This window comes from Pseudonocardia sp. MH-G8 (genome assembly GCF_002262885.1).
GTDB lineage: Bacteria > Actinomycetota > Actinomycetes > Mycobacteriales > Pseudonocardiaceae > Pseudonocardia.
Genome location: NZ_NKYF01000002.1, coordinates 171,009 through 228,679, shown reverse-complemented (window position 1 = coordinate 228,679; position 57,671 = coordinate 171,009). Strand labels below are relative to the sequence as shown.

The 57,671-nt window shown below is 74.4% G+C and carries 26 protein-coding genes and 1 riboswitch (2 of these 27 cut by a window edge); of the genes, 17 read left to right on the top strand and 9 right to left on the bottom strand.

The features are described from left to right. The 3 genes in view from CFP66_RS08060 to CFP66_RS08050 are tightly spaced (at most 13 nt apart) and all read left to right on the top strand, a layout consistent with a single transcriptional unit that may run on beyond the window. On the top strand, positions 1 to 489 hold the 3' portion of the coding sequence (locus CFP66_RS08060) for an enoyl-CoA hydratase/isomerase family protein (protein ID WP_094921857.1). The gene continues 258 nt to the left of window position 1, outside the view; the window shows 489 of its 747 coding nt (coding positions 259–747); its start codon lies beyond the left edge, outside the window; the stop codon is at positions 487 to 489. Positions 490 to 501: 12 nt separating this feature from the next. Continuing rightward, complete coding sequence (locus CFP66_RS08055) at positions 502 to 1,440, top strand: VOC family protein (protein WP_094921855.1); 939 nt, start codon at positions 502 to 504, stop codon at positions 1,438 to 1,440. A gap of 13 nt (positions 1,441 to 1,453) precedes the next feature. Then, positions 1,454 to 2,587 carry an acyl-CoA dehydrogenase family protein gene (locus CFP66_RS08050; RefSeq protein WP_094921853.1) on the top strand — a complete coding sequence of 378 codons (1,134 nt, stop codon included), beginning with the start codon at positions 1,454 to 1,456 and terminating at the stop codon, positions 2,585 to 2,587. Positions 2,588 to 2,627: 40 nt separating this feature from the next. Here the strand turns inward: CFP66_RS08050 and CFP66_RS08045 are convergent, their stop codons facing one another. Continuing rightward, positions 2,628 to 3,407: an SGNH/GDSL hydrolase family protein gene (locus tag CFP66_RS08045; protein WP_094921851.1), complete on the bottom strand. Its 780-nt coding sequence runs from the start codon at positions 3,405 to 3,407 to the stop codon at positions 2,628 to 2,630. 130 nt (positions 3,408 to 3,537) lie between these two features. On the opposite strand from CFP66_RS08045, the gene CFP66_RS08040 reads away from it, so the two are divergent. From CFP66_RS08040 to CFP66_RS08015, 6 genes are all read left to right on the top strand, one after another. Next, complete coding sequence (locus tag CFP66_RS08040) at positions 3,538 to 4,218, top strand: DUF3159 domain-containing protein (protein ID WP_094921850.1); 681 nt, start codon at positions 3,538 to 3,540, stop codon at positions 4,216 to 4,218. Positions 4,219 to 4,292: 74 nt separating this feature from the next. Then, positions 4,293 to 5,255 carry a hypothetical protein gene (locus CFP66_RS08035; protein ID WP_094921848.1) on the top strand — a complete coding sequence of 321 codons (963 nt, stop codon included), beginning with the start codon at positions 4,293 to 4,295 and terminating at the stop codon, positions 5,253 to 5,255. Between the two features lie 310 nt (positions 5,256 to 5,565). After that, entirely contained in the window at positions 5,566 to 6,621 is a 1,056-nt protein-coding gene (locus CFP66_RS08030; protein ID WP_094921846.1) for an NAD(P)-dependent oxidoreductase, read from the top strand. Positions 6,622 to 6,667: 46 nt separating this feature from the next. Next, on the top strand, positions 6,668 to 7,357 hold the full coding sequence (locus CFP66_RS08025) for a glycosyltransferase family 2 protein (RefSeq protein WP_255413829.1): 690 nt from the start codon (positions 6,668 to 6,670) through the stop codon (positions 7,355 to 7,357). Beyond that, the gene (locus CFP66_RS08020; RefSeq protein WP_094921844.1) at positions 7,354 to 8,043 is read left to right on the top strand and encodes a DUF2064 domain-containing protein; all 690 of its coding nucleotides are present in this window, start codon (positions 7,354 to 7,356) and stop codon (positions 8,041 to 8,043) included. The genes CFP66_RS08025 and CFP66_RS08020 overlap by 4 nt, the downstream gene beginning before the upstream one ends. Positions 8,044 to 8,294: 251 nt before the next feature. Then, a complete protein-coding gene (locus CFP66_RS08015) occupies positions 8,295 to 8,888 on the top strand; it encodes a class I SAM-dependent methyltransferase (protein ID WP_198961311.1) in 594 nt (197 codons plus the stop codon). Between the two features lie 221 nt (positions 8,889 to 9,109). On the opposite strand, the gene CFP66_RS08010 is transcribed toward CFP66_RS08015, so the two are convergent. After that, on the bottom strand, positions 9,110 to 10,126 hold the full coding sequence (locus CFP66_RS08010; protein WP_094921841.1) for a sensor histidine kinase KdpD: 1,017 nt from the start codon (positions 10,124 to 10,126) through the stop codon (positions 9,110 to 9,112). Between the two features lie 13 nt (positions 10,127 to 10,139). Then, the gene (locus tag CFP66_RS08005; RefSeq protein ID WP_094921840.1) at positions 10,140 to 10,823 is read right to left on the bottom strand and encodes a response regulator transcription factor; all 684 of its coding nucleotides are present in this window, start codon (positions 10,821 to 10,823) and stop codon (positions 10,140 to 10,142) included. A gap of 93 nt (positions 10,824 to 10,916) precedes the next feature. Between CFP66_RS08005 and CFP66_RS08000 the strand changes: the two genes are divergently transcribed. Both CFP66_RS08000 and CFP66_RS07995 read left to right on the top strand, forming a co-directional pair. After that, the gene (locus CFP66_RS08000; protein WP_233159236.1) at positions 10,917 to 12,146 is read left to right on the top strand and encodes a molybdopterin-dependent oxidoreductase; all 1,230 of its coding nucleotides are present in this window, start codon (positions 10,917 to 10,919) and stop codon (positions 12,144 to 12,146) included. Next, positions 12,146 to 12,589, top strand: coding sequence for a hypothetical protein (locus tag CFP66_RS07995; RefSeq protein WP_094921838.1), 444 nt, complete (start codon positions 12,146 to 12,148; stop codon positions 12,587 to 12,589). The genes CFP66_RS08000 and CFP66_RS07995 overlap by 1 nt, the downstream gene beginning before the upstream one ends. Here CFP66_RS07995 and CFP66_RS07990 read toward each other — a convergent pair. Both CFP66_RS07990 and thiE read right to left on the bottom strand, forming a co-directional pair. Further along, positions 12,561 to 13,883 (bottom strand): hypothetical protein, encoded by a 1,323-nt coding sequence (locus tag CFP66_RS07990; protein WP_198961310.1) that lies wholly within the window; start codon positions 13,881 to 13,883, stop codon positions 12,561 to 12,563. The two genes, CFP66_RS07995 and CFP66_RS07990, sit on opposite strands and share 29 nt — an antisense overlap. Before the next feature lie 299 nt (positions 13,884 to 14,182). Continuing rightward, the gene (gene thiE, locus CFP66_RS07985) at positions 14,183 to 14,851 is read right to left on the bottom strand and encodes a thiamine phosphate synthase (RefSeq protein ID WP_094921836.1); all 669 of its coding nucleotides are present in this window, start codon (positions 14,849 to 14,851) and stop codon (positions 14,183 to 14,185) included. Between the two features lie 91 nt (positions 14,852 to 14,942). Further along, positions 14,943 to 15,052: riboswitch (TPP riboswitch) on the top strand. Between thiE and thiO the strand changes: the two genes are divergently transcribed. The 3 genes from thiO to CFP66_RS07970 all read left to right on the top strand — a co-directional run bounded on the left by thiO (position 15,042) and on the right by CFP66_RS07970 (position 17,140). Further along, entirely contained in the window at positions 15,042 to 16,172 is a 1,131-nt protein-coding gene (thiO, locus tag CFP66_RS07980) for a glycine oxidase ThiO (RefSeq protein WP_369804997.1), read from the top strand. It overlaps the preceding riboswitch by 11 nt. Positions 16,173 to 16,175: 3 nt before the next feature. Next, positions 16,176 to 16,376 (top strand): sulfur carrier protein ThiS, encoded by a 201-nt coding sequence (gene thiS, locus CFP66_RS07975; protein ID WP_094921834.1) that lies wholly within the window; start codon positions 16,176 to 16,178, stop codon positions 16,374 to 16,376. Continuing rightward, positions 16,373 to 17,140 carry a thiazole synthase gene (locus CFP66_RS07970; protein ID WP_094921833.1) on the top strand — a complete coding sequence of 256 codons (768 nt, stop codon included), beginning with the start codon at positions 16,373 to 16,375 and terminating at the stop codon, positions 17,138 to 17,140. Before thiS ends, CFP66_RS07970 begins: the two co-directional genes overlap by 4 nt. A gap of 7 nt (positions 17,141 to 17,147) precedes the next feature. On the opposite strand, the gene CFP66_RS07965 is transcribed toward CFP66_RS07970, so the two are convergent. Both CFP66_RS07965 and CFP66_RS07960 read right to left on the bottom strand, forming a co-directional pair. Continuing rightward, positions 17,148 to 18,695 carry an MFS transporter gene (locus CFP66_RS07965; protein ID WP_094921831.1) on the bottom strand — a complete coding sequence of 516 codons (1,548 nt, stop codon included), beginning with the start codon at positions 18,693 to 18,695 and terminating at the stop codon, positions 17,148 to 17,150. A gap of 76 nt (positions 18,696 to 18,771) precedes the next feature. Next, positions 18,772 to 19,293 carry a gamma carbonic anhydrase family protein gene (locus CFP66_RS07960; protein WP_094921830.1) on the bottom strand — a complete coding sequence of 174 codons (522 nt, stop codon included), beginning with the start codon at positions 19,291 to 19,293 and terminating at the stop codon, positions 18,772 to 18,774. Positions 19,294 to 19,380: 87 nt separating this feature from the next. Here CFP66_RS07960 and CFP66_RS07955 point away from each other — a divergent pair, with 87 nt between their 5' ends. Next, entirely contained in the window at positions 19,381 to 20,319 is a 939-nt protein-coding gene (locus CFP66_RS07955; protein ID WP_094921828.1) for a Gmad2 immunoglobulin-like domain-containing protein, read from the top strand. 17 nt (positions 20,320 to 20,336) lie between these two features. Here CFP66_RS07955 and CFP66_RS07950 read toward each other — a convergent pair whose 3' ends face one another. Together CFP66_RS07950 and CFP66_RS07945 are read right to left on the bottom strand one after the other, a co-directional pair. Then, complete coding sequence (locus CFP66_RS07950; RefSeq protein WP_094921827.1) at positions 20,337 to 20,948, bottom strand: hypothetical protein; 612 nt, start codon at positions 20,946 to 20,948, stop codon at positions 20,337 to 20,339. Between the two features lie 550 nt (positions 20,949 to 21,498). Next, positions 21,499 to 21,894 (bottom strand): RidA family protein, encoded by a 396-nt coding sequence (locus tag CFP66_RS07945; protein ID WP_094921825.1) that lies wholly within the window; start codon positions 21,892 to 21,894, stop codon positions 21,499 to 21,501. A 100-nt stretch (positions 21,895 to 21,994) separates the two neighbouring features. Between CFP66_RS07945 and CFP66_RS07940 the strand changes: the two genes are divergently transcribed. Together CFP66_RS07940 and CFP66_RS07935 are read left to right on the top strand one after the other, a co-directional pair. Then, a complete protein-coding gene (locus CFP66_RS07940) occupies positions 21,995 to 22,969 on the top strand; it encodes a YafY family protein (protein ID WP_094921824.1) in 975 nt (324 codons plus the stop codon). Between the two features lie 436 nt (positions 22,970 to 23,405). Continuing rightward, positions 23,406 to 57,671, top strand: the 5' portion of a protein-coding gene (locus CFP66_RS07935) for a DUF4781 domain-containing protein (RefSeq protein ID WP_143517167.1). The gene runs 3,618 nt beyond the window's last position; 34,266 of the gene's 37,884 nt are visible here — the first part of the coding sequence; the start codon lies at positions 23,406 to 23,408; its stop codon lies beyond the right edge, outside the window.

Here is a 57,671-nt window from a genome sequence, read left to right as displayed (position 1 = left end):
AAGACGTTCGCCATGATGGAGCGACTGTCGATCCCGGTGTTCGCCGCGGTGCACGGGTACGCCGTCGGCGGTGGGCTGGAGCTGGCGCTGGGCGCGGACTTCATCGTGTGCGCCGACAACGCGAAGATGGGGCTGGTGGAGATCACCCTCTCCGCCCGGCCGCCGCACCAGCCGAAGTTCATGGACGGCAAGGAGGACCCCGACCAGCCCGAGGTCGGCGGCAGCGCGCCCGGCTGGGGTGGGCTCAAGCGACTGCCGGCGAGGATCGGCGTGGCGCGGGCCAAGGAGATGCTCTTCACCGGTGTCCGTCTCGACGCGCAGCGCGCGCTGCAGCTCGGCCTGGTCAACGACGTGTTCGCCGCCGAGGAGTTCGACGACAAGGTGGCCGCCCTCGCCGAGCGCATCGGGGCGATGAACCGCTACAACCTCCGGCTCGTCAAGGAGCTGGTCACCGGCGGCTACGACTGGATCGAGCCGCACCCCAGCTGAGGAGGGCATCCCATGCTCAAGATCTACCGGATCGACCACGTCGCGGTGGCGACCCCCGACCTGGACAAGCAGCTCGCGTTGCTCGAGGGCCTGTTCGGCTTCCGGCGCACGCACACCTGGGACAACCCGGCCCAGGGCGTCCGCGGGGTCCGGCTCGAGGTGCCGGGCAGCGCGGGTCAGACCTGGGTGGTGCTCGCGCCGTCGGGCGAGGGCGGGGCGCTGCAGACCTGGCTCGACGAGCACAACGGACGCCCGGGCCTGCACCACGTCGGCGCCGAGGTTCCGGACCTGGACGCCGCCGTCGCCGAGCTGGACCGGCGCGGGCTCAAGGTCAGCGACTCGGTCGCGGGCCGCTGGGTGGAGGCGTCGCTGTCACCGCCCGAGCACGGTCCCGGCGTGCTGTGGCGCCTGCGCGGCCCCGGGAACCTCGCCATGCTCGGCGACGACGAGGCCACGGCCGTCAAGCCCGTCGACGGTGACGGCCCGACGCTGGGCATCCGCGGCATCGACCACATCTGCCAGGCCTTCCACGACCGTGACGAGCTGTCGCGCTGGTACTCCGAGCTGGCCGGCTTCGTCGAGGTCTGGCGCACCGCGGACGACGAGATCCCGGACATGGCCGACCTCGTGCTGAACGTGCCCGGCTCCAGCATCTGCTGGGAGGTCATCACCGGTCGCGGCGAGGACTCGTTCGTCGACAAGTTCCTCGCCCGCAACGGCGCGGCGGCCCACCACGTCACGTTCGAGGTCGCCGACTGGGACGCCGCCCTGGACGCCTGCCGCGTCCACGACATCCCCACGTTCGACGACGAGGAGGGCGTCAAGGACGGCGCGGCGTGGAAGCACACGTTCATCCACCCCAAGCACGCGGGCGGGGTCCTCGTGCAGCTGTTCTGGGAGGAGCGACCCGGGGTCTGGGTGCGCTCGGACAAGATCGCGCCGCAGCAGTAGGAAGGCTCGCACCATGGACCTGACCCTGACCGAGGACCAGGAGCTGATCCGCAGCACCGCCCGCGACGTGCTCGGCGCACGCGCGGCGACGGCAGGTGCGGGGGCGGTGGCCGGGGACCCGGCCGGCTTCTCGGCCGACCTCTGGAAGGAGATGGTCGAGCTCGGCTGGACCGGGCTGGCCGTCCCGGAGGGCCACGGCGGCGTCGGCGAGGGGTTCCTCGAGGCCTGCCTGCTCGTCGAGGAGATGGGTGCGGCCCAGGTACCGAGCCCGTTCCTGCACACCGTGGCCTGCGGGGCCGCAGCCGTCGAGCGGCACGGCTCCGCACCGCAGCGGGAGCGCTGGCTGCGGGGCGTCGCCGAGGGCCGGACCATCGCCTTCGCGCGCGCCGCCCCGCGCGCCGGCTGGAGCACCGGCGGGTCCACCGTGACCGCCACGGCCTCGGATGACGGGTTCGTCCTCGACGGCGTGGCCCGGTACGTGCCGTTCGCGCACGTGGCCGACGACCTGCTGGTGGTGGCCGCGACCGGGGACGCGCTCACCGCGTTCCTCGTGGACGCCTGTGCCGCCGGCATCACGCACGAGCGGCTCGACGTGGTGGGCCCGAACGCCGAGCACGACGTCCGGTTCGCCGGTGTCGCGGTGCCGGGCGACCGGGTGCTGGGCGAGGTGGGCGGTGGCGCCGCGGTGGCGGCCACGGCGACTGCGTTCGGCGCCGCCGCCACCTGCGCCGAGATGGTGGGCGGCGCCCAGCGGGTGCTGGACAGGAGCGTCGAATACGCCGCGCAGCGTGAGCAGTTCGGGCGCGCGATCGGCGGCTTCCAGGCGGTCCAGCACCACTGCGCGGACATGGCGATCGACGTCCTCACCGCGCGCTTCATCGCCTACGAGGCGATCTGGCGGCTGACCGCACCCGGTCAGGCACCCGACGAGGTGGCGTTGACGGTGTCGGTGGCCAAGTCGTGGGTGAGCGATGCCTACCAGCGGGTGTGCGCGCTCGGGCACCAGGTGCACGGCGCGATCGGCTTCACCGCCGAGCACGACCTGCACCGCCACCTGCAGCACGCGACCAGCGCCGCGCTCGCGTTCGGCGACGGCGACTTCCACGCCGACCTCGTGGCCGACGCGATCGGGCTGCCGAGCTCATGACGCCGTGAGTGGGTACGAGTGCTCCAGCACCCGTATCCACTCACGAGGGTTCGAGGGTCTGCAGGGGCAGGAGCTCGGGGCGCTTGGGCACGAAGCCGTCGCCCGTGGCGCGGCCCCGCAGCCGCTTGTGGACGTAGGGCATCACGAAGTCGCGCATCCAGCGCAGGTCCTCGCGCACCCAGTCCTGCCAGCCGATCGGGGCCATCTCGGGCAGTGGGGTGCGCCAGTCGTCGGTGACGGGCTCACCGAGCGTCTCCAGCACGCGCAGGGCCACGCGGCGGTGTCCCTCGGTGGTGAGGTGCAGCCGGTCACGGCCCCAGCTGCGCGGATCGGCGAGCGGGGCCATGCCCCACAGGTCCACCACGGTGCTGCCGTGCCGCTCGGCGCTGGCGCGCACCAGCTCGTTGAAGCAGGCGACACGCCCGCGCAGGCGGCGCAGGATCGGGTGCATCCGGCCCAGGTCGAAACCGGTGAAGACGAGCACCTCCGCGCCCGTGGCGGTGACGCGCGCGAGCGCGGCGTCGAAGCGGCGGGCGAGGTCGTCGGTGTCGCAGGAGAACCTGATGATGTCGTTGCCGCCCGCGCAGAACGTGATCAGCTCGGGTCGCAGCCGCTCGGCGAGGGGCAGCTGGTCCTCGACGACCTGGTCGAGGAGCTTGCCGCGCACGGCGAGGTTGGCGTAGCGGAAGTCCGGCCGCTGCGCGCCGAGGTGCTCGGCGAGCCGATCGGCCCAGCCGCGGGGCGTGCCGTCGGGACGCCAGTCGTCCAGTCCTTCGGTGAAGCTGTCCCCGAGTGCGAGGAAGCTGCTGATGGGTCTCACCGGCGGTTGCCCCCTTCCGTTCACGATCCCGTCATCCCCACGACGGGCCGAGCACTCCCCAATATCACCCAAGAACCCTCGTGCGCGCCACCGGGGTGATCGATCCGTAGTGGTAGGGCACCCTTATCCCATGGGGAGTCGGAAGGAGACCGCCGAGCCGGGCCTCGCGGAGGTTCTCGGTGGGCGCGGTGGCGCCGTCGACGCGACGGTGCCCGTGGTCGCCTTCGTGGCGGCGTTCACGGTGGCGGACGCGTCGGCGTGGGCGTCGCCCGTGGCCTGGGCGGGCGGGGCGGCGGTGCTCGTCGGGGCCGTCGTGGCGGTGGTGCGTCTGGTGCGCGGAGGGCGCCCGCGGGCGGTGCTGTTCGGCCTGCTGGGCGTGGCGGTCGCGGCGCTGGTGGCGCTCTACACCGGCCGAGCCATCGACTTCTTCCTGGTCCAGATCGTGAGCAACGCGGCGAGCGCGCTCGCGTGGGCGGTGTCGATCGTGGTCCGGTGGCCCCTGCTGGGGCTCGTGGTGGGCACCGTGCTCGGCCAGCGCACGCGGTGGCGCGCGGATCCGGACCTGCTGCGCGGGTACCAGCGCGCCAGTTGGATCTGGGTGGGGCAGTACCTCGTGCGGCTCGCGGTGTTCCTCCCGCTCTACGCCGCCGACGCCGTGGTCGCGCTCGGCATCGCCCGCACCGTGCTCACGTGGCCGCTCGTCGCGCTGTGCGTGGCGCTGTCGTGGCCCGCCCTCCGCTCGGCTCTCCCGCCGGGGCACGGCGGGCTGCGGCACCCGACCGTCCCAGGTGAGGACGCTCACCAAGAGTGATCGACCGGAGCGATCCGCAAGATCGTCCCGTTGGAGCGTGACGGAAGCACCCGCCGCGATCCCCCCCCGGAGCCATGCGCCAGCCACCGAGTCCCCGACCCGAGCCCACCACCGCCGACACGTCGCCCGAGCGCGCTCCGGCCCCGGCCGCCACCTCGGCTGCGCAGAAGGCGGCGGACCTCACCGTCAACAAGGTGCTCGCGGGCGCGGGCGCGGCCGCCACGGCCGCCGTGCTCGGCTCGTACTTCGGCGCGACGGGCACCGTGGCCGGTGCCGCGCTCGGTTCGGTGGCGAGCACGCTGAGCACCACGCTGTACCAGCGCTCGCTCGACCGGACCCGCGACACGCTCGTCGCCCGCGTCCGGGTGCCCCGGGGCCGGCGGACCGACCCCGCGGACGCGCCGACGGTCCGGCTGGTGCTCCCGGAGCCGCGCGTCTCGCCCGAGGACGCGACCACGCGGTTGCGCGTGGAGCCCCCGCTCGGCAGGCGACGGCGGGTCCTTCTGTGGGTCGGGTCGACGGTGCTGGTCTTCGCCCTCGGTCTGCTCGCCGTGACCGGGGTCGAGTGGGCCAAGGGCTCCACGCTGAGCACGGGCCAGGAGGGCACCTCGGTGGGGCGGGTGCTGACGCCCGGTCCGACGACGGACGACACGGGCGATGCCGGCACGGGTGCCTCGGAGTCGGACGGGTCGGCGACCGACGACTCGGACGGCACGGACGGCGGGTCGGACGCCGACGGAGCAGAGGGTGCGGACGCGTCGGACGGCGAGGGGTCCGACGACGAGCGGTCGGGTACGGATGCCTCGGACGCGAGCGGGACGGACGGCTCGGGCACGGACGCCACGGACGACTCGGACAGCGCGGGCGGCGCGAACGGAACGGGCTCGGACGGGACGGGCTCGGGCGACGCGGACGAGGACAACGCGCCGGGCGCCGAGCCCAGCACGCCCCCGAGCGGCGCCGATGAGCCCGAGCCGGCGTCCGGGGACGCGACCGGTACGGCACCGACGGGCCTGCCGGATCGCGGGAGCGGCTGACCGGGCGCCGGAGGCCCCTCGCACACCGATCGTGGTGCTCGCACAGCGACTGCAGTCGGTGTGCCGGCCCCGGAGTCGGTGTGCCACCGCAACCGACTGGTGGCGAAACGCGTGGGCGCCCGGCGCGCGGGCCGCGCCGCCGGAGTGCTCGCCTCCGCACCCGCGAAGGTCACACATCGATTGCTGTGCTCCCACACCGACTGCAGTCGGTGTGGGAGCACCCGAATCGGTGTACGAGGCTGCTGCCGGACTTGTGACGGCTCGGGAACGTCTGCGCGCCGTTCCGGCCGCCCGCGCCTACCCTCGGCCGATGCGGGTGTTGATCACAGGTGGGGCCGGGTTCGTCGGATCGCACGTCGCCGACCGGCTCGCCGCCGACGGCCACGACGTGCTGCTGCTCGACGCGTTCCTGCCGCAGGCGCACGGCGACCACGGCGCCGGGTGGCCCGGGGAGCACGAGGGCGTCGTCGGTGACGTGCGCGACGCCGACCTGCTGGCCCGGCTGCTGCCGGGGGTGGACGCCGTGTGCCACCAGGCCGCGATGGTGGGGCACGGTGTGGACCCGTCCGACGCCCCCGACTACGCCGCGCACAACGACCTCGGCACCGCGGTGCTGCTCGCGGCGATGTACGCGGCGGGCGTGCGCAGGCTCGTGCTCGCCGGTTCCATGGTCGTGTACGGGGAGGGGCGCTACGACTGCCCCGAGCACGGTGTGGTGCGGCCGCTGCCCCGGGCCGTGGCCGACCTCGAGGCGGGGTTGTTCGAGCCGCGCTGCCCGCGCTGCGGTGCCGCCCTGGTGCCCGGGCTCGTGGGCGAGGACGCGCCGCTCGACCCGCGCAGCACCTATGCGGCCACGAAGCTGGCGCAGGAGCACCTGGCGAGCGCGTGGGCGCGGCAGAGTGGCGGGCAGGTGTGGTCGTTGCGCTACCACAACGTGTACGGCCCGCGGATGCCCCGCAACACCCCGTACGCGGGCGTCGCGTCGATCTTCCGCTCGGCCCTGGAACGGGGTGAGGCGCCCCGGGTGCTCGAGGACGGGTGCCAGCGGCGCGACTTCGTGCACGTCACCGACGTCGCGCGGGTGAACGCGCTGGCACTGGCGGCCGAACGCGAGGGCTTCACGGCCGTGAACGTCTGCTCCGGCGAGCCGCACACCGTCGGCGAGCTGGCCCGCACCCTGGCGGAGCGGATGGGCGGGCCGGCGCCCGAGATCGTGGGAGGCGCGCGCCCGGGCGACGTGCGGCACGTGGTCGCCGATCCCGCCCGGGCGCGCGAGCTGCTGGGCTTCGCCGCCGCGGTCGGGTTCGGCGAGGGCGTCGGGGCGTTCGCCACCGATCCGTTGCGGGCGGCCGTCACCGTTCGGTAAGCCGATCAGGCGGTTTGGCGACCGCCGTTCCGCCCAAGATCAGGGTGTGGTCAGTTCACCTCCGGAAATCGTCCTGCCGTGCCTCGACGAGGCGGATGCCCTGCCCGCCGTGCTGCGCGAGCTCCCGGCGGGCTGGCCGGTGCTCGTCGTCGACAACGGCTCCACCGATGCCACCGCGGCCGTCGCGGCCGCGCACGGTGCCCGCGTGGTCCGCGAACCGCGCCGCGGCTACGGGGCCGCCGTCCACACCGGCCTGGTGGCCGCACGGGCCGAGCTCGTCGCCGTCCTCGACGGTGACGGTTCGCTCGACCCGGCGGCCCTCGCCCCGCTCACCGAGGCCGTGCGCTCCGGACGGGCCGACCTGGCCGTCGGGCGCCGGGTACCGGTCTCGGCCGGTGCGTGGCCCTGGCACGCGCGGGCGGGCAACGTGGTGATCGCCGCGTTGCTGCGCCGTCGCGGCGTCCCGGTGCACGACATCGCGCCGATCCGGGTGGGTCGCCGCGACGCCCTGCTCGCGCTCGGGGTCGCCGACCGGGCCTTCGGCTACCCCCTCGAGCTGCTGCTGCGGGCCGGGGCGAGCGGCTGGCGCCTGCACGAGCTCGACGTCGCGTACCGGCCGCGGGCGGGCGGGCGCTCCAAGGTCTCGGGGTCGGTGCGGGGCACGGCGCGCGCGGCCCGCGACATGACCCGGCTGCTGCGCGGTGCGGGCCTGCGCGCGCGGCCGGCGCAGCCGTGACCCGGCCCCCGGCCGCGGTGGTCGTGCTGGCCAAGGCGCCCGAGCCGGGCCGCGTCAAGACCCGCCTGTGCCCGCCCGCGACCCCGGAGCAGGCGGCGGAGCTCGCCGCCGCCGCCCTGCTCGACACCCTCGACGCCGCGGCCGCGGTGCCCGGCGCGGCATCGGTGGTGGTGCTGACCGGCCGGATGCTGCGGGCGGCCCGCGCCACCGAGCTGGCCGCGGCGCTGCAGCGGACGCACGTCCTGCCCCAGCGCGGCGACGGCCTCGGTCGCCGCATCTGCGCGGCCCACGCCGACACGGCGGCGCTGCTGCCCGGACGTCCCACCCTCCAGCTGGGCATGGACACCCCGCAGGCCGGGGCCGCGCTGCTCGCCGAGTGCCTGGAACGCCTCCACGCCCCGGGCATCGACGCCGTGCTCGGCCCGGCCACGGACGGCGGGTGGTGGGGGCTGGGGCTGCGCGACCCGCGGGCTGCCGCACTCGTCGCGGACGTGCCGACCTCGCGCGACGACACGGGCGCCCGCACCGTGGCGGCGCTGCGCGACGGCGGGCTGCGCGTCGGCCTGCTGCCCGAGCTGACCGACGTGGACACCGCCGCCGATGCCGTCGCCGTGGCCGCAACGGCCCCCGCCGGGCGCTTCGCCGCCGCGACCGCGCGCTGTCGGGCGTTCGGAGCCGTGGTGTGACCGCCGCGACCGGCCCGGGACACAGGGCAGGGCGTGATCAGGACCGCGAGTTCGCCGGAGTGCGGTCGAGCCAGATGTCCCCGCTTGCGGGCCGACGCGGTCTTGCGGGGGAGGAGCGCAGGGAGCGAGGTACGAGCGACCGAGCACCGGAGGAGCAAGGCGGCGTCATCAAGGGCCCGCAAGCACGCCGAAGCGAAGCGGAGGCAATCGATACAGCGTTCGACGCCGCCCTCGCCGGCGCCCCCGTCCGCATGCTGCGCAGCGACGGCGCCGAGATCGCCCTCGCGGTGCAGCGGTGGCGCGGCGACGCCGCGGGGGACGACGCGTGGCTGCTCGATCGCTGCACCGGCCCGGTGCTCGACCTGGGCTGCGGGCCCGGGCGGCTGGTGGCGGCGCTGGCCCGGCGGGGGATCCGGGCCCTCGGCGTGGACGCCTCGGCCGCGGCCGTGGCGCAGTGCCGCGCCCGGGGCGCCGCCGTCGTGCGGCGCGACGTGTTCGGCGCCCTGCCCGCGGCGGGCCGTTGGCAGCACGTGTTGCTGGCCGACGGCAACATCGGGATCGGCGGCGATCCCGCGAGGCTGCTCCGGCGCGCCGCAGCGCTGCTGGCTCCCGGCGGCACGCTGCTCGTCGAGACCGATCCGGATCCGGGTGCGCGCTGGTCGGGTACGGCGCGCGTGCACACCCCCGACGGAGCCGGGATGCCGCTGCCGTGGGCCGTGGTCGGTGCGGCTGTGCTCCGCGAGGTGGCCGCGGGGCTGGGGCTGCGGATGAGCGCGACCGCCGCCGGGCCGCGCTCTTTCGCCGAGCTCCACGTGGAGCCGGGCACCGGCGGCGAGGAGGTGTGAGGCTCGCCCCCTCCGACTGATCATTGCGATCCGTACGCGGGTGCGGTCCGCGCAACAGCGGTGTGCTGCTCGCACCGATCACGGGTTCGGCGGGTGCCGGCCCGGGCCCTCGTGCCGCGACGCCTGATCACCGGATGGGTGCACGGACGGCGGTATCTCGCCGCTTCCGCACCCATCCCGCGATCTTCGACGGGATCGGCCCGCCCGGACCGGCCGCACCGTCACCGGGCGAGAGGCAGCGTGATCTCGAACCGGCAGCCCGGCGCGACGTTGACGACCGTGATCCCGCCCTGCTGGGCTTCCATCAAGGCCTTCGCGATGGCCAGGCCCAGCCCGGCGCCCGAGCCCTCGTCCGGTGTGCGCGCCGCGCCGCCGCGGTAGCCGGGTTCGAAGACCCGGTCGAGATCCGCGTCCGGGATGCCGCCGCAGGCGTCGTGGACACGCAGCCACGCGATGTCGTCCCGGGTACCGGCCGAGAGCCGCACCGTGCCACCTGCCGGGGTGTGCCGGACCGCGTTGGACAGCAGGTTGCGCAGCACGCGGACCAGGTCGGCGTCGCTGCCCAGCACCGTGGGCCAGCACGCGGGCTCCGCCGCCGTGACCGTGACCCCCGCCGCCGCCGCCACCGCCGACCCGGCGGCCACCGCGTCCGAGCCGACCTCACCGAGCGCGACCCGCCCGACCGGAAGCCGCAACGCGGCGGAGGTGGCCCGTGACAGCTGGAACAGGTCCTCGACCATCCCCGCCATCCGCACGGTCTCCTTGCGGATCCGCCCCAGGTACTCCTCCACCTCGGGCGGCCGGTGCACGACGCCGTCGAGCAGGGCGTCGGTCATTCCGCGGATGCCGGCGAGCGGCGAGCGCAGGTCGTGCCCGATGCCGGCCACCAGCTCGCGGCGGGCCGACTCGGCCCGCCGCTCGGCGTCGAGGGCCTCGCGCTGCCACAGCGTCTCCCGCGCCACGCTGCGGCCAAGCAGCATGCCCGCCGGCACGGTCACCGCGGCGACGACAGCCACCACCGCGACCGTGCCCACCAACTGCGGCGTGTACATGAACCCGCTGGTGGCGATCACGCCGACGAGGGCGGCGACCAGCGGCACCAGCACCAGGGCCGTCATCGTGGCGACCATCGAACGGCGGCGCATCCGCTGCACGACGACGCCGCCGACGGCGGCCACCGGCAGGACGAACACCAGCGCCAGCGGCGCGGCCTTCGCCAGCTCGTCGAGCACGTTCATGCGGGGTCCAGGTTCATGCGGGGTCGTAGCGGTAGCCGGTGCCCCAGATCGTCGCGATCCGCACGGGCCGGGTCGGGTCCGCCTCGATCTTCTCCCGCAGCCGCCGCACGTGCACCGTCACCGTGGACTGGTCGCCGAACTCCCAGCCCCAGACCTCGGCCAGCAGCTCCGCGCGGGTGTAGGCCCGCCCGGGGTGGGTCAGCAGGTAGGCGAGCAGGTCGAACTCGCGCGTGGTCAGCGCGAGCGGCGTGCCGTGGAGCTCGGCGAGCCGGGCCACCGGGTCGACGCGCAGCGCGCCGTCCACGAGCACGGAGCCGGTGGGCTCGGCCGGGCGGGCACGGCGCAGCACGGAGCCGATGCGCAGCACGAGCTCCCGAGGGCTGAACGGCTTGGTCACGTAGTCGTCGGCGCCGAGCTCGAGCCCCAGTACCCGGTCGTCCTCCTCGCCGAGCGCGGTGAGCATGACGATCGGCAGCCGCTCGTCGTCGCGGCGCAGCTCCCGGCACACGTCCAGACCGGTCATGCCGGGCAGCATCAGGTCGAGCACCACGGCGTCCGGGCCGCGCTCGCGCGCCGCCCGCAGGCCGGTGGGGCCGTCGGCGGCGAGGTCGACCTGGTAGCCGGCCTCGTCGAGGTAGCGCCCGACGACGTCACGGACGGTGGCGTCGTCGTCCACCACGAGCACGCGGGAGGCCATGCGGTCGAGCGTAGAGACCCACCACCCGGACGAGTCTTACGAGACCCTCACCGCTAGCCGTACTGCGGCCCCTCCGGATCTAGCGTCGCCGGCGTGCGACCAGTCCCCCGCTTCCGGAGCCCGCTGCGCGGGCCGTGGCTGACGTCGGTGTTCGCCGTCGTCCTGCTCGTCGGTATGCCCATCCTCATCATCACCGGTCTGCTGGACCGCGTCGCCTACGGGCCCGCACAGGGCCTTCCGGTGGACGTCGGGCTGCTGCAGCTGCCCCCGTTCGACTGGCCCACCCGGCCGTCCTGGCTGTTCCGCCTGACGCAGGGCGTGCACGTCGGGCTCGGCCTGGTGCTGATCCCGGTGGTGCTCGCGAAGCTCTGGTCGGTGATCCCGAAGCTGTTCGACTGGCCGCCGGTGCGCTCGCCCGCCCAGGCGCTGGAGCGGGCGTCGCTGCTGCTGCTGGTGGGCAGCCTCCTGTTCGAGATCGTCACCGGGGTGCTGAACATCCAGTACGACTACGCGTTCGGCTTCAGCTTCTACACCGGCCACTACATCGGCGCGTGGGTGTTCGTGGCGGCGTTCGCGGCGCACGTGGCGCTCAAGCTGGGGACGATGGTGCGCAGCCTGCGCTCGCGCTCCCTGCGGCGCGAGCTGGCGACGCCGCTGGCCGAGACGGTGGCCGAGCCGCCGGACGCCCACGGGCTCGTGGCGCCCGACCCCGCACCGCCGACGATGAGCCGCCGCGGCGCGCTCGCCCTGGTGGGCGGCGGGTCGGCGCTGCTGGCCGTCCTGTCGGTCGGGCAGGTGCTCGACGGGCCGCTGCGTCACACCGCCCTGCTGCTGCCGCGCGGGCGCGACCACGGCGACGGGCCGAACGCGTTCCCGGTGAACCGCACCGCCGCGGCCGCCGGCATCGTCGCCGCCGCGACCGGTGCGGACTGGCGCCTCACGCTCCCCGGCGCCGCGCCGGTGACGCTCTCCCGCGCCGACCTCGCGGGCCTGCCCCAGCACACCGCGCGGCTGCCGATCGCCTGCGTCGAGGGCTGGTCGACGCTGCAGACCTGGACCGGGGTGCGGCTGCGGGACCTCGCCGCGCTCGCGGGCGTTCCGCAGCCGGCCTCGGCGTTCGTCGAGTCCCTGGAGGTGGGGCCGTTCGCACAGGGCACGCTGAACGCCGGGCAGGTGCTCGACCCGGACGCGCTGCTCGCGCTGCAGGTCAACGGCGCCGACCTGAGCCCCGACCACGGCTTCCCCGCCCGGATCATCGTCCCGGCGCTGCCGGGTGTCCGCTGCACCAAGTGGGTGCGCTCCATCGAGTTCCGGGAGACCTGATGCGCCGGTTCACCGACTTCTACGGTGCACGACCCGCCCACCTGCTGGTGCTGCTGGCCTGCGTCGTGCTGGCGGCCTACGCGGGGTTCCTGCTGCTCGGCGACCCGGCCCTGCTCACGATGCTGGTCTGGTTCGTCGGCGCCGCCGTCGCGCACGATTTCGTGCTGTTCCCGGTCTACGCGCTGGTCGACCGTGGGCTGAGCCGCCTCCCCCTGCCCGTGCTCAACCACGTGCGCGTGCCGCTGCTGGGCGCGGGGCTGACGTTCCTGGTGTTCCTGCCCGGGATCATCAGCCAGGGCGGGGCGACGCACCTGGCGGCCACCGGCCTCGACCAGACGCCCTACCTGGGCCGCTGGCTCGTGCTCGTGGCCGCCCTCTTCGGGGTGTCCGCACTGGTCTACGGGATGCGGCTGCTCACCACACGGTCAGCAGCAGGTGGTTGACCGTCAGCGCCAGCACGGCCTGCGCGGCGAGCCAGTAGCGGGCGGCGGGGAGCAGTGCGCACGGGAGCACCAGCCAGACCGCGAACGGCAGCCAGATCCGCTCGACCTCGGCCTTGCTCATCCCGGACGCGTCGGCCAGCAGGATCGCGGCCAGCCCGGCGCCCGCCAGCACCACGACGGCCACCGGGAGCGCCTGCGACCGTGCGACGGCGCGCCGGACGCCCGCGACGACCGCGGGACCGAGGGCGAGCAGCACCGCGGCGAGGTTGGCCCAGACGAAGTAGCCGTAGGGCCGGGTGGACGCGATGCTCGCGGCGTAGATGACCTGCACGCGGTCGAACCCCGTGAACCACCAGAAGCCGCTCACGGTGAACGCGGCGACCACCGCGAGCACCCCGGCCGTGGCGAGCAGGCCGGCCCGCAGGCTGCGGGTGAGCGCGAGCACCGCCAGCGCGAGCAACCCGCCCAGCACGAGGCCGTAGGACAGGTACAGGCACCAGCCGAGCAGCACCCCGCCGGCGAGCGCGGTCAGGTCGGCCCGGCGTCCGCAGCGGGTGGCGCCGACCGCGAGCAACGCGACACCCCACGCGAGCACCCCGGCGAACATCCCGTCCGCGGAGACCCCCACCCACACCGCGCCCGGCAGCAGCACACCGAACGGCAACGCCCGCCGCGCCACGTCCTCGGCGTCGAAGGCCGCCACCGCCACCGCCACCGCGATCGGAGCCGACGCGCCGACCAGCATCACGAACAACCCGGCGGGCCCGCCGCCCCCGAGCCCGAGCCGGTCCAGCCACACGAACGTCAGGAACGCACCAGGCGGGTGCGCCCCCACGTGCGTCGTCCAGAAGCCGGGGGCGTCGGTGAGGATGTGGTCGCTGAACGTGCGCAGCATCGCGCCGACGTCGGTCACCCGGGGCACGTCGTGCAGGTACTCCTGGCTGCTGGAGAGCCGCTCGACCACCCCGCGCTGCCAGCCGTCCACGAGCGCGAGCGACACCGTCCACGCGAGCGCGCCCGCGTAGCCCGCCGCGAGCAGCGGCCCCCACCGCAGGCGCTGCGCCAGCACCGGCCCTTGCACCACGACCAGCACCGCGACGGCCACCGCGGCCGGCGTGCCCGGCCCCACGTGCGGCAGCCACCCGGCCAGCAGCGGTGGGAAGGGCAGGAAGATGTCGACGCCTGCGGCCAGCAGCCCCTGACCCACCAGGGCCGCGGCCACCACGACCAGCGCCGCGAGGCCCACCGCGACCAGGTCGGCCGCCGCACGGGACCGGCGCTCGGTGATCGGCACGGGAGGACGGTAGCGGCGCACCCGGGCGCCTGATCCTTACGGCTCGCGGACGGTCCTGCTCACGGGCGTGCGGGCCCGGGACAGGGCAGTTCGAGATTTCGCTCAGCGCCGTTCGACCCGGGCAGAGCAACGCTCACTGCCATCTCGACGGGCGCGGCCCGGCGCCGTCCACGGCCGAACGCCCTCGCGGCGGATCCGCCTCGCCCATCCGGCTCCACTCACCGGCAGAACGATCAGCGCGTGCCGGGGCGGGAGCCGAAGGGTGTGCGGACGCCGCAGAGCAGGGGCCGGTCGGAGCCTCACGCCCGCAGCTTCGCCGCGAACCTCTCCGCCGCCGCGCGGGGGTCCTCGGCCTCGGTGATCGCCCGCACCACGACGATCCGCTCGGCACCGGCGGCGAGCACCTCGTCGAGCCGGTCGTGGTCGATGCCGCCGATCGCGAACCACGGACGCGACGGTGCCCGGCCGGCGACCGTGCGCACCAGGTCCAGGCCGGGGGCCGGGCGGCCGGGCTTCGTGGGGGTCGGCCAGCAGGGGCCGACGCAGAAGTAGTCGACGCCGGGTTCGCCGGCGGCCGTGGCGGTCTCGTCGGGGCTGTGCGACGAGCGCCCGATGACGACGTCGTCGCCGACGACCTCCCGGGCCCACCGCACCGGCAGGTCGTCCTGACCGAGGTGCAGGACGTCGGCGCCGGCGGCGAGGGCGACGTCGGCGCGGTCGTTCACCGCGAGCAGGGCCCCGTGCCGGGCGCACGCCTCGGCGAGCACCTCGAGCGCGGCCAGCTCCTCGCGCGCCTCCAGGGGGCCGTCCGGGCCCTTGTCGCGGAGCTGGACGATGTCGACGCCGCCTGCGAGGGCGGCGTCGGCGAACGCGGCGAGGTCGCCGGTGCGGCGGCGGGCGCCGGTGCAGAGGTAGAGGCGGGCGTCGTCCAGGCGCTTGCGCACGGTGGCGCCGTCGAGGGCAGGCACGCCCGATGACGCTACGCGCCGCCTCGAGATCGAGGGAGGCAGTGCCGCCGGAGCGGAGCGGAGGCCAACAGACAGGGCGTAGGCTGGATGGCAGGTGACGCACGGGAGCCCGTACGGCGGGCTGAGAGGGGATCGGACCAGATCCCGACCGTCGAACCTGATCCGGGTCATGCCGGCGCAGGGAGCGGAGATGATGACGAACTCGTTGACGGTGGTCGGTGCCGGCGTGGTCGGCCTGTCCTGTGCGTGGCGCGCCGCCGAGGCGGGTGTCACGGTCACGGTGCTCGACCCGGCGCCCGCGTCCGGGGCGTCCTGGGTGGCCGGGGGCATGCTCGCGCCCGTCACGGAGGCGTGGCCGGGCGAGGAGGAGCTGCTCGAGCTCGGCGTGGCGTCGGTGCAGCGGTGGCCGGGTTTCGCCGAGGAGCTCACCGCGGCCGCCGGCCGGGCGGCCGGGTTGCGCACCGAGGGCACCGTGGTGGCGGCCACCGGCTCCGGTGACCGCGCCGAGCTGGACGCGCTGGCCGCGTACCTGGGCCGGCTCGGCCGCGACGTCGAGCGGCTGTCCGGCCGGGAGCTGCGCCGCCTGGAGCCCGCCCTCGGCCCGGACGTGCGCGGCGGGCTGTCGGTCCCCGACGACCTCGCGGTGGACAACCGCGTGTTGCTGGCCGCCCTGCGCGCCGCCGCGGAGCGCGCCGGGGTCACGCTCGTGGAGCGCGCCGTGCGCGCCGTCCTCGACGACGGCTCGCGGGTCACCGGCGTGCGCACGGACGACGGCGACGTCGCGGCGGAGGTGGTCCTCGTCGCGGCGGGTGCCCACTCGGCGGCCCTGCATCCGACGCTGGACGGCCTGGTGCGCCCGGTGAAGGGCGAGATCCTGCGGATCGCGCACCGCGCGGGCGCGTTCCCGCCGCCGCGACGCACGGTCCGCGCGCTCGTGGACGGCCGCCCGGTCTACGCCGTCCCCCGCGACGACGGCGGGCTCGTCCTCGGCGCCACCCAGGCGGAGCTGGGTTTCGACACCGAGGTCACCGTCGGCGGGGTGCGCGACCTGCTGCGCGACGCCGAGCGGATCCTGCCCGGCATCGCGGAGTACGCGCTCGTGGAGAGCGCGGCGGGCCTGCGACCCGGCAGCCCGGACAACCTGCCGCTGGTGGGCGCGCTCGGTCCGGAGGGCCTGCTCGTCGCCACCGGCCACCACCGCAACGGGATGCTGCTGGCCCCCGTCACCGCCGATGCCGTCGCGGCGATCCTGCGCGGCGAGCCCGTCCCCGATCCGGTGCGCGCCGCGGACCCCGCCCGGTTCTCGTACGCCAGGAGGTAGCACGTGCAGGTGTGGATCAATGGAGAGCAGCGCGAGCTGGCGGACGGCGCCCGCGTGCGCGATGCGCTCGTCGCGCTCGGCGCCCCGCAGAACGGGGTGGCGGTCGCGGTGGACGGCGAGGTCGTGCCGCGCGCGGAGTGGCCGTCGGCGGCGCTCGCGGACGGCGCGCGCATCGAGGTGCTGACGGCGGTGCAAGGAGGATGACCGTGGACGACACGCTGCTGATCGGAGACCGCAAGATCGCGTCGCGGCTGATCATGGGTACCGGCGGGGCCGCGAACCTGGAGGTCCTGGAGCGCGCGTTGGTGGCGTCGGGCACCGCGCTCACCACCGTCGCGATGCGCCGCGTCGACGCCGTCACCGGCACCGGTGTGCTCGACCTGCTACGCCGCCTCGGCATCGAGGTGCTGCCCAACACGGCGGGCTGCCGCACCGCCGCCGAGGCCGTGCTCACCGCGCGGCTCGCGCGGGAGGCGCTGGAGACCGATCTGGTCAAGCTCGAGGTCGTGGCCGACGAGCGCACGCTGCTGCCCGACCCCATCGAGCTGCTGGACGCGGCCGAGCAGCTGGTGGACGACGGGTTCACGGTGCTGCCCTACACCAACGACGACCCGGTGCTCGCGCGCAAGCTCGAAGGCGTCGGCTGCGCGGCCGTCATGCCGCTGGGCTCGCCGATCGGCACCGGGCTGGGCATCCGCAACCCGCACAACATCGAGATGATCGTGGAGCGGGCCGGGGTGCCGGTCGTGCTGGACGCCGGCATCGGCACGGCGTCCGAAGCGGCACAGGCGATGGAGCTGGGCTGCGACGCCGTGCTGCTGGCCACGGCGGTCACGCGGGCGGGCGACCCGGAGCGGATGGCCCACGCCATGCGCCTGGGCGTGGAGGCGGGCCGGGCGGCGAGGGAAGCGGGCAGGATCCCCCGCCGCTACTGGGCCCAGGCCTCCTCGCCGGACGTGGAACCCTGACCCTGCATCAGGCCTTTCGGGCGACCGTCGTGCGGAGTGGGACCTCCTTGATCAGGAACACCGCCGCCAGCGTCAGCAACGACGCCACCGCGGAGATCCCGAAGACCGTGCCGACCGCGTCGCCGTATGCGGCCCGCACCGCCTCGGCCTGCACCGGCGGGAGCGCGGCGAGGTCGGAGAGCCCGGTGCCGGCGCCCGCCCCGCCGCCCAGCATGTCCGACACCCGGGTGCTGAGCACCACGCCGAGGACCGTGACGCCGACGGTCCCGCCGAGCGAGCGCAGGAACGCCACCAGCGAGCTGGCGGCACCCACGTCGCCGACGTCCACGGTGTTCTGCACGGCCAGCACGAGGTTCTGCATGGTCATGCCGAGCCCGAGGCCGAGCACCACGAGGAAGGCGCCGACCCGCGGGATGGGTGTGGTGTGGTCGACCGTCGACATCAGCGCCAGGCCGGCCGTGATCATGACGGCACCGGTGAGCAGGTAGGGCTTCCAGCGTCCGAACCGGCTGATCAGCTGGCCGGACCCGGTCGAGGCGACGAGCAGTCCACCGATCAGCGGCAGCGTGAGCAGGCCGGCCGTGGTGGGGTCGTACGAGCGGGCGATCTGGAAGTACTGCCCGAGGAACACCGAACCGCCGAACATCACGATCCCGACCACGAGGCTGGCGACGACGGACAGCAGGACGGTGCGCTCGCGGAACAGCCACAGCGGCACCACCGGCTCGACCGCCCGCCGCTCCACGAGCACGGCCGCGGCGAGCGTCAGAGCGCCGAGCGCGGCCAGTCCGAGGGACATCGGCGAGCTCCACGCGAACTGTTCGCCGGCGAGCGACACCCACACGAGCAGTACGGACACCCCGCCCGAGATCAGCGCGGCACCGGCGTAGTCGAGGTGCACCTCGCGCCGGACCGTCGGCACGTGCAGGGTGCGCTGCAGCACGGCCAGCGCGACCAGCCCGACCGGCACCCCCACGAAGAAGCACCACCGCCAGCCCAGGGCGGGCGTACTGACGAGCAGGCCGCCGGCGAGCGGGCCGGAGACGGTGGCCGCGGCCAGCACCGAGCCCAGGTAGCCGGAGTAGCGGCCGCGTTCGCGCGGCGGGATGAGCGCGGCGATCACGACCTGGGCCAGCGCCTGCAGGCCGCCCGCGCCGATGCCCTGAACGGCACGCCAGCCGATCAGCGTGCCCATCGAACCGGCGAGCCCGGCGCCGACCGACCCGAGGATGAAGATGACGATCGCGATCTGGACCAGCAGCTTCTTGCTGAACAGGTCCGAGAGCTTGCCCCAGATCGGCGTGGTGGCGGTGGTGGTGAGCAGGGTCGCGGTGACCACCCAGGTGTAACCGGTCTGCGAGCCGTGCAGGTCGGCGATGATCGTGGGTAGCGCGTTGGCGACGATCGTGCTGGACAGGATCGCGACGAACATCGCGAGCAGCAGGCCGCTCAGCGCCGTGAGGATCTCGCGGCGGCTGCGGACGGGCTCGTCGAGCACGGTCCCGCGGTGCTGTGCCGGGTTCTCGGCGGCACCTTCCCGGGCAGTCAATTGCATCGCACAAGCATACATTTGAATGGTTGCACCATACAACTGAAAGCGGTGTGACCCGGCCCTCAGGACGAGGCCCGCGTCAGGCAGGGGTGATTCCGTCGCGGTGGCGGCGGGCGAGGGCTCGGTAGGCGGCCGGGTTGCCCTCGACCCACCAGCGCGCCGACGCCGTCAGCGGGCCCTTCTCACGGGCGGCGCCGCCGAGCACGAGCCGGTCGTCGGCAACCACGGTGTTCGGGGGCACGGTGGCTCCGGCGCCGATCAGGCAGCGGGCCCCGATCCGCGCGCCGTCCTGGACCGTCGCCCCGTTGCCGATCAACGCCTCCGGCCCGATCACACAGCCGTGCACGACGCACAGGTGGCCGACCGTGGCGCCGGCGCCGATCTCCGTGACGGGGTCGTTGCCACCGTGCAGCACCGAGCCGTCCTGCACGTTCGCCCCCTCGCGCACGACGATCGGACCGAAGTCGGCGCGCAGCACGGCGTTGTACCAGACCGAGGCGTGCGCCTCGACGCGCACGTCGCCCACGAGCGTGGCGGTGGGCGCGATGAAGGCGTCGGGGTGGACGGTCGGGGAAAGGCCCTCGAAGGCGAACAACGGCATGCGGCGGAGAGTGCCACCCGAGCGGGTCCGGCGTGCCGAACGGGTGACGCGCTGCGAGCGCGGGAACCTGGGCGCGGAGGTGATCGGATGGTCGCGCGCCGGGGTGCGACGCTCGCCCTGTCCGCTGCCGCGCTGCTGGTGGCACTCGTCGCCGGGTGCGGTGCCGAGCCGGATGCCGTGGACCGGGTGCCCCCCGCTGTGCCGCCCGGCGCCGGGACGTCCCCGACGCCGGCTCCCGGCCCGACGCCGACGCCCTCGCCCACCGCTGCGCCCACACCGACGCCGGCGCCACCGCCGGAGCCCGACGACGGGCCGCAGGCCACGGTCCCGGTGTACTTCGTGAACGAGACGGCGGCGGGCTACCGGCTCCAGCGCGAGTTCCACCGCGTTGCCGGCGGCGACCCGGCGAGCGCCGCGGTGCGCGAGATGCTGGCGAACTTCACCGGTGCCGACCCGGACTACCGGACGTACTGGCCCGCGGGCACCACGCTGCGCGCCCCCGTCACGCAGGACGCGGGCGCCATCGTCGTCGACCTCGCCGGCACCGGGGTCGGGGCGGTGGGTGCCGGCCTCGCCGAACTCACGGTGCAGCAGCTGGTGTTCACCGTGCAGGGCGCGCTCCAGTCGAGCTCCCCCGTCCGGATCCTGGTCGACGGGCAGCCCGTGCCCGAGCTGTGGGGGGCGGTCGACACCTCGGCTCCCGTGGAGCGCGGCGACCCCTACGCGCTGCGCTCGCTCGTGCAGATCGACGCCCCGGCCGACGGCGCGCAGGTCGGCCGGGAGGTCGAGGTCAGCGGCGAGGCCGCGGTCTTCGAGGCGACGGTGCTCTGGGAGGTGCTCCAGGACGGCGCCCTCGTGCAGAAGGGGGCCGCGAGCACGAGCGAGGGCCAGCGGTTCGCGCCCTTCAGGTTCACGGTGACGCTGGAACCCGGCGACTACACGGTGCGCATCCGCGAGGACGACCCGTCCGGCGGCGAGGGGCGCCCGGTGCTGACGGACGACAAGACGTTCACGGTGGTGGGCTGAGGCCCGCCTCCGGACGCTCAGTCGGGCGGGGTTCTCGGGGCGCGCAGGCCCAGGCTGCGCAGCTCCAGTGCCGCCAGCGCGCGAACGACGCCGCGGTCGTCGCGCCGCCACGCCGCGGCCGGGTCGGGCGATACCGCGAGCAGCTGCCGCACCGGCCTGCGGGCGATGGCGCGCAGCGCGAGCAGGTCGGTGTCGACGGCGCGGGCGGCGACCGCCGAGCGGGCCAGCCGGGCGTAGCGCAGCCGCAGGGGCAGCCACACGAGCAGCACCGGGAGCGCGCCGAGCAGCACGACGACGACGCCCGTGCCGAGAGCGACGGCGGCGATCGTCTCCACCTGCTCCTGGCCCGCGGTGGTCAGGGAGTCACCCGCCCCGGTGCCGGTGGCCAGCGCCCGCGCGAGATCGTCGCCGACGAAAGGCACCTCGGACGCGGTGCGCGCAGCGCCGTCGAACGCGCCGCTGATGGAGTCGCCCGCCCCGGCGAGCGCCCTCGCCGGCTCCTGCAGGCGGAGGACCACGCCGTGTGCTGCGCGCGCCACCAGCACGCACAGCGTGACCCAGCCGATGGCCAGCACGTCGGCCAGCAGCTGCAGGAACGCGCGGGCGGGACGCTCGGCGTAGAAGCGCATGACGGCGGAGCTTAGTGCGGAGCGATCGCCAGTTTTGATCATGCGGCCGACGCGCGAGCCGCACGTCAGGTCGCCCGCGACCGCGCTGACGTACGCCGCGCACGCCGGCGCGTCGTCATGATCGCCAGGAGTGGTGTGAGGGCGTCACATGGAGCCGGTTGCCGAATCGGTCAGGTCTGCACCGCGGGCGCTGCGTCGATCACGGGCACATGGTGGTCGGTCGATCTTCGCTGGCCGGGTCGCGGTTTGCGGTGATCGATCTGATCAGTACCTGGGTGCGGGTGCTGCGACGGTGGCGTACCTGTCGGAGTGATCACGGCCTGGTGATCGGCCCGAGAAGTGCGTGGGTGCTGTCGCGGCGACGTCAGGTACTTCTCGCAGCGATCACCATCCCTCTCGTGTCCGGTCGCGCCCCCGGTTCGGCGCCCGCCACGCACCCCGTCGACGGGTCGCGTGAGAGGAGAGGGGGGCGTGGGCGACCGGTTGCACCAGGCGCAAGAGGCCGGCCGGCGTGGTCGAGGATCTCGGGGGTCGGGGCGAGCGAAGTGAATCAGGCGACGGCGGTTGCCTCGAGCTCGATCATCTGACCGGGGATCGCCAGCCGTGTCACCCCGAGCATCGTGGTGGCCGGTGCCACCCCTGCCGCGCCCAACCGCGATGCCAGCACTCCGTAGTGCGGGAAAAGCAGATCCACATCGGTGGTGTAGACGTTGAGCCGCACGAGGTTCGCGAGGGACATCCCGGCCTCTTCGAGCACGGCCTCCAGGTTGTCGACACTCAGCGTCAACTGTGCCGCCATATCACCGTCGTGCTGGGGCTTGCCGTCGTTGCTCATCGCGGTCTGCCCGGAGCAGTACAGCGTTCGGGCCTGCCCCGAGACGACCTCACCCTGGTTGAATCCCATCCCCACCGACCACGTGACCGGGTTGACCGCCGTTCGATCCATTGTCCTATCAGCTCCATTTGATTCGTCGAGGTCCTCTACATCCATGAGCCTCTCACCAATACACGACATCCTTGGTCATGTATTCTGGTAACGTTCTCGTATGCGCGCCGACCGGCTGGTCTCGCTGGTGCTGTTGCTGCGCCAGCACGGTCGGCTGACGGCGACAACGCTGGCCCGCGAGCTGGAGGTGACCCCTCGCACCGTGCTGCGCGACATCGAGGCGCTGTCCGCGGCCGGCGTTCCGGTCTACGCAGAACGCGGCAGGCACGGCGGGTTTTCGTTGTTGCCCGGTTTTCAGACCGAGCTCACCGGACTGAATCACGACGAGGCGCTCGCTCTGCTGGTTGCCGGATCGCGGCGCGGCGCACAGGTGTTCGGCCTCGGCTCGGCGCTCGCGTCGGCGATGCTCAAGGTGGTCGACGCGCTGCCCGAAAGCTACCGGGCCACCGCGAGCGACGCGGCGCAGCGATTGCTCATCGAGCCGGAGACGGATTTCCTCGCGCGCCCGCTGGTCGCTGAAGAGGTATCCGACACCGTGGTGGCCGAGGTTCGGCGCGCGGTGCTCGCCGGGCACAAGCTGCGCATCCACTACGCGGCTGTGGACCAGGCCCCGAAATGGCGCACGGTGGACCCGATCGGCCTCGTCACCGCACGTGGCCAGAGCTACTTGCTGGCCACGAGGTCTGGCGCAGACCGCACCTACCGACTCTCCCGGGTATTGGGCGCCGAGGAACTCACCGAGCCCGCACAGCGACCGAAGCGGGTTGATCTGGATCAGGTCTGGCAAGAACGCAGCACGCGCTTCCGGACCGGCGGCGACCAAGTCACCGTGCTGGCACGGGTGAATCCGGCGATGCGGGAGGACCTGCTGAACACCGCACTGGCCGTCCGCGCCGAGGAAGCCGGCGCGGACGGCTGGCTGCGGCTGGAGGTGACCTTCCAGGATTCGCGGCACGCCGAATGGGCACTGTGGCAGCTCGGCACCAACGCGGAAGCGCTGGCCCCGCAATGGTTGCGCACCGCCCTCCGCAACCGCGCCACCACGATTGCCGCCTGCTACGAGCAGTCGCACTGAGAGTTGCCGGCTCCGCGATGCGGAGGCCCCACCCCCGTCGTCATCCCTCGGTGGAGAGCTGGAAGGTGAGCTCGCGGATCCGTGACCGGCGCGTCGAGCGACGGGCGAATCACGCAAAGCCACAAAATCAGGACGAATCGGACGTGGTGCGCATCACGTCACCGTTGCGCTCACTCCTGTGCCCTGCCTGGAAACCTTCTGTTAATCTCGCCGTGCGGTACGGCCTTCGGGTCGGTGGCCTGGTTGCTGACGTTGCGCAACTCGGTCCTCCGGCACCTGGCCACCTGGGCGTGACGAACACCGTCCAGTAGCGGGTCGCTGCCTCTGGCGCGACGTGCAGCACGTCTCCTCTGTCTGTCATGCCTCCATGGCGACGGTCTCGCAGTTCCTCTGCCCTCTCGCACCTCGGTGCCCACGATCCACGGGAGTCCTTCGCATGCGCACGCATCCTCGTCACGACGGTGGGGCCAGTGGCCTCTCCGCGTGCGGTGATGTCGCCGTGCGGCTGCGGCTCTCGCCGAGCGACCGGCTCCTGGTGGCCGTGAGGTGGACGTTCGGCCTCGGTGTCGCGGTCGCCGCGATGTGGGTCGGGGCTGCGTTCCTGGCGACGCCGGCTTCCGCTGCGGCGGTCGTTCCGGCGGGTGCCGCTTCGCAGAGCCTCCAGAAGGGAGGCAAGGACAAGGGCTCGGACGGCGGCAAGTCGAAGAAGAAGGACGAGGGCTCGGGCGACAAGAAGAAGTCCGAGAGCAAGGATGAGGACTCCGGCGACGAGAAGAAGTCCGAGGACAAGGATGAGGACTCCGGCGACGAGAAGAAGTCCGAGGACAAGGACGAGGACTCCGGCGACGAGAAGAAGTCCGAGGACAAGGACGAGGACTCCGGCGACGAGAAGAAGTCCGAGGACAAGGACGAGGACTCGGACGGCAAGAAGAAGTCCGAGAGCAAGGACGAAGACTCGGACGGCAAGTCGGAGAAGCAGGGTAAGTCGGAGAAGCAGGGCAAGCGATCTGGTGACCCGAAGAACTCCGGGGAGCAGGGCGAGGAATCGGACGCCGGCAAGTCGGAGAAGCAGGGCAAGCGTTCCGGTGACCCGAAGGACTCCGAGGAGCAGGGCAAGGAATCCGGCGCCGGCAACTCGCAGGGCAAGGGTGCAGACGGCGAGAAGTCGGAGAAGTCGGAGAAGAAGACCGAGGCCGCCACCGCGGACGAGACCGAGGAGGAGGCCGAACCCGGCCACGGCGAGAAGCCGAGCGGGAAGACGGCCAAGGCCGGCCACGGTGGGAAGAACGCCTCGAAGCAGGCGGAGGCCGGAGACGGCGAGAAGCCAGCTAAGAAGAAGACCGCTGCGAAGAAGGCCGCCGCGAAGAAGGACGAGGCCGACCCCACCGAGAGCTCGGCGGAGGAGGCGAAGGCCGATCGCGGCCGGAAGGCCCAGAAGGACCGGAAGAAGGCTGAGAAGACCCGCGGCCGTATCGACGCGGACGCGCTGCGCGAGAAGGTGGAGGCCGCCGCGGAGCGCCTCGGCGAGGAGTTCGAGGACGTCGCCGAGCGTCTCGACGCGGAGCGTTCGGAGCGCGCGGAGGCCGCCGCCGACTCGAAGCGGCACAAGAAGGCTGCCACTTCGAAGCGGCACAAGAAGAAGGCGGACGCCGGCGAGGCGCCGCAGACGGCGTACCGGCACGCGTTGCGACAGGAGCGGGCCGACCGGGCGAGCGCCGACGAGGGTCGGGCGAAGCGGGGCGGTTCGCACGCCCGTGAGCGCGCGCCCCCGCGCGCGAGCGTGTTGCGGTCGACGTCGGACGACGAGCGGTCCGACGAGGACGAGGACGAGCGCGAGTACGACGACTCGGCCGAACAGACCGAGCGGGTCCTGGACGGGCGGCTGGACCTGGCCGACAGCAAGGCCACGCTGACCAAGGAGAAGAAGAAGCTCGCTGCCGCGGAGAAGGCGGCCGCGAAGAAGCCGTCGAAGACGACGTCGAAGAAGAAGGCGGCAGCCGCCAAGAAGGATGCGGCGGCCGCGAAGAAGAAGGCGGCGAAGGCGAAGAAGTCCTACGCCGAGAAGCAGCGCAAGCACGAGCGGCTGTCGCAGCAGGTCGAGTCGGACAGCGCACAGCTCTCGCCCGAGCGGGCCGAGCTGGTGGACGAGGTCCTCGACGGGCAGCGCGACATCGGCAAGCGGTCGGCGGCGCTGAAGCGGGAGAAGAAGAAGGTCTCCGCGGGCGAGATGAAGGCGGCCACGTACCGCAAGCACGTCAAGGCGCACGAGCGCGCCACGAAGCAGGTCTACGAGTCCACCGACGAACTGCGCGAGGCGGCCGGTGTCGACGCCCCGGACACCGTGCAGGACGACGATCTGGACGGGAAGGGCTCCGCCGCCGGGTGCGGGTCGAGTGGCGTGTTCGTCGCCTGCGGAGCGGTGAGCCAGGACGATGACGGAGAGCAGGACCGCGACGAGTGCATCGCGGTGTCGGGGAGCTCGACCGGGTGCGGGGTCTCGACCCGCGTCGGCGACACCAAGGCGTCCGCGTCCTGCGCGCTGAAGGGGTCGAGCAAGAACTGCCGCAGCAGCGCGACGTCCGGGAAGACGGGCGGCAAGGCCGCAGGCGACACCGCCGAGAAGGCGGCGCACGAGACCGGGCGCGACTCGAGCCGGACGACGTCCGCGTCGGGCACGTGCTCGGGCGACTGCGCGCAGAGCAGCCGCGCTGACCGCTCGGATGCGGTCGCCGAGTGCCGGACCGACGGCGGTTCGTGCTCGGGCAGCGCGAGCGGTGGGGCGGACTCGGGCGCGGACGGCGCGAAGGCCGGGCGCAGCGCCGCCGAGAAGGTGTCGCGCAAGACCGTGCACAAGGGCTCGGCGTCGGACCGCTGCACGGCCGCCTCCGGGGGCTGTGAGGGCTCGGCCGCGGTGGCGGTCGACGAGGACGAGACGGTCACCGCGGAGGCGGACGCCGGCTGCGCCGATGGGGCCGGCGGCTGCGCCGGGCGGGCTTCCACCCGGACCGACGGCTCGGCCTCCGGTACCACCGACGAGGACGCGAGCACGGCGCACCTCGCCGCCGCGACGGCGACGAAGGCGGCCCGCCCGGCATCGACCTGGACCAGCGACGCCGGGTCCACGGCCGGCTGCACGACGAAGGCCGGCTCGTGCGGTGCGCGTAGCAGCATCGAGCGTTCTGAGGACGAGCAGGATCGCGACGGGTACCGGGCCTCGGCCGACGTCGAGGCCGGCTGCGACGGCGCGACGCGCTGCTCCGGCACGGGCTCGACCACGACGAAGGCATCGGTCTCGACCACGGCCCCGACCGCCACGGCGGCTTCCACGAAGAAGCCCGCGGTCCGCACGACGAGCGGCTCGGCCGGCTGTACCACCGCGGACGGCGACTGCGCCGCGGACGCGTCGTCCAGCGCAGGGGTGGCGCACTCCGAGGGCGACTCGGCCGGCGACGCCGCCTCCGTCACCGGTGTGACCCGCCGCGCGGTGCTCGACGCCTCCAGCGACGCGCGCGCCGGCGCCGACTGCTCCACCGCGTCCTGCACGGGCACGGGCCGCACGGCCACCACGGCCGCGGCCTCCGGCGACATCACGGGCACGCGCGACAGCAAGGCCGGCTCGGCCTGCGAGACCCGCGGCGCCGGGGGTTCCTGCTCGGGCGAGGCGGGCAGCCGCATCGAGAACCGTGACGCCTCCACGGCGGCGACGCCCGGGGTGGCCCAGGTGTCCGGCCCCGTCAGCGTCTCGCACGCCGCGGCCGGTGCGGAGTGCTCCGGCGGCGACGGTTCCTGCGGCGGGAAGGCGACGAGCTCGACGAGCGCCCGCGACACCGCGGTCTCGCCGCATCGCCGCGGGTCGTCGAGCAGCGCGACCTGCACGGTGACCGGCGGCGACTGCCGGGGCGAGACCACCTCGGACGCATCCAGCGCGCCGGACCACCTCCGCATCGACCCGAAGACCGGGCTCCCGGTGAAGGGCCAGGCGACCAGCGGCCCGTCCAGCACGTCCTCGGCGAGCGCGTCGGTGGACTGCGAGTCGGCCGGCTGCTCGGGCAGCGCCGGCACCAGCTCGGCCGCCTGGGACGGTGCCGTGGCGGGCGGGAAGCCGCGGACGTCGACGGCCTCGACCACGTGCACGGCCGGGGGCGGCAGCTGCCACGCCGAGACGCGCTCGGTGTCCTCGACCGGGCCCGGCGTCACCGCAGAACTGGCCGCCGACAGCGCGACGCCGCTGCACGCCGGTCGCCGCCCGGCCGGACCGTCCGCGGCGTCGGTCGCGGGAGCCCAGCTGGGTTGCTCCGGGGACAGCGTCTGCGAGGGGAAGGTCACGAGCGCCGCGTCCGCGACGGACCCTGCCACCTCCCCGCACGCGCGCGGCTCGCGCGGCCAGGGATCCTGCGAAGGCGTGTCGGGTGGTTCCTGCCAGGCCGTGACGAACGCAGGCGCCTCTTCGGGACCGGACGCCAACAGCATCGCCCCGCTGGTGCAGGCGCGCTCCACCGAGAACGCGACGGTGTCGAGCGGGACCACCGGTGGCGACGACACCGGCGACCAGGGCGGGCAGGGCATGCCGGGGCCGGACGAGCCCAGCACGCCGCCCGCGCCCACGGCCCCCGGCTCCTCGGCGGGCTCCGGTGCGCCGACGGTGCCCGGCGCGTCGAGCTGGTCGATGTCCTCGGCGACCCTGGACTGTTCCGGGTCCGAGGGCTGCTCCGGCACCGCGCGCAGCTCGGCATCGGGCAGCGACGGCCCGAGCACCAGCAGCGGCGGGGTGGGCGCGCGCGGCCCACCGGCGGGCGGATCGTCCTCCACCGGCAGCTGCACCAGCTCGGAGAGCGGCTGCCAGGCCTCCACCAGCTCGACCGCGGGGTCGGGTCAGGTCGTGGCCGACATCGTCGCAGAACAGCAGAACGACGCAGCCGAACAGGCGAAGCAGCAGGCCCTCGAGGCCGAGCAGCGCGCCACGCAGGCTGCAGACACCGCCGCCCGTGAGGGCGCGACCGCCGCGCAGCGCAAGACCGCCGCCGCGGCCGCGAAGGCGGCGAAGGCAGCGCGCAAGACCGCAACCGAGGCCGCGAAGCCGGTCACCGGGGCGCCGGCCACCTTGGCGCAGTCGGATGCGACCGCGCAGTGCGCCGGTGCCGGGTGCACCGCCGCGACCACGGGCGCCACGAGCGGCACGCCGGGCCGCACGCAGACCGCGGCCACCTGCACCGCCGCCGCGAGCGGGTGCGGGACCACCAGCGAGGCCACCGCCTCCACCGGGCGCGACTCCGGCCAGAAGACCGGCAAGGGCAAGAAGGCGAAGGCCCTCCCCGGCTCGTCGGGCAACGCGCAGGCCGGCTCCCAGATCGACTGCCCCGAGGCCGGCTGCACCGGAACGCTCACCGGCAGCGTCACCACCGCCGCCGGACCGAAGGGCCAACGCAGCACCAGCACCGCGAAGGGCTCGACCGGCTGCGCCGGCAGCACCGCCTGCCGGGCGCAGATCAGCACCACCTCCTCGACGGCGTCCGCCGCGCCGGGGGCGAAGACCCAGCAGCGCTTCGCCACCACCACCGCCACGGTGTCCGCAGCCTGCGATGACGGCTCGAAGACCGGATGTGCCACCCGTACCTCGTCGCGGTCGAACGCCGTGGGCGCGGCGAAGGTCAAGGGGAGCTCCACCGCCACGTGCGCTACGGCGGGCGGATGCGAGTCCTCGACCGGTGGCTTCGCGGCCAAGGGCGTCGCCGAGTTGACTGCGAGTTGCGCGGGCACGGGGTGCCGCACCCGTACCGAGGGCACGGCTCGTGCTGCCGCGCTGGGCGGGGTCAACAAGGCGACCTCGCGCACCGACTGTTCGGCGGGGAAGAACGGGCAGTGCGCCACTTCCGGTCGGGTCGGAGCGACCGAGTCCGGAGCCGAGGTCTCGGCGGCCTGCCAGAGCAGCTCGGGCTCGACCTGCCGGCACAGCTACTCCGCGAGCAGCAAGGCCGGCTCGGCCACCGGTGGCAACCGGGCCGCGGCTTCGGCCGGCTGTGGTGCCCGTGGCGGGGAGGGCTCGGGCTGGTGTGGCACCAGCGCTCAGGCCCAGACCGGCGCCGACGGTGCGCAGGCTGCCGCAGCCTGCCAGGGCAGCAAGAACGCCGGCTGCCGCTACTCCTATCGGGCGAGCACCTCCGCGCGGGCGGGCGGCGGCGCGGCACGGGCGCATGCGGCCGGTCACGGTGCGGGCACCACGGGCGCCGGCCAGGTGACGACCTCGGCCTCCGCGCAGGCGGGCAACGGGTCGGCGCAGGCCGCCGCGTCCTGTCAGGGCAGCGCGGGTACTTCGTGCGGTTACTCGTACTCGGCGCGGTTGGCCGCTTCCGCTCCTGGAGCATCCGCTGATGCCTCGGGTTCGGGTTCGGGTGGCATGGGCGGCGGCTGGGTCGCGGTCACCGCGCAGGCGGGTTCGGCCGTGTCGCCGGACGGGACGAAGTCTGCGAACGCGTCGGCGTCCTGCTACGGGAGCGCGGGCACCAGCTGCAGCCATCACTACGAGGCGAGCCTGTCGGCCTTCGCCGGAGACCGGAAGAAGAGCCGGACGAAGTCGTGGGCCGAGGCGTCTGCTTCCGGTTCCGGTGGTGGCGGCATGGGCGGCGGCGGCGTCTCGGTCGCGGTGCGGGCCTACGTCAAGGGCAACCACGCCGAGGCCTCTGCCACCTGCTCCGGGGCGGCGAACTGCGCGTCCCCGTTCACAGCGCACGCGGCCGACTCGGCCGGCGCGACCGACACCGACCCCGGGTCCGGCCGTACGCGGAAGTGGAGCGCGAACCACTGGACCGAGTGCTCGGGCAGCAACGGTGGCTGTGGCGTCACCGCGCACGCCGTGGCCGGCCCGAACGGCGGGAAGGACGGCGGCTGGGGTGAGTGCACGACCGGCAGCTGCCCGGGCTTCCGCGAAGGCGGTGCCAACACGTTCGTCCTCGTCGGGCCGGCGCCGGGGGCCAAGGGGACGAAGGGCAAGGGCGGCAAGCTCAAGCCCTACAAGACGATCCAGGAAGCGCTCGCGGCCGCCGAGAAGCTGAAGGGCAAGAAGCGTGAGATCCTCGCCGTCAGGGAGGCCGACGGCGACGTCGCCCTGATCGTCCGCAACACCGACGGAACCGTCGAGACGCAGATCCGCGACTCCGGTGTCGTCACCGAGTCCAACGGCGCTCAGCACGGGAACCCCTGCGGTCCCGAGTGCGACGAGCCGATGGAGATCACGGGCAAGAACGGTCAGAAGGGCCGGTACGACCCTTCGGCGAAGGAGGGCCACCAGTTCAGCGGGAGCAACCCGACGGGGCAGGGCAGGTCGAGGGACACGGCGCACAGCAGCGGCGGCTTCCGGCTGTCCGCTGACGAGCACGGCAACCGAACCGGGATGATCGCCGGCAAGGGTGCGATGCGCGACGGCGTCAGCGGAACCGTCACGCGCTCCACCACGTCGCGAAACACCACGGCGGCCACGTTCGTGGGTGGGAAGAACAAGCGCTTCTACGGCGACTGCACGGGCACCTGCACCGTCGACGCCCCGAACCCCCGCAACCCCGGCAAGATCGACCACGTCGAGATCGGCAAGGCCGGCGGCAGCTTCGTGGGCCGCACCAAGGCCGGTGCCCCCGCGCAGGTCGCCTTCAACGGCGCCGGCTTCTTCCGTACCGCGGACGGCGACACGTTCAGGGCCGACCGCAACAAGGTGATCATCGACGTCGACAACGAGACGCGCCGGACCGCCGACCACGTCAGCACCATCACCACCCGCGACGCCGCCGGCAATCCGGCGACGTGGGACTTCGCCACCGGCCAGACCGGGCGCATCACGCTCAAAGAGGGCTACGTCGTCACCAACCGGGACAACCGAAAGATCAACTCGCCTGACCCGAAGGTCGTCTACCAGGGTCGGCACGCGATCGATCAGCTCAAGGGCAGCTCGCCCGGCCGCGACGGCAAGGGCGGCGTGCTCGACTGCGCGGGCCACTGCTCGGTCAGCGGGCCCGGCATCAGCAAGAAGAACACCACTTGCGACGTGTGCCACTGGGTCGAGCACCTTGCCACCGGGAAGGGCGAGACGCCGGGCGGCTACCGGGAGATCACCAACGCCGGACGCAAGATCACCACCTACACCCCCGACGGGGACCGGCAGTCGTGCTGGGGTTCGTGCCAGTACACCCAGGTCAACCGGGACGACCACGGCAACGGTGGGTTCGCGGTCTGCTCGGCGAGCTCCCTGCGAGGCGGGTGCAGCGGGACCAGTGCCGAGGGCACCACCGTGACCGACAGCGTCAAGGACGACGTCCACTGCGAGTCGAAGAAGCACTGCTCCATGCCTGGCACCCGGCTGCTCTACGAGAACGCCGATGGCTCCCACCAGGGCTACTCCTGCCGAAGCGGCAAGTGCAAGGGCTCGAAGGGCGTCCGCCAGTTCGAGTGGAAGGGCGACCCGGACGAATCCTGGGCGCTGGTGCTGGACGACACCTTCCTGCGGCCGTCCCTGAACACGCCCGAGGACAAGGCGCTGGCCAAGGAGATGCGCAAGACGGCCAAGAAGCTCGGTATCGACTGGAAGGTGAGCGACGGCCTGCTGCCCTTGACCAAGGCGGCGCGCGCCAAGCTCAGCGCGGAGGACAGGAAGGCCTACGACCGGGCGCTCCAGAAGCGGGACCCGAAGACCGGCTTCCTGTCCCCGAAGCTTTCCCAGACCGATCGGGACCTGATGGCCGGGGAGTACCTCGGCGCGCAGAGCGATGACCACCGGCTGCACAAGAAGTACGGCAAGGTCTGGGACAAGGACATCGAGCCCACCCTCGATGCGATCGACAAGGCCAACGCCAGCGGTGGCGGGACCAGCGCTGCGGAGCGCGCGAGGCTGCAGCCGAAGGTGGATGCGCTGAACGCGAAGTACCCGGGGTTCCTACCCGAGTGGAACGCTGCGCGCGGCATCCTCAACGGTGTCGATGACGCCACCCACGTGCGGCGCAAGGTCAAGGCCGCGGACCCGAAGCTGATCAGAGATCCTGCGGTGCGGGATTACTACAGCCAGGTCGCCGGCTCACTTGGCCCGGGCAGCGCGTACGACCCGGACCGGCCAACCGTGGAGGAACGCGCCCTGGCCAAGCTGGAGGGGGGCAAGGGCGGCAACTCGGGGCTGCGCTACGACCCGTCGCAGATCGCGTTGCTGGGTCTGCGACCTCACCAGACCCGGCAGGACCGGCAGACCGCCGCCTACGAGAAGGACGCCGCGGCGCACCGCAAGAACGTGATCGCCTTCAAGGCCGGACCGTACGACAACGCCATGGCGTTGCGTCTCGACGCGAAGACCGACGCGCTCGACGCGCGGTACAAGGCGCTGGAGAAGGACTCCAAGAAGCTCAACGGTGCGATCGATGAGGTGCAGCCCAAGGCGAGCGGGGTGGGCGCCGACCCGCGTTCCGGCGACCTGGCGTGGGCGGGCGCCTCGGGTGATGGGCGGTGGGCCGGCCGGCTGCGTGCGGGAGACGCCGACCTCGACCGGCTGAACGACACGATCACCGCGCTGTCGGCGGACAAGAAGAACAAGAAGCTGGTCGAGGGGCTCGCCTGGGCAAACGGTGTGGCGTCGCTGAACTACTCCGCGCTCAGCCGCAACCCGGAGCAGCGCGCGGCCGGTAACAAGCTCAAGGGCAACCGCAAGCTCGGGGAGGCCGACATCGGCCTGCCCACCGTCAACGACGACACCACCCCCATCCTGGGCTCCTACGTCAGGCAGCCCGGGTACAGGAACGACGCGCCCAAGGCGCTCGAGAAGTACATCAGGTCCCTGTCGAAGGACGAGCTCGCCGACCTGGCCTCGCAGCAGTCGGTGGACGACTTCGCGCTGAGCACGTTCAAGATCGCCAGTCTCGGGAGCGGCGAGAAGCGGCGCAAGAACCTCCTCGCCCAGCTCGGCGGCGACGAGGGCGCCGCCGACGCCGTTCTCAAGGCGTTGCGCGACGAGGGCCGCAAGGGAGCGAAGGCCGAGACCGTCCCGTTCCTGTACCGCCACGGTGGCCAGGACGAGTGGACCCCGATGGCGCTGTACCGGGTCAGGAACAAGGACGGCAAGTACCGGTTCATCGATGCCGCCGGTGGGACCTACACCTCGCTGAAGAACTACCGGGATCGCAACGAGCTGGCCGACGACTCGGAGATCATCGCGCTGAGCGATCTGTCGGCGAAGAACCCGACGACCGGGGGCGAGCTCGACCTGACCATCACCTCGGCCCATCACACCTCGACCTCCGAGAAGGTCATGGAGAAGGCCGCTCCGGTGATGATCCTCACCGGTATGGCGCTGGATGTCGCTGCTGCCGCCGCCACGATCGGCTCCGCCGGCATCGGTGCCCCCGTCACGATCCCGGTCGCCGTCGTCGGCACCTCCTTGATCGCCGGCGGGGCGTCCTACTACGCCGCGGCCGCCGGTGAGGACCTCTGGCAGCGGCACAAGCACAACCAGAGCGTCAACCCGCTGACCAACGCCACCGCCCGCTCGGACGTCCTGATGCTCGCCACCGCGCCGATCGGGTTCGGCAGGCTGGGCTCCGCGGCGCTGCCGAAACTGTCGGCGCGGGCGGCGTCCAACCCCGTGGTCCGGGGGGCCGCAACGTCCTACCGCGGGGTCGCCCACACCTCCTTCGCCGGGATGTACGTGGAGAGCGCCTACCACACGGTGCGGGACTGGGACTCCATGACGCCTGGCACGCGCGAAATGGCGGTGCACAACCTGGCTTTCGGGGCCACCGTCATGGGCGCGGCCGGAGTGGGGCGCTACGGGCGGCCCACGGCGGCCACGCCGGCACGTGGTGGTGGAGGCCTGCTACGCGGCGAGACGGCGGGGACCGCCAGCCGGCCGCTCACCGAGCGGATCAACGAGCTGCTGCCGTCCAGCAAGGCGCAGATCTCGGTGGGCACGCTCACCCGTCGGTTGAACACCTCGACAGAGGCGGCGCCGGTCAGCCAGGCCGACGTGGCCGGGGCGATCAGCGGCGCACCTCGACACTGGACGGGCCAGTCCCGCTACAAGGTGCGCCACAACGGGAGCGGCGGTGCCTACGTCCAGCGGACGCGGGGGCGCGGCCCATCGGCTCAGGCGTGGGCCGCCACGAACACGGCCGGTTCCCGCACCCCGGGCGACCAGCCGGGCACCGTGGAGCGGCTCGAGGCTCCGGCGCGCAGCGAAGGCTCCGTACGCCGCGCCGCCGAGGGCCCCGCGGCCCGGGAGCGCACACAGGCCGACACGCAGGCCCGTGGCTACCAGCGGAGCGCGGCAGAGACCGCGGATCGCGCACATCGAGACGCGGCCGAGACAGCGAACCGCGCCTACCGGGAGGCTGCCGCCGCCGGAACCCCGGAGGCGCTGCAGCAGGCGCGGAAGACCGCGGACGACGCCTACCGGAAGGCCGCCGACATCACGTCCGGGGCGTACCGGAACGCGGCCGATGCCACCAACCTGACGTACCGCAACGCCGCGAAGTCGACGAGGGGCGCGTACCGGGACGCGGCCGGCCGGATGGCGGAGGGCGGTGCTCGCGACGGCCGGACGGCCCCGGCGACGGCGGCCCCCTCCCGCTTCGGCGGCACCATCTCCCTTCGCGCGCCGGGAGAGTCGAAGTCGGCGCAGGGTGCTGATCCCGCCGGTCCCGCCGCCCCTGCCGCCCCTGCCGCGCGGCCGGGCGAACCAGCGGCGTCGGCGCCCCCCGCCGTACCTCGGGAAGGAGCGAGTGACGGCGGTCGGGTCGGTCGGTCCGTCACGGCGCTCGCCGACCGCTTCGCCGCAGCCGCGGCGAAAGCCGCTGATCTCGCCGCCCGCGGGGCGAAGTCCGTGGCCGGCGCAGGGTCGGTGACCAGCCGCGTGCAGCGGATCATGGGCGAGAACAAGATGATGTCCGTCGAGGATGTCGTCACCGCCTTGAAGGACCCGAACATCCAGGACGCCGGGCAGCTGCGTGACGCGCTGGCTGCGGAGGGCGGCCTGTCACGGTCCTTCGGCGAGGGAGGCCTCCAGATCCTCGGCGAGGGCGGCACCGCCGCCGTTCGTCTCGACGACGGCGCCCATGTCGGCACCCAGATGCGCTACGAGGGTGAATCCCGACCCGGCCACGCCGACGAGCAGCACAACGGGATGGAGCGGCAGCGCCAGGGCGGGAATCGCCAGACCGGCGCCTCCCCGAGCGATCTGCCGGCCGCCCTGACCGGCGGCGGCACGCCGCCCCGCCCTGAGCCGGCGGCGCCGCCGTCGAGGAAGCCGGTCGTCCCACCGGACAGCGCCGCCACGGGTGGCCGGGCGACGCAGCAGTCGGGCGGGAACGGCGGCGTCGACCAGGCCGCGGCGACCGGGCAGCCCGGCATGAAGCCGGCACCCGAGCACGTCACCCCGGCCACCACCGGGTCCGCCGCCGGCGACAGATTGCTCGTCTCACCCAAGCGAGGGCCTCCGGGCGCCGGTAGGTACGACCTCTACACCGTGCGGACCGTCGAGCACGGCACCGGCAAGCCGACCACCGTGCGCAAGCACGACGTGAAGGCCTCCGCGGTGCACGGCGCGCCGGCCGGCCGCAAGAGCGGCCCGGGCCCGCACGGCAAGCGCGATCCGGCACCGACCGTGAGCGAGTTCAACCACGGCCAGGTCAGCTCCGGCTGGGTGCGACGGCTCGCTGCCAAGACCAGGAAGCTGACGGCTGCCGTCGCCGTGACCGCGGTCGCGGGTGGGCTCTACCAGCTCCCGCTCGTCGAGCGGGCCGGCACGCCGACACGTCCTGCGGGGCAGGTACGCCAGGTCGATGCGTCGTCGCACCGGGCACTCGGCGAGCAGCCGGGCGCCCGCGTCGGTGACATCGCGGGCCAGAAGTCCCACACCGCGCCCACGGTCGAGCGGACCGGGGGCAACCGCACTGATCCCGCTGCCGCGGCGGCCCGACCCCATGCACAGCCGAAGACGAACCTGGAGAAGGAGGCGCCCGCCCCGACCGACACGCAGCTGGTAGCGCCCGCGTACCGCACACCCGCCTACGACTGGCGCTGGCTGCGCGAGTTCGGCACGCATCCCGACCAGAGGGTCGACACCACCCGCACCGTCTACACGGGCGAGTCGTACCGCCACCGGGCGGTCTTGGTGCCGTTCCTCCGGAAGACCGTGAACGACGGGCCGATGATCGAGCGCGGCGCGGTCTGGCGGTCCGGTGGCGCATTCGACCACCGCGACCACGTCGGGCGGCTCGAGCGCGCGCTGCGGCCTGCGCACGTCTCCGCACCGCACTGGTGGTTGATCAAGCGCCTCGGGCAGGAGAAGGGTGCATGGCGCCAGCACGTGGCCGGCAAGAGGGCGGAGTCCAGGCAACGCCAGGCCGAGGCCGCCCGCGACGCCGCGATCGTCGAGGCGCAGCACGAGTACGAGTACTGGTCCGACCTCGCCGACGCCTACCGGCACGAGGCCGATCAGATCCGCGATGCGACCGCCGGGCAGCAGCGGTCCCTGCAGCTTCCGCCGCTCAAGCGCGACAGGAGCCGCTGGCAGTCGAGCCTGACCGGGCAGCAGAACGAGGACCGGACCACGACGTCGCAGACGCGGCGGAGTGGACGCGCGCAAGCCGAGCGGGCCGCCGCTCTCGAGCAGGAGTGGCGCGCCCGCGCCGCGCTGGCGCGCGCCAAGGCTGCCGAGTACCGAGCCGTGCTCGACGAGCACGCCGCCCACGTCGATGGCGCACGGCAACGCCATGAGCTGCGTCAGGCCAGGAAGGCCTACGCCGACGCATCACACGCGCTGACCAACGCCGACCAGCGCCACCGGGTGGCCCAGCGCGAGCTCGAGCAAGCCCGGAAGGCGCTCGAGGGAGCCGAGGAGGCCTATCAGGCGCTCGAGCGATCCGAGCGCGCAGGCGACCCGCGTGACGTCGAGAGAGCTGCCCGCGTCCTCGCCGCGGTCGAGCGGCTCGAGCGTGTCCTCGACAAGGCTGCGAAGAAGGCCGAGAAGGCTCGCGTCAGGGTTGCGCAGCTGCGGGCCGAGACCGCGAAGGCCCATCAGCGCTTCGCCGATCTCCAGGCCTCGGACCCGCAGCGCGCCGAGGTGGACCGGGCGCGGGCGGGCCTGCGGGCCGCCATCAGGATTCACCAGCTCGCGATGCGCGCACACCGCCGTGCTGCGGTGTCGGCGGGACCGCCCGCGGTGCGGAAGGACCCCAGCACCGAGCGAGCGGCTCGGGCCGAGCTCCGGCAGGCCCGCGCAGCCCAGGCCGGCGCGGCGAAGGCGGTCCGGCGAGCCGCCGAGCGGCTCGAACGAGCGGAGGCCGAGACCGGCCACCGGTGGTCCCCGTCCCCGTCCGCGCAGCGCGCGCGGTTGCGCGCAGCCCTGCTCCTCGATTGGTGGCGGACGAACGACCTCCCCGTCCGTGCCCTCGACGGCCTCTCCGAACTGCTCGACCGAGCGGTCGACGACCGTGCGCCGCGCCACGTCCGGCGGCTGGCGGTCGAGCTCGTCGACCTGATGCGGGCAGCCTGGCGGTCCGAGGAGCTCGGCGCGCGTGCCATCCGGGATCTGGCCGACCGCCACGGGCTCGACTGGGACGAGAACACCCGCACGCGGCTGCTCACGGCGCTGCGCCGCTTGAGCGCCACCGCGCCCCAGCACTGGCCGGGCCGCGAGCCGCGCAGCCCTGGCACCGGATGGTGGGCGCAGACCCCGGCTCGCACCGCGCGCGTGCCGGTCCTGCTCCAGGCGATGGGCATGGGCCTGCTGGCAGGCGGCGTCGCCGTGCTGGCCCTGGCCGGCCTGATCACACAGCTGGCGACCGCGGCCGCCGTGGGCGTCGCCCTCGTCGCGCTCCACCGGCTCCACGCCGCCAGCCCGATCCGAGGGCCGCCGAGCCGGCGGCTCATCCTCTTCGCGGTGTCCGCGCCCGGCGTGCTCCTGGCCATCGGGCTCGCGGTGCCGGGCGCGATCGTCCCGGCAGCGGCTGCCCTCGGCGCCAACCTGCTGGTTGCGGTTCTCGCCGTCGCCACCTGGCCGTCGGTATCCTCCGCCGGCACGCGTTCTGCCGGACTGCCCGGTCCGCGTCGCGGGCAGATCGCGGACGAGCCCACCACCCGCATCGGCACCGGCGCGCCGCTGCGCCGCGGCGGCGGAGACCTCACCGGTCGGAGGCGCGGGAAGCTGGCGCGTTGGCTGGCCAGGCAGCGGGGCGCCACCGTGGTCGTACCGGTGGAGGTGCGCGGCGCGGACGGCACGGCGGTGGGTGTGCTGCGGCTGCTGCCGGTGCGCGGGATGTCGGCGTGGGTGGCGCGCAGGCTCTGGGTCCACGACCTGGTCGCGTTCGCGTGGGTGGGCAGCAGCGAGCAGCTGGTCGCGATGGACGCCAAGCTGGTCGAGCGGATCCAGCGGATCAGGGACGTCATCGTCGAGGCGCGCCACAGGGGCCACCACGGTCGGGCCCGGGAGCTGCAGGGCCCGCTGGACGGCTGGCTGTTCGACGTCTTCCAGCACGAGGAGCTGCACTTCGCACACCCGGACGCGCGCCACGGCGACCCCGTGTTCGACGGTCACCGCGATGTCCGGCACCACCTGCTGGAACAGGCGGAGAAGACCGCGAAGCGCCTGGACCGGATGATGTCGTCCCCGGCGCCGCCGACCCGGCGGAGCGCTGCGGCGTTGCCGGGTCCGGTGCGGGCACGGGCGATGCAGCGGGCGACCGAGGTGTGGAAGCGGCTGCGCGAGGGCCGGGCTGGTGCCGGTGACCGCGGTACGGAACTGCTGCACAGAGGGCTCCGGTTCCTGTCCGGAGCGGCTGCCGGCGCCGGGATCTGGATCGCGGTGGCCGGTTCGGGAGCGCTGACCGCGTGGGGCGGCGCGACCCTGGCGGCGGGCTGGGTGCTGGTCGGGGTCGGTTCGTGGCGTACGCCCGTGAACCCCCGTGCACCGCCGTGGCTGCGGGCCACGGCAGAAGCAGCGGCGGCTCGGTTGGGCCACGCGCGGGAGTGGTGGAAGAAGCGGCTGGTCTGGGAGCACCGCCTCTACGTGACGGGGCTGCAGTACGCCGTCCTGTGGATGGTGAACAAGCACCTCGCCGCGGCCATGGCGATCACCCAGCTGCTCCACTTCAAGCGCGGGCCCAAGGCCCCGAAGGTCTGGCTCAAGCGGGAGCAGGGCGAGCTGGGACCGCGCGGACTGGCGCAGCGGAGGGCTGCGGTCACGGCCTGGTGGGAGCGTGCTCGCGAGTACCTCCGCAAGCTGCGGTACAACCGGGCGTTCACCGGGGGCCTGCCGTGGTACTTCCCCTCCGTCGGCCCGGAGATCGACACCGGGCTGTTCGGCGCCGGGGTGAAGCTCAGCGCCGGCAACCTCGGTGCGCTGAGCGTGCTCGACCTCGTCGACGTCTCCGACGGGACGCTGAAGCGGCCGCGCACGGCGGGCACGTTCTGGTTCGTGCGGGCGTCGGTGCAGGTCTACGTGCTGGGCTTGTTCCGGGTCGACTTCTTCGTGATCGCGTTCATCGTGCCGGGCAAGCAGATCGAGCGCGTCGTCGCGCCGCCGAGGCTGGTCGGGTGGCAGCGGTTCAACCTGCTGCTGCGGATGCGCAACTGGTTCGCGGTGCACGGCTGGAGCCCGTTCACGTGGCGGCCGTTCGAGTTCCTGACCCAGGTCCAGCCCGGCATCGGCATCGGTCCTCGCAACGCGATGTTGCCGAACTTCGTCGAGGGGCGCTCCTCGCTGCAGAAGATCGTCGGTGATGGCGGGAAGAAGGACGTGGTCGTGGCCTCGCGGCCCGCGCAGTGGCTGGGTGAGCAGGTCACGGCCGCGGGCGAGCTGGCGCACCGGTACTGGGCGGGTCTGCCGTCGCGGGTGCGCCGGGCCGCCGAGGCGTTGTGGAGCAAGGTCTTGTGGCGCCGGAGCCTGGCGGAGCGACGCGCCCGCGCCCAGGCCGGGGTGCAGCGGCGAGTGCTGCGCCTGTACGACGCGACGATCCCGCGCCAGCAGGCCCGGCTGCCCCGCGTCGAGCGGCAGTTGCGCGAGGTGAACGCGCTGATCGCGGCGATGATGACGCGCGACGTCGATCCGCTGCCCGTCACCGGCGAATGGGTCAACCCGCTGACGTGGCTGTTGTGGCGCAGGGCGCAGCTGCTCGAACACCGGGCCGCGCTCGTGGCGAACCTGGCGGCCCGCCGCGCGACCGAGGAGGGGCCCGGAACGGCCTCCCCGTCCACCCCTGCCCTGCCGTCACCGCGGGTCGACGTGCCGCCGGTGACCGAAGGTTCCGGCGTCACCCGCTCGGGCACGCTGCCCCGGGACGGCCAGGACGCGAAGGGGCGACTCGGGTTCGACTTCGACGGCGTGGCGGGTCGCACCGACCCGGGCCACCAGGACAACCAGAACTTCGACGCGATGGCGGCGGCGCGGGCGGCGAACGGGCGAATCGTCGCGGTGGTCGCCGACCAGCAGGGCAGCAACGCGCTCGGAACCCCGGCGTCGCAGGCGGCGGTGACCGCGGCGATGGAGGCGGCGCTCGCGCAGGACCCGGCCGCGTCCGGGCAGGACGTCGCGCGAGCCGCGTACGCCGCAGCGCAGCAGGCGATCGCGAGAGGCGGCCTCACCACCACCTTCCTGCTGGTGGTGGCCACCCCGACCACCCGGGGCACCGTGCAGCTCGCCTTCGTGTGGGTGGGTGACAGCCGCGGGTACCTCGTCGGGTCCGGTGGGCGCACCGAGCAGGTCACCCGCGACCACACGTGGAGCGAGGTGCACCACGACGAGGTCGAGGCGACCCCGAACCCGGTCCAGTACATCAACCGCTGGCTGGGCCGCGACGCCGCGTTCGAGCCCGGGGTGGAGGTGCGGGAGGTCAGCGAGGCCGTCACGGTCGTCCTGGCCACCGACGAGCTGCACGACTTCTTCCCGGCCGCCGATGACCTGGGCGCCGTGGTGTCCGCGGCGTCCGGCTCGGGCCCGGCGGCCGACGCCCTCATCGATACGGCTACCGGCCGCGGAGGCGCCGGGAACAAGACGGCTGTCGTCATCCGTCTCGGGCCGGCCGGGACCACGACGGGGACCACAGCGCGGGGCAGCGCCGTCCCGTCGGGCGGCGCCGGCACGTCCGCGCCGCGTCGCGACTCCGGCTCCGTTCGACCGGGGGTGGTGGGCGCGGTGTCGCTCGTCGGCGCGGTTGTCGGCGCGGTCCACCTGTTCGGGGGTACGGGTCCCGCGGTGCTGGTGGCCGCCGCGGTGGGCGCTGTCGCCGTGGCGGTCGCGATCGCGCGCGGGGTGGCCGGGCTGCGGGGATCGCGGCTCCGGGGGAGCGTGCACCCGCGGGCACCGCCGGCGCTGCGGTGGTCGGGACGCATCGCCACGGTGCTGGTTCCGGTGCTGGCCGGTCAGCTGTTCGGGGCGGACACCGCTGCCGGCGTCACGGCGGGTGCCGTGTCGAACGCCGCGTCGTGGGTGCCCGGTATCGGCACGGCCACCGTGGTGCTGGTCGCGGTCGCGGTGTACGGCCCGGCGCTGGCGGGGTCGCGCTGGGGCGCGGCGGTGCGCACCAGGTCCCCCGACTGGGGGCCGGTGTGGCAGGGCGCGGTCTCGGCGCTGCGGATGGTGTGGTCGCCGCCCGCCTACGTGCGGGAGCTGTGGGACCGGTCGAGCACGCCGGCGGGGCCCACGGTGTCCGTCCAGCGTGAGTGGCGGCTCTACCCGACCTGGTTCCAGGAGTGGATCGGCCCGGTGGGCGGGTACGCGTACCAGCTGCTGCACCTGAAGCTGAAGCGCCAGGACCCGGCAGAACGGCGGACGCTGCGCGCCCGGCTCCGCGCGGCGCTGTGGAACCGGGCCTTCGTCGTGGGGACCCAGCAGCTGGTCTCGATCGTCGTGCCGTTGCCCTTCCAGCTCTGGAACGGCCTTGTCCGGATGAACCTCAAGTTCAGCGGTGGCAACTACGGGTACGGCTCGGTGCTCGACCTCGCCGAGGGTGCGAAGCGCGCACCGAAGAAGAAGAACCGGCTCCTGGGCCTGTTCCTGCTGGGCCGTGCCGAGCTGCAGGCGGTGGTGGCGCACCTGTTCCGGATCTCGGTCTTCACCGTCGCGTTCTACGTGCCGGGCAAGAAGATGGTGGTCGGGGCGTCCCCGCCGGTCGTGGTCGGGTTCCACCCTGTCCGCCGTCTCGCGCACTGGGTGGTGTCGCAGGACTGGTCGGTGCGGGCGTGGCGGTTCGCCAACCACGTCGCGCAGCTCCACCTCGGGCTCGGCATCGGCCCGGCCGCAGCGGCGCTGCCGAACTTCCTCGAACTGCGCGTGTCCCTGCTCAAGGTCGGCGTGGAGGCGTTCGGCAGGAAGGCGGAGGTCACCCCGCTCACGCTCGTGCGGTGGCTGTTCAGCGCGGTGACGTGGCCCGCCCGACTGCTGTTCCGCGCGGTCGGTGGACGGCTGCCGGAGCAGTCGCGCGCGTGGATCGGGCAGCTGCGGGAGCGGGTGGCGAACGCGCGGACCGAGCGCGCCGAGCGGGTGGAGCTGCGGCTGAAGCGGCGCGTGCTCGCCCGGCTCGAGGCGGAGATGTACCGACAGCAAGCGCAGCTCGCAGCGGTCGACGGGGAGCTGGCGCGCCTCCACGTCGCCCACGCCCGCCACGCGCGCGTCCGCCTGCCCTGGTACTCGGGAATCCTCATCGCGGGCGGGGTTCCGCACACCCGCGGCGACCTGCTGGCCGCGCGGCGCGGGCACCTGCACGCGGTGCGGAGCCGGTTGAACGACGCGATCCTGGCCAACGGCCAGCGCCGCGACCTGATCCTGGAGTCGAACCCCGTCCTGCGCGCCGAGCTCGACGGGAGCTCCGGTCGGCGCCGGCTCGCGGGGGCCGCGCAGGTCGTGGCCGTGCACGGAGCGGGAGCGGCCACCGCGGCCGGCGACGTGGGCAGGCGCAACGGCGACACGTGGCGGGCGGGTACCGCGCGGGGCCGGGTGCTCGGTGTGCTCGCCGACCAGCAGGGGAGCGCGCACGCCGGCGGTTCGGCCGCGCACCGGGCGGCCGAGGCCGGTTTCGCCGCCGCGGCCCACCAGCCACGCTCGGGCGCCCAGGAAGACGTCGCCCGAGCGGCGTTCGACGCCGCGGCCGCCGCGACCACACCGCTTTCGGGTGCGGTCACCGCGGAGACCACCACCTTCCTCGCCGCCGTGGTCGAGCCCCAGGCCGGTCACGGCGCCCGGATCGTGCTGATCGGGGTGGGGGACAGCCGGGCCTACCTGGTCCACGCCGACGGGACCGTGCGGCAGCTGACCTCCGACGACAACCTCGCCACCCGCCACAGCGCCGAGACCCAGGTGGCGTGGGACCCGACCTCGGTGGCCACCCGGGTGCTCGGCCAGAACCCCGCGCCCGCGGCGGCGACCACGACGGTCACCGTCGCCGGTCCCGCCCTGCTGGTGCTGGTCACCGACGGGGTGTCCGATCCCTTCCGCCGGCCCGAGGACCTCGCCGCCGTGCTCGATGTGCCCGCGGCCATGCACGACCCGGCCTCGGGCGCCCGCCGGTTGGTCGATGCCGCGGCGGCGGCCGGCTCCCTCGACGACCGGACCGCCGTGGTCATCCCCGTCCACGGCCCGGGAACCGGCAGCGGGTCGGACGGGTCGACGATCAGCCCGGCCGCGCCGGGGTCCAGCTCCCGCGAAGGCGGCACCCGGCCCGCGGGCACGGGTACGGGTACCACCCGGGCGCGCGGCGACACCGGCGCGGTCGAGGTCCGGACCGCGGTGGCGCTCGGCGCCGCAGCGTTGGTGGGCCTGTTCGCCGTCACCGCGGGTCCGTTGGCCGCGGTGGTCGCCGCCGGGGCGGTGGCCGTGCTGACGGCGGGCGTGGTGGTGTCCCGAAACCTGGACCGGCTGATCAGGATCGGACGTTGGCGCGCTCTGCTGCGCAACGGGGCCCGCAGCTTGCGGGCGGCGTGGCTGGAAGCCGGCTCGGCGCTGCGGTTCGCGTGGTCGCCGCACGTGTCGCCGCGCGCGACCGGTCTCACGGCAGCGGATTTCGTGCACGCGTACCTGCAGCTGGCGGCGGAGCGGTGGCGGGCGGCGAACCTCGCCCGCCTCCTGCCCCACCTGGTCCTGCAGGTCGGCTCGATGCTCGCGCTCGGAGCCGGCGTCTGGGTGGTGCACTCGGCGGCGTCCGCGCCGGACGTGGCTCGCGGCGCCCTCATCGCGCTCAGCGCGTTGCTCGTCGGGGCCGGGACGTGGGCGGCGCCGATCGGGTTCGGCGGCCCGCCCTCCCAGCAGCTCGTACGGGTGGTGCTGCTCGGTGTGGCAGGTCTGGCCGTCGCGGTTCCGGTGGCGGCCGCGGAGCAGCTGTTCCCCGACCAGGCGAGCAACGCCGCGTTCGCGCTGCGCGGCGGGCTGAACCTGCTGTCGCCACTGGGCGGGTGGCTGGGCGTGCTCGTGGCGGTGCCGCTGCTGGGCTCGTTCGTGGTGAACCTGCTGTCGCTGGTCCCGGCCACGGCGTCCTCCGGGTCCGGTCTCGACGCCTGGACGTCGGGCCTGTACACGGCGACCGTCGCGATGTTCGGGCTCTCGGTCGTCACCGCGACCGCTCTCCGGGTGCGCCGCCTCGGGGAGCGGCTCAACCGGAGCACGGGGTGGTTGGTGACCTGGGTGGCGTTCCCGATCACCTCGAACGTCGGCAACGCGCTGCTCATGTTCCAGAACGGGTGGGTGGCGTACGACCCGGTGATGCTGGCGGCCACGGTGGTGCTCACGGTGGCGTTCGCCTACAACAGCGTGCTGGGCATCGTGGAGGCGACGCGGCCGGGCCGGTTCGGGGGCACCTACCTGCGGGTGATGGGGGCGGCGGGCAACGTGAGCCTGGTGCTCTGGGGAGTGCTGGCGTTGTGGCCGCGGCAGTGGCCGCTGGTGGTGACGGCGGTCGCGCTGTCGGGCCTCGTCGTCGGTGCGATGCTCGGGGTGTCGCGGTTCGAGCAGTGGCGGGCCCGGCTGACCCACAGCCCTCCTGCGGGCCGGCCCGGTGCCCGGTCGTCGTTCGTGGCGGTGGGGTCCGGGCTGGTGCTGGTCGGGGCGGGAGTCGGCCTCGTCCTCGCGCTCGATCCGGCCGCGGCGACCACCGTCACCGCGATCTCCGGATGGGCCGCGGCCACCGCGTTGTGGGTGCTGCACCGGCTCACCCCGCACCTGGGTGGCAGCACCGCGCCCCGCACAGCGATCCACCGCTGGACCGGCGGTGCCGCGGTGGCCGGGTTGTCCACGCTGGTCTGGCAGACGCGCCGGCTGCTCGCGGTCCCGCTGGCTTGGCTCGGCAACCGCTTCCTGGTCTGGCGGCTGGAGGGCCGCCGTCCCAGGGCGAACGCGAAGGTCGCCGATCTGGCGGACCTGCGAGCGGGGAACCCGCCCCGGTCCGCCAGGGTCGAGAGGGCGTCGGGGCGTTCCGCGTCCGATCTGCTGCGGGCGGTCTTCACACCGGCCGACGGGCAGTTCATGGCGACGCACCCCCTCGCACCCGGCGTGGTGTTGCAGGGCAACCACCGCCGCCGCGATCTGCTGCAGCGCGCAGCGGACCCCGACGACGTCGAGATCACGTGGGACACGCCGATCTTCGTCAACGACGCCTCGACGATGTGGCGCGACCTGTTCGTCGCCGTCCGGCAGTGGGCGCGCGGCCTCAGGACGTCGGGCGACGGGGACGGGTCGGGTGAGCTGGACGGCGGCGCGCTGGCCAAGGGGCCTTCTCTCACAAGGGAGGAGACGGCGCTGGTCCGTACGGCGCTGGTGTCGATGTGGCGGCGCGCGGTGGCGGCGAGGCTGCGTGCGGGCCGCCCGCCGCTGAGCCGGGGCCCCGTGAGCGCGGGCCTGCGTCCCCAGGAGGACTTCTTCGTCCCCCGCGGGGAGCAGCTGATCCGAGAGCTGCAGGAGCTCGAGGTCGCGCCGGCACGTGCGGTCGACCTCGCCGAGCGACTGATCGCGTTCGGGTTCAGCGACCGGGACGTTCGGACCGGCGAGGTCATCGGCGTGATCACGGTGCTGGAGCACCGGTTGGCGGAGATCGAACGGGACGCAGGGCTGCTCGCCGATGTGGTCGAGCACGAGCGAGGCCACTTCGACCTGGAGGGCAAGGGGGTGCGGTGGGGCGCGCACGACACGCGCGCGCACGAGGTCGAGAACCGGTCGATCCACCGAAGGCTGACGGGGGGCGGGAGGACGAAGGCCTCGCTGGACGAAGCCGTGGTACAGCAGGTCCTGGCGCGGCCGCTGAACGTACCGGCCGTCGGAGCCGGCCGTGCCGAGGCCGACCCGACCGGGCGGCCAGGCGCGGCGAGCGCTGACTCGGATGCCGGGCGGATGGCCACAGCTCTGCGGCGATCGCTGTCGCGCCTGGTCCTGCGGGCCGTGGTGGTGGCCGGCGGGGCCGCGATCGGTGTTCTGGTCGGGCTCGCCGCACCGGCTGCTGCGGTGACCTCCGCGGCGGGTGCCCCGACGGCGGGCGGCGGTCTCGTGATGTGGGTCGTTGCGGGGGTGGCGGCGGCCGTTGCCGTGGCGTCGCTGCGCTGGCGCGCCTCGGTCAAGCGGAAGCGGGCGTGGGCGGCGAGGGAGACCGCGTGGGACGCGATCGCGTCCGCCGGGCCGCTCGGCGTCCCCGGAGAGACGGGTGTTGCGCCACTGCAGGTGCTTCAGCGGGCGTTGGGCGAGCTGCCGGGCGTGCCGGGGCGCCGTGGTGAGGGCCCGGGGCTCGCCCTGCTGTCGGCCGAGCTGGCGGCGCTCGGAGAGTTCGTCGACGCCGGTCTGTTCCGGATCGAACGCGCCCCGCAGGGGCAGGTGCTCGCTGCGGGCGAGGTGTTCGGGCAGCTGTGGGAGGCGGCGCCGGCGACCCTGCGGGCGGCGATGGCGCGGGACCTCGCGGCAGTCGTCGGTGACGATGACCTCTCCCGGCGTTCGTCCGTCGAGGTGGCCGCGGCCGTGCGCGAGGTGCTGCGCGAGGCGATCTGGGACCGGGCCGAGGCGCGGACCGGGCCGTTGTCCGGGCTGCCGCGACGCGCGCATGGCGACCGCGCCGGGGTGAAGCGACTGTTCGCGCCGGTGCGGAGGGTGAGCCGGAAGATCGACGGGACGGCCGCGGAGCTGCGCGAGATGCGGGGCCTGCCCGCGGCGGTCGAGGGTATGACGGATCGCTTGGTCGCTGCGGGTCGAGCACGGGGGGAGGCGCTCAGGCGCTTCCTCGCGGCCGATCGTGCGGCGGATTCGGCCCCTCGTGATCTGGGTCGGGCCGCTGCGCGGGCGGTGGCGCGCCGGCAGCTGCTGCGGGCCGAGCGCGTGCACACGAGGCTGCTGCGCAGGGTGCCGCCGCGCCTGCGCGACGTCGGTCCGTACCGGCTGCCTGCTCGCCTGTCGGGCGAGGTCCGGGAGTTGGAACGGGTCATGTCCGCCGCGCAGGAGGCCGAGCGGGCATCGGCGCTCGCGGCGTCCGACGCGGCCGCTGCCGCCGGGTACCCGCGCCGGCAGGTGGCGCGGGCCCGGGAGGTGGCCGTGCTCGGTCGGGCGCGGTTCATCGCCCCGCTGGCCGGGTTGATGGGGGCCTTCCCCGGTCAGGCGGCGGGCGCGCCCGGGATCTCCTCGACGGCGTTCGCCGAGAACTACGACCGGTCGCCGTCCTGGGTGCTCGGGCAGTCAGCGGCGAGCACGTCCGCGTCCGCGGGCGTCGGGCTCGCGGCCGGCCTGCTGGGCGACCGGCTGATCAAGAACATGGTGCCGGTGCTCGTCATGGGGCTCGCGGGCTCGGCGGCGCTGGTGGCGCTCGGATCGTCGACGGCAGCGGTGCTGTTCATGCCGCTGGTGTTCGTGGTGGGTGCGATGGGCACGGCCGGCGGCCTGGTGCGCGGACGGATGGACCGCTACCACCCGGTGGCGCGGGAGCTCAAGGACGCCCGGGACGCGCGTTACGAGACCGCCTTCAAGGCCGCGCAGTTCGTGTTGCCGGTGGCGATCGGGCAGGGCATGGCCGTGGTCGGGATCCAGGCCACGATGCTCGCGCTGTCGGTGCTGGCCGCGGCGTTGACGCTGGCCGTGTGGGTGCTGATGCGCGGTGAGGGCAGGGGAGCGCAGCCGCGGGCTCCGCCGTCGGTGTGGTCGTCGATCGTGGGAGGCGTGCGGCAGCTGGCCGGCACGCCGCACGGGCCGGCACGGGCGCTGCTGTCGATTCCGCTGCTCACAGCCCTGACCGGGCTGTACGCCACCGCCCTCGGCGGGACGATGGTCGACCAGCTGGTGCTGCTCAACGACCCGACGCACGCGGTGTTCGCGACCACGGCGCTCGCGGTCAGCGTGTTGATCACGGTGCGCGGGGTGGCGACCATGCTCACCGGGCCGGCCTGGGTCCGGCTCAAGGTCCTCCTGGGCAGCCGCGGGGCGATCGCCGCGATGCTGGGCCGGGACGTGCCGGCTGCGCCGGTCAGCGAGGCCCGGGTGCTCCGCGGGGTCACGCTGCTGCCGGTCGTGCTCGCGGCCCCGGCGGTCTGGCTCCTGCTCGCCCCGGGGCTGTGGCCGTTCGGAGCGCTGCTGACCGTGGGCGGTGTCCTGTCCTCCTGGGCGCGAATGCCGTTGAACCGGTGGGTGGAGGGCGCGACCGGGGCCTCGTTCAACAACACCGCGAAGGCCGCCACGATCGCGCTGGGCGTCGCGGTCTCCGCCGCCCTGCTGGGCGACTACTCCACGCTGGTCGGCGACCGCGTCGCGGCCGGGCTCCCCTACGGCGACCTCGTCGCGGCCGGGAACCTGCGGCTGGCCCTGTTGGTGATCCCGGTCGTCGTCATTCCGGCCGTGGCGGCCCACCTCATCGCCACGCTGCGGGTGGGGACCCTGGACGAGCTGCGCGCGGCGCTCGAAGATGCCGGCGTCGACGGAGCCACCGCGGGCACGATCGGGGCGAAGCTGTCCGCCCGAGGTCTGAACGACATCGGCTCGGCACGGGCGCTGTTCCTCGAGACGGGGTGGACCCCGCGGTGGGGGAGCGACCGGCGCCTCGCCGCCCGCGCAGCGCGGCGAGCGTCGGTCGAGCTCACCGAGGACGAGCACGCGTACCTGATCAGCGCGTTGGAGAGCGTCGGACCTGCGGCCCGGCCCCAGCGCCCCGGCTCCGGGCCCGGGCAGCCACACCGGCTCCGTCGCGCGGCGTCCGGCCTGGTCACCGCCGTGTTCACGCAGGTGCGCGAGCGGATCGGCGCCCGTACGACGACCGCCCAGAACGCGGTGATGCACGGGCGCAACCGGGCACCGGTCCGCGCCGTCGCCGCGGCCGTGGCACTGGTCGTCGCGCTGGTCACGACGGCCCTGCCCGGGGCCGGCGTGGGACCGGCGGTGGTCAGACCGCCGGCCGCGACCCGGAGCCACGGTGCGCCGCGCCGCGGTCCCGGTCCCGGCGACCCGGGGCGACCGGGCGGGCGCGGGTCCCGCAACCGGGTGGTCGGCCTCGACGACGGAGCGCCCTCGCCGTCGTTGCGCAGCGAGATCGAACGTACGCTCCCGGAGCTCGAACGCCAGGGCGCGTTGTACGACGCCGAGATGGACGGGCAAGGCGGGCGGCCCCGGGACGGCCTCGCCCCGGTGTGGGTGCTCTCCGAGGAGGGGTGGCGTTCAGCGATGTCACCCGCCGAGCGGCGGGCGTGGACCGACGTGCTGGCCTTCGGCTGGCACGAGCGCGGTGTCGTGGTCATCACCGAGGCGATGCTCGAGGAGCTCGTGGCGCACGAGGTCCACGGCCGGGTGCGTCGCGACTTCCTGACCGACCTGCGCAGGCTCCTCGACGCCGGCGACGAGCGGGCGAGCCGGTTGGGCCGGCGCCTCGCCGCTGCTCGTGTCCTCGGCGTCGACCTGACCGATGACCAGCTCCGCACCGACACCGGCTTGGAGGGCCTCGAGGGATTCGCGTTCGTCCCGGTCCGCGACACCGACGATGCCCCGATCTGGGCGCTCGCCGTTCGGGACGGCACGCTCGAGGTCCACCAACCCGGCGACCACGGGTCCTCGTTCGAGGACGCCCCGGCGGCGAGCGGGTTGAACCGGCTGGTCGCGGTGACCGCCCCGTGGCTGCCGGCGGGGTCGGCGGCGGAGCGACCGGCCGGGGCGCTGGATCTGCTCGCGCGTGCCGCCCTGGCGGCACCGGTCGCGGTGCGGGACACCGTGGTGCCGGCGCCGGCGCCGGCGCCGGCGCCGGTGCCGGTGCCGGTGGCGGACGGCGTGACCGTGCTCGTGCGGGTGACGCGGGTGCGGTTCGACGAGCCCGTGGCGACGATGCCGTGGCACGGGGGCGCGCAGACCCGGGAGCTGGAGCTGGTGACGAACGAGTCGTCGCCGGGCCGGCACCGGGTCGTGGGCTTCTACCCCGTGCCCGAGGGGGCCCCGGGCGGGCTGCTGGAACACCCGGACCGGGCCGCCGAAGCCCGGCGCAGCGTCCTCGAGGAGCGCGGTGAGATCGGCCAGAGCCTGGGCACCGCTTACGCCGTCGAGGCCGGCACGCCCGAGCAGGGCTCCACCACGGGGCGGGTGCGGTTCACGGTCCACCAGGCGGAGACGGTCACCGCCGAGCACAGCATCGGTGACGAGCCGGTCTCACACGTGCGCACGGTCCCCTTCGAGGCCTACGCCGACCCCGCGGCAGCGCGGCGGGGGCAGCGGCGCCACGTCGAGATGGGGGCCGGGCTCGTCGACCAGACCGTGGACCTCGCGGAGGCGCGCGTGCCGGTGCGCGGGGAGATCGCTGCGCTGCGCGGCGAGCCGGTCGAACCGGGAGATCTGCTGACCGTCATCGGCTACCCGGCAGGCGTGTTCACGGTCACCCAGGGACCGGTGATCGCGGTGAGGGACGGGATGGTCACCGTGCTCGCCATGCTCGTGGCCGGGGTGTCGGGGGCGCCGGCGTTCGACGCCACCGGCCGGGTGGCGATGACCGTGTCGGTCGGGACCCACGGCGAGGTGATGGGTCCGGGGCCGGAGCTGAACTCCCAGTTCGATGCGAAGATCACCACTGCAGAAGCGGTCCCGGTTCCGACATCCGAGCACTGGACCGAGCTCGGGACGTGGGAGCCCGGGGGGATCGAGGACGCGCTGCGGGAGGTGCAGGAGTCTCTCGACGGGCTCGCGGACCGGTTGCGCACCGGATCCGACGTCCGTGAACCCGGATACCTGGACCTGCTGCGCAAGGACGGCGCGCACCTGTTGCAGGTGCAGACGCTGCTGGTGCACGCGCCGCAGAGCGCCCGGTTCCGCGACCTGGCCGCGCAGGTGGCGGCGTTGCAGGTCCGCAGCGACGACCTGTGGCACCTCGGGGTCGCGGCGGAGCGGATCGCTCTCGAGCTCGGGTCCCTGGGACGCGACCTGGACCGGCTGAAGGCCCGTGCGACGTTCGCCGACGGGCACGGCCGGAGCGACGCCGACCACGCCGCACGTCAGCTGCTCGTGGTGTCCGACCTGCTGGCGAGCGAGGCCGTGGCGGGCCGGCTCGCGGCGCTGGCCGAGCGCCACGAGGAGCTCGCCGCCGACTTCGAGGCCCTCCTCCGGAGCAAGCGCGGGTCGGGTGCCGGAGGCGGCCGGCGCAAGCTCCGTGACTTCTTCGGGCGGTGGCGAGGCGGCCCGGGCTCCGATGGCGCCGGAGGTTCGGGCGGGCCGCTCGCGCTCGGTGGCATGTCCGAGAGCCAGGTTCAGCAACTGGTGGAACTGCTGCCCGCACTGGTCGAGCACCTCCGGCCGCTTTCGAGCGAGTTGCCGGGCATGCCGCGGGGACCGCCGGTGCTCGTGCTGGACACCGCGGCGGCGGCGCCGCTGCTCCCGGCCGAGCTGATCGAGGTCCTGGAACGCCTGGTGGCCTTCGGCTGGCGCGACCCGCGCGTGGAGGTGGCAGCGGGCGGCGTCGTCGTCATGACCGAGGCGATGGTGGCCGAGATCCGGGAGCACGTCGCCGCTGGACGGCTGCATGAGGCATGGCTCGCCGAGGTCATCGACCACGAGGTGCGCTTCCACCTCGCCGAGCGCGGTGCGGCGAACCACGACGACCACGCCGCGGCGGTCGCTGCCGCGCTGGTGATCGCCCGGTTGCGCGCGGGCAGGGGCGTGCCCGGCCTGGAGGAGCTGGACAACCGCAAGCCCGAGTCGTTGGAGGAGGAGCTCCGGCGGGTCGTCGCGGGCGCGGACCCGGCACCGGTGAGCGCCGGCAGCCCGCAGGCGGTGTCGCTGCTCGCGTCGTCGCTCGAGCCGTTCCTGGAGGCCACCCGCCCGGTGATCTGGGTGGTACGCCTCGACGGATCGCTGTGGCTGGGCCGGGGCCCGACCACACACGCCGTGCTCGCGGGAGCGGGTGCACCGGTCCTCGCCGCGGGCGAGGTGGTGGCGCAGCTGCGGGGCGCCCGGCTGGTCGGGCTCGGGATCAACGGGTTGAGCGGGCACTACACGCTGGGTGTCCGGGCCCCGGACGACCCGGTGGTACTGGCGATCGGGCGGTCGGCGTTCGCCCGGCACGGGGTGACCTTCCCCGCGGACCCGACGGTGGCCGAGCACAGCGACCGCAAGATCGCGGGGAAGTTCCCGCACCACGGCGACGCGCTCCTGCGCCACCACGAGGTGGTGGCCGCGGCGATCGACTTCTCTGCGCAGGCCGCGGAGCAGCGGGCCGAACGGCTCGCCGGGGAGCTCGACGAGCTCGTCGAGCGCGTGGAGGCGGAGCTCGAGCGCATCATGAGCGACGCCGGTCTGCGGGAGCTCGGGATGCTGCTCGTGCAGATCCACTCCGCCGCGGACGAGCTCGACGATCCGTTGCGGGTGGCCGCGCTGCGGTCGTGGTTGCGGCTCGTCGAGAGCACCGAGACGCGCTACCGCGCGGCGGTCCGGCAAGGCGCGGCTGTGACCGACGCGCTCTTCCTCGACCTCGCGGACCGGGCCCGGCGCTTCGGTGAGCTCGAACCGGAGGAGGTGCTCGCGGAGCTCGACCGGGACCTCCACCTGGTCCGCCGCGAGCACGGCGGTGCGCGGCACGACGGGCACGCCGCGGGGCTCGCCGCGGATCTGCGGGACGCGCGCACCGCCGCTGACCAGGTGGCCGCCGAGCCGAGCGTGAACCTGCTCGACGACGTCGACGTCCTGCTGCCCGGTGGCGACGAACCGCTATACGGTGGGGCGCGCCGGGAGCTGCCGCCGCGCTTCCCCGCGGTGATCGGTGCCGTGCTCGCCCGCGCCCCCGTGGCCGCGGAGATCCCGGCCGGGGCGCCGGAGATCGCATCCCTCACCGGCGGGATGACCGCTCCGGACTTCGCGCGGCACGGGGCGCACGGCGTACGTGCGATCGAGGTCCTCAACGCGCGCCTGCGGATCGCAGGGGTGCGGGGCGAGACCTGGATCTGGGCGCACAGCGACGGCTGGTTGTACGTCGACACCGATGTCCTCGCCGTGCTGCGCGGTGACGACCGGGAAGCGCTGGACGCCGTGCTCGGCGATCCGGAGCTGGTGCTCGCCCGCCTCGGCGGAGGCCCGAGCGCGGCCACCCGCCGCGCTCTGTTCCGGCACGGGCTGACGCGGCTGGCTCGCCCGGAGCTGTCGGAGGCGCAGCTGGGCGGGATCGCGCCGCTGCCGTCGCTGCCGATGCTGTCCGACCCGGGGCTCGACACGGACGGTCCGACCGTGTTCGTGCGCGTCGTGGGCGAGTCGGGGCGCTCGGTGTTGCAGGCGCGCGAGCTCGGCGGGCTGACACCGGCGGTCCTCGACCGGTTCGTGGATGTCGGGTCCGGCGACGGCCGGCCCGGCCAGGCCGATCCGGGCGTGCTGCTGTGGACCGACGGGCCGGCCGGCTACGTGCTGGCCCACCTCGGCGAGGCGGGCGGCCGGGGCCGTGCGCGGCGGGGCCGGATCCACGCGGTGCGGCTCCACCTCGCCGGGGAGACACTGCTGCTCGACGGCACCGTCCTGCCGCGCCCGTCGCGGCGCGTCCTCGCGGCGCTGCCGATGACCGATGGCCTCGTGGTGCTGCGGGTCGAGCACCCGGGGCTCGCGCGGGCGCCGATGGCGCCGCTGGAGCTCGCCCCCCTCCCGAGGCGTGCGATCCCGGTCGTCGTGGCCGCGCGGCCCCGCACGCGAGTGATGGTCCACTTCCTCGAGGGAACCCGCTGGCAGGACACTCACGGGGCGGTCATCACGAGCGGCGCGGTCGCCGCACCGATGGCCGACGGCGCAGGTGTCGCGCTCGCGGCGCTCGCGTGGGACGGCTCCACCGGGGCGGGACTGGTCAGTACCCCTGCCGCGACCGGCGGCCCCTCGCAGCTGGTGGCGCTGCTGCCGGCGGACCCCGGGTACGGCGGCGTCGTGCTGGTCGGGCCGGTGCTGGGCCCGTTGCTGGACGCGGCCGGGGCGATCCCGCCCGCGCCCCGGCCCGCGGCTGTCGACCTGGCTTGGCAGGCGATGCTGACCCGCGCTCCGCGCTTCGAGAACCGGGCGGCGCCCGTGTTCGCGACCGAGCTGCGGGAGGCCACCCACGCCCTGGTGGCTCCGGCTCCGGTCGGGAGCCGCGCCGCCGAGCGGATCATGCTCGGACAGGAGACGGTGATCTGGGCGCTGCGTGGCGACGGCACGCTCTGGGTGGCGCCGCGCACCGTGCACAGCGCCGTGCTCGGCGAGGTGCGCGTCAAGCACCCGGTGGTGGCCGACGGGCGTCCGGTGATCGCCGCAGGGGAGGCACGGTTCACCCGGAGCGCCGCCGGCGCGCTGGGCGGGATCCACCTCGACGTCAACAGCGGGCACTTCCACGGTGACAACAGCGCCGCCGAGAACCGCGGCGTCACCGCCATCGGACGGGCGGCGTTCGCCCGCCACGGGATCGGGTTCCCCGGCGACGGGACGACCGACGACCAGGGGCGGGCCCGCGAGGGCGGGGCGGTGGCGGTGCTGCGCGGCAGCGGTGCGCCGACGCGCCTGACCGACTCCGAGCACGCGCAGGTCGTCCGACTGCTCGCCGAGCTGCGCGGATCGCTGCGGGAGGTGGCACGGGGCGGGCCCGCATACCGGCTCGCCGACCCGGCCGGGACGTGGGGCGGGTACGGGCCGCGGTTGTACGCCGTGCCCGGGCTGAACGCCGGCCTGCCGGGCCGGTTCGCCGTGGTCGAGTTCGTCGCCCCGGATCCGGCCGACCCGGGCCGACTCGCGGTGTTCGTCGACGCCGAGGTGCTGGCCCGGTTGGTCCTGCTGGACGCCGGGCAGCGCGGCCTGCTCGCGGCGCGGGAACGGGCGCGGCTGGACGGGCTGCGCGAGGACGCGGTGCAGGCGATGCCGCTGCCACCGGCTGCGGCGCTGCACGCGCTGGTGCGACCGGAAGCGGGTCGCGCCGTCACGACCGGGCCGCTGGGCGCGGCCGAGCGCCGCAGGCTGGCTCTGGCGTTCGCGCTGCGGCTGGGAGCCGCGCCCGCCGGACGGCCGGGCGGTGCGGTCACGGCGGAGTGGGGCGGCTGGCAGGCGGAGCTGGAGCGGCTCGGGCTCGGACGGATGCGCACCGAGCTGGTCGCCTTGCGCGTGGTCGACGTGCACGGCAGGGCGTGGACGGTGACGTTCCGGCACGTCCGGGCCGAGATCGGGCAGCTGGTGCGGGACCGGCTCCTGGACACGGGCTTCGACGCGCTCGTGACCGCACAGCTCGACGGGCACGGGCGTCGCGACGACGAGCAGCTCGCGCCGGCGGCGATCCGGCTGACCCTCGCGCGCGTCCGGCGTGCGGAGATCGCGCGGGCCGGTCAGCGCGACCGGCCCGAGGGGCGGGCGTCGGCCCTGCGCGCGCTGTTCGCGCTCGTGGCGAGCAACCCGGGGGTGAGCCTGGCCCAGCTGCGGACGACGGTCCTGCCCGCACCGCCCGACCAGGCCCGTGCCGTCGTGGATCGGTTGGTGGAGGCGGGGCTGCTCCGCGTCGGCCGGGCCGGGCCGGGCTACGCGCCCGTGGACGGGGTGCTGCAGCTGCTGGAGCGGGTCGATGCCCGCGCAGGCATGCCCGCCGGACCACGACGCGCGCTCCTGGACGACGTGGCCATGGCGCTGTCGACCCGCCCTGCCCTGTGGGACGCGCGGACCGCCGAGCAGGTGGCCGGGGTCCTGGGCCGGCTGGCCAGGTCGGCAGGCGTCGCGCCTGCCCCGCCCACCTACCTGGACGCGCTGCACGCTCTCGCGGCCACGCCCGCCGGGATCGCCGTCGACACGCCGCTGTCCGAGACCACGGCAGCGCTGCACGCGCTGCGCGGCGCCGGGCTGGTGCAGCTGGCCGGGCGGCGGTCGCCGGTGCACCGGGTAGGGGTGCCGGCCCGCAGGCTGCTCGGTGACCTGGCACACCAGGCGGACATCGAGGACCCGGCCTACCGGCGCGAGCTCACCCGGCTCGCCCTGCTGCTGCGGCAGGTGCCGGGGACCGGCGACGAGGTGGTGGAGCAGCTCGCCGCCGCCGTATCGCGACTGCGGCGGTTCGCCGACAGCCCGCTGCACCCCGATGCGGATCGCGGCGGGCTGTGGGAACCCGGGCCCACCAGCTACGGGGCCGCGCTGCTGGCCGTCCGGGACGACCCAGGAGCGACCGCGGCGGGGCTCGCGGAGGCCCTCGGGGTCCCGCGTGACCTGGCGCAGGCCACGGTGCGGAGGCTGGGCCGGCTGGGTCTGGTCCAGATCACCCACCGCGGGACGGGCGCGGACAGCTACGTCCTGCGCGAGCCGGTCCGCGCACTCCTCGATGTGCTCGCCGACCCCGCGCGGGTCGACGACCCCGCCTACCGCGCCGCCCTCCTCGACGTGGCCGACCTGCTCATGCGCGAGCGGCGGGCGCGACCGCCGCTGGCGACGCTCGCCGGAGCCGTGGCGCGGCTGCGGGCGAACCCGGCGAGCCCCCTCGAGGAGCACGCGCGGATCGACCCGCTCTACGAGCCGCCCGTGGTGAGCTACCTGGACCTGCTGGTCGTGATCGGGGCGGCACCGGGCTCGGGCAACCTCGAGATCGCCGTCGCACTCGGGACGAACCGGCAGTTCGTCGACGCCGCCGCGCTGCACCGGTTGGCGCCGGGACTGGTGACCGTCACCCGGCGCGCGCTGGATTGGGACTACCGCTACCTGGTCGTGGTCCCGCGCGGCTCACGGTGGGCGCCCGAGCCGGACCACGTCCACCCGAGCCGGACGAAGTTCACCTACGAGCTCACCGAGCTCGGCCTGCGGTTCGTCGATGCGCTGCGCCACCCGGATACCGTCGCCGACCCGCTGGACGCGGCGGCCCTGCATCGGGCTGCGGTGCTGCTGCGCCGCAACCCGGGACGCGACCGGTTCGCGATGGACGAGCTGGTGGACGTGATCGCGAGGCTGCTCGATCCGGCGCCCCCCGCGCACCCGGACCGTGCGCGCGGCCTCGAGACGATCGCCGTGCCCTTGCGCGCGACGCTCGACGCCGTCGCCGCAGCGGGTGAGGTCACGACGGCAGCCCTGGCGGGTCCGCAACAGCGCGCGGTGATGATCCGGTTGAGCAGGCTCGCCGCATGGGGCCTGCTCGAGCAGCGCTTCGAGGGCTCGCGGGCGCTGTACCGGCTGCCCGCGCACACCCACCGGTTGCTGCACGACCTCGACCACCGGGTGACGATCCCGGACCGGCGCTACCAGGAGGTGCTCGGCGTCCTCGCCGGGTGGCTCGAGCAGCCCGTCAGCCTGCAGGTCCAACTCGCCGCCACGCGG

Bases quoted from the DNA above. Each gene is read 5' to 3' on its own strand.
- CFP66_RS08055 (WP_094921855.1), top strand. From the start codon at position 502: ATGCTCAAGATCTACCGGATCGACCACGTCGCGGTGGCGACCCCCGAC.
- CFP66_RS08050 (WP_094921853.1), top strand. From the start codon at position 1,454: ATGGACCTGACCCTGACCGAGGACCAGGAGCTGATCCGCAGCACCGCC.
- CFP66_RS08040 (WP_094921850.1), top strand. From the start codon at position 3,538: ATGGGGAGTCGGAAGGAGACCGCCGAGCCGGGCCTCGCGGAGGTTCTC.
- CFP66_RS08035 (WP_094921848.1), top strand. From the start codon at position 4,293: ATGCGCCAGCCACCGAGTCCCCGACCCGAGCCCACCACCGCCGACACG.
- CFP66_RS08030 (WP_094921846.1), top strand. From the start codon at position 5,566: ATGCGGGTGTTGATCACAGGTGGGGCCGGGTTCGTCGGATCGCACGTC.
- CFP66_RS08015 (WP_198961311.1), top strand. From the start codon at position 8,295: ATGCTGCGCAGCGACGGCGCCGAGATCGCCCTCGCGGTGCAGCGGTGG.
- CFP66_RS08010 (WP_094921841.1), bottom strand. From the start codon at position 10,126: ATGAACGTGCTCGACGAGCTGGCGAAGGCCGCGCCGCTGGCGCTGGTG.
- CFP66_RS08005 (WP_094921840.1), bottom strand. From the start codon at position 10,823: ATGGCCTCCCGCGTGCTCGTGGTGGACGACGACGCCACCGTCCGTGAC.
- CFP66_RS07995 (WP_094921838.1), top strand. From the start codon at position 12,146: ATGCGCCGGTTCACCGACTTCTACGGTGCACGACCCGCCCACCTGCTG.
- thiO (WP_369804997.1), top strand. From the start codon at position 15,042: ATGATGACGAACTCGTTGACGGTGGTCGGTGCCGGCGTGGTCGGCCTG.
- CFP66_RS07970 (WP_094921833.1), top strand. From the start codon at position 16,373: ATGACCGTGGACGACACGCTGCTGATCGGAGACCGCAAGATCGCGTCG.
- CFP66_RS07965 (WP_094921831.1), bottom strand. From the start codon at position 18,695: ATGCAATTGACTGCCCGGGAAGGTGCCGCCGAGAACCCGGCACAGCAC.
- CFP66_RS07960 (WP_094921830.1), bottom strand. From the start codon at position 19,293: ATGCCGTTGTTCGCCTTCGAGGGCCTTTCCCCGACCGTCCACCCCGAC.
- CFP66_RS07955 (WP_094921828.1), top strand. From the start codon at position 19,381: ATGGTCGCGCGCCGGGGTGCGACGCTCGCCCTGTCCGCTGCCGCGCTG.
- CFP66_RS07950 (WP_094921827.1), bottom strand. From the start codon at position 20,948: ATGCGCTTCTACGCCGAGCGTCCCGCCCGCGCGTTCCTGCAGCTGCTG.
- CFP66_RS07945 (WP_094921825.1), bottom strand. From the start codon at position 21,894: ATGGATCGAACGGCGGTCAACCCGGTCACGTGGTCGGTGGGGATGGGA.
- CFP66_RS07940 (WP_094921824.1), top strand. From the start codon at position 21,995: ATGCGCGCCGACCGGCTGGTCTCGCTGGTGCTGTTGCTGCGCCAGCAC.